Source organism: Flavobacterium potami (assembly GCF_020026915.1).
Taxonomy (GTDB): domain Bacteria; phylum Bacteroidota; class Bacteroidia; order Flavobacteriales; family Flavobacteriaceae; genus Flavobacterium; species Flavobacterium potami.
In genome coordinates, this window is record NZ_JAINUY010000008.1 from 1 (window position 1) to 57,671 (window position 57,671).

The 57,671-nt window shown below is 33.2% G+C and carries 48 protein-coding genes (1 of these 48 running past the window's edge); 12 read left to right on the plus strand and 36 right to left on the minus strand.

The features are described from left to right. The 3 genes from K6T82_RS20615 to K6T82_RS20625 all read right to left on the minus strand — a co-directional run. On the minus strand, positions 1-333 hold a 333-nt coding region (locus K6T82_RS20615; protein ID WP_223710170.1), incomplete at its 3' end, for a hypothetical protein. Positions 334-839: 506 nt separating this feature from the next. After that, positions 840-2,075: an ABC transporter permease gene (locus tag K6T82_RS20620; protein ID WP_223710172.1), complete on the minus strand. Its 1,236-nt coding sequence runs from the start codon at positions 2,073-2,075 to the stop codon at positions 840-842. 89 nt (positions 2,076-2,164) lie between these two features. Further along, positions 2,165-2,659 (minus strand): YkgJ family cysteine cluster protein, encoded by a 495-nt coding sequence (locus K6T82_RS20625; RefSeq protein WP_184159670.1) that lies wholly within the window; start codon positions 2,657-2,659, stop codon positions 2,165-2,167. Between the two features lie 72 nt (positions 2,660-2,731). Here K6T82_RS20625 and K6T82_RS20630 point away from each other — a divergent pair, with 72 nt between their 5' ends. Both K6T82_RS20630 and K6T82_RS20635 read left to right on the plus strand, forming a co-directional pair. Further along, positions 2,732-3,439 (plus strand): class I SAM-dependent methyltransferase, encoded by a 708-nt coding sequence (locus K6T82_RS20630; RefSeq protein WP_223710174.1) that lies wholly within the window; start codon positions 2,732-2,734, stop codon positions 3,437-3,439. 18 nt (positions 3,440-3,457) lie between these two features. After that, a complete protein-coding gene (locus tag K6T82_RS20635) occupies positions 3,458-4,003 on the plus strand; it encodes a YfiT family bacillithiol transferase (protein WP_223710177.1) in 546 nt (181 codons plus the stop codon). Positions 4,004-4,074: 71 nt separating this feature from the next. Here K6T82_RS20635 and K6T82_RS20640 read toward each other — a convergent pair whose 3' ends face one another. From K6T82_RS20640 to K6T82_RS20675, 8 genes are all read right to left on the minus strand, one after another. Then, a complete protein-coding gene (locus K6T82_RS20640) occupies positions 4,075-4,707 on the minus strand; it encodes a 7-carboxy-7-deazaguanine synthase QueE (protein ID WP_223710179.1) in 633 nt (210 codons plus the stop codon). 100 nt (positions 4,708-4,807) lie between these two features. Next, on the minus strand, positions 4,808-6,475 hold the full coding sequence (locus K6T82_RS20645) for a tetratricopeptide repeat protein (protein ID WP_223710181.1): 1,668 nt from the start codon (positions 6,473-6,475) through the stop codon (positions 4,808-4,810). A gap of 16 nt (positions 6,476-6,491) precedes the next feature. Then, on the minus strand, positions 6,492-7,415 hold the full coding sequence (locus K6T82_RS20650) for a PstS family phosphate ABC transporter substrate-binding protein (protein ID WP_223710183.1): 924 nt from the start codon (positions 7,413-7,415) through the stop codon (positions 6,492-6,494). A gap of 5 nt (positions 7,416-7,420) precedes the next feature. Further along, positions 7,421-7,648 carry a hypothetical protein gene (locus K6T82_RS20655; protein ID WP_223710185.1) on the minus strand — a complete coding sequence of 76 codons (228 nt, stop codon included), beginning with the start codon at positions 7,646-7,648 and terminating at the stop codon, positions 7,421-7,423. Next, entirely contained in the window at positions 7,648-8,451 is an 804-nt protein-coding gene (locus tag K6T82_RS20660; protein WP_223710187.1) for an energy transducer TonB, read from the minus strand. Before K6T82_RS20660 ends, K6T82_RS20655 begins: the two co-directional genes overlap by 1 nt. 38 nt (positions 8,452-8,489) lie before the next feature. After that, positions 8,490-9,047 carry an ExbD/TolR family protein gene (locus K6T82_RS20665; RefSeq protein WP_223710189.1) on the minus strand — a complete coding sequence of 186 codons (558 nt, stop codon included), beginning with the start codon at positions 9,045-9,047 and terminating at the stop codon, positions 8,490-8,492. 19 nt (positions 9,048-9,066) lie between these two features. Next, positions 9,067-9,678, minus strand: coding sequence for an ExbD/TolR family protein (locus K6T82_RS20670; protein WP_223710191.1), 612 nt, complete (start codon positions 9,676-9,678; stop codon positions 9,067-9,069). 44 nt (positions 9,679-9,722) lie between these two features. Next, positions 9,723-10,547: a MotA/TolQ/ExbB proton channel family protein gene (locus K6T82_RS20675; RefSeq protein ID WP_223710193.1), complete on the minus strand. Its 825-nt coding sequence runs from the start codon at positions 10,545-10,547 to the stop codon at positions 9,723-9,725. A gap of 379 nt (positions 10,548-10,926) precedes the next feature. Between K6T82_RS20675 and K6T82_RS20680 the strand changes: the two genes are divergently transcribed. Further along, entirely contained in the window at positions 10,927-12,444 is a 1,518-nt protein-coding gene (locus K6T82_RS20680) for a helicase HerA-like domain-containing protein (RefSeq protein ID WP_223710195.1), read from the plus strand. 63 nt (positions 12,445-12,507) lie between these two features. Here the strand turns inward: K6T82_RS20680 and K6T82_RS20685 are convergent, their stop codons facing one another. Beyond that, positions 12,508-13,851 carry an FAD-dependent oxidoreductase gene (locus K6T82_RS20685; RefSeq protein ID WP_223710197.1) on the minus strand — a complete coding sequence of 448 codons (1,344 nt, stop codon included), beginning with the start codon at positions 13,849-13,851 and terminating at the stop codon, positions 12,508-12,510. Between the two features lie 283 nt (positions 13,852-14,134). Between K6T82_RS20685 and K6T82_RS20690 the strand changes: the two genes are divergently transcribed. The 4 genes from K6T82_RS20690 (at position 14,135) to K6T82_RS20705 (ending at position 18,869) form a co-directional block, all read left to right on the plus strand. Further along, a complete protein-coding gene (locus K6T82_RS20690; protein ID WP_223710199.1) occupies positions 14,135-14,539 on the plus strand; it encodes a hypothetical protein in 405 nt (134 codons plus the stop codon). Positions 14,540-14,735: 196 nt separating this feature from the next. Continuing rightward, complete coding sequence (locus tag K6T82_RS20695; RefSeq protein WP_223710201.1) at positions 14,736-15,530, plus strand: helix-turn-helix transcriptional regulator; 795 nt, start codon at positions 14,736-14,738, stop codon at positions 15,528-15,530. A 78-nt stretch (positions 15,531-15,608) separates the two neighbouring features. After that, complete coding sequence (locus K6T82_RS20700) at positions 15,609-17,117, plus strand: serine hydrolase domain-containing protein (protein WP_223710203.1); 1,509 nt, start codon at positions 15,609-15,611, stop codon at positions 17,115-17,117. A 312-nt stretch (positions 17,118-17,429) separates the two neighbouring features. After that, a complete protein-coding gene (locus tag K6T82_RS20705; protein ID WP_223710205.1) occupies positions 17,430-18,869 on the plus strand; it encodes a serine hydrolase in 1,440 nt (479 codons plus the stop codon). A 129-nt stretch (positions 18,870-18,998) separates the two neighbouring features. On the opposite strand, the gene K6T82_RS20710 is transcribed toward K6T82_RS20705, so the two are convergent. Then, the gene (locus tag K6T82_RS20710) at positions 18,999-21,389 is read right to left on the minus strand and encodes a penicillin acylase family protein (RefSeq protein ID WP_223710207.1); all 2,391 of its coding nucleotides are present in this window, start codon (positions 21,387-21,389) and stop codon (positions 18,999-19,001) included. A 107-nt stretch (positions 21,390-21,496) separates the two neighbouring features. Here K6T82_RS20710 and K6T82_RS20715 point away from each other — a divergent pair, with 107 nt between their 5' ends. Both K6T82_RS20715 and K6T82_RS20720 read left to right on the plus strand, forming a co-directional pair. Next, a complete protein-coding gene (locus K6T82_RS20715; protein WP_223710209.1) occupies positions 21,497-23,053 on the plus strand; it encodes a hypothetical protein in 1,557 nt (518 codons plus the stop codon). 195 nt (positions 23,054-23,248) lie between these two features. Then, entirely contained in the window at positions 23,249-25,045 is a 1,797-nt protein-coding gene (locus K6T82_RS20720) for a hypothetical protein (protein ID WP_223710211.1), read from the plus strand. Positions 25,046-25,102: 57 nt separating this feature from the next. Here K6T82_RS20720 and K6T82_RS20725 read toward each other — a convergent pair whose 3' ends face one another. The 20 genes from K6T82_RS20725 to K6T82_RS20820 all read right to left on the minus strand — a co-directional run bounded on the left by K6T82_RS20725 (position 25,103) and on the right by K6T82_RS20820 (position 54,606). Then, positions 25,103-25,543: a YMGG-like glycine zipper-containing protein gene (locus K6T82_RS20725; protein ID WP_223710212.1), complete on the minus strand. Its 441-nt coding sequence runs from the start codon at positions 25,541-25,543 to the stop codon at positions 25,103-25,105. 253 nt (positions 25,544-25,796) lie between these two features. Next, a complete protein-coding gene (gene kynU / locus K6T82_RS20730) occupies positions 25,797-27,071 on the minus strand; it encodes a kynureninase (RefSeq protein WP_223710214.1) in 1,275 nt (424 codons plus the stop codon). 516 nt (positions 27,072-27,587) lie between these two features. Next, positions 27,588-28,637 carry a tRNA preQ1(34) S-adenosylmethionine ribosyltransferase-isomerase QueA gene (gene queA / locus K6T82_RS20735; RefSeq protein ID WP_223710216.1) on the minus strand — a complete coding sequence of 350 codons (1,050 nt, stop codon included), beginning with the start codon at positions 28,635-28,637 and terminating at the stop codon, positions 27,588-27,590. Between the two features lie 529 nt (positions 28,638-29,166). Next, on the minus strand, positions 29,167-30,396 hold the full coding sequence (gene aroA / locus K6T82_RS20740; RefSeq protein WP_223710218.1) for a 3-phosphoshikimate 1-carboxyvinyltransferase: 1,230 nt from the start codon (positions 30,394-30,396) through the stop codon (positions 29,167-29,169). 99 nt (positions 30,397-30,495) lie between these two features. Continuing rightward, entirely contained in the window at positions 30,496-30,822 is a 327-nt protein-coding gene (locus K6T82_RS20745) for a nucleotide pyrophosphohydrolase (RefSeq protein ID WP_012022600.1), read from the minus strand. 2 nt (positions 30,823-30,824) lie between these two features. Further along, complete coding sequence (locus K6T82_RS20750) at positions 30,825-32,816, minus strand: DUF3857 domain-containing protein (protein WP_223710220.1); 1,992 nt, start codon at positions 32,814-32,816, stop codon at positions 30,825-30,827. A gap of 1 nt (position 32,817) precedes the next feature. After that, positions 32,818-34,830, minus strand: a complete 2,013-nt coding sequence (locus tag K6T82_RS20755) for a transglutaminase domain-containing protein (protein ID WP_223710223.1) — start codon at positions 34,828-34,830, stop codon at positions 32,818-32,820. Between the two features lie 38 nt (positions 34,831-34,868). Next, positions 34,869-36,776, minus strand: a complete 1,908-nt coding sequence (locus K6T82_RS20760; RefSeq protein WP_223710225.1) for a DUF3857 domain-containing protein — start codon at positions 36,774-36,776, stop codon at positions 34,869-34,871. A 64-nt stretch (positions 36,777-36,840) separates the two neighbouring features. Then, positions 36,841-37,293 carry a D-aminoacyl-tRNA deacylase gene (gene dtd / locus K6T82_RS20765; RefSeq protein WP_223710227.1) on the minus strand — a complete coding sequence of 151 codons (453 nt, stop codon included), beginning with the start codon at positions 37,291-37,293 and terminating at the stop codon, positions 36,841-36,843. Positions 37,294-37,417: 124 nt separating this feature from the next. Further along, entirely contained in the window at positions 37,418-38,395 is a 978-nt protein-coding gene (gene rsgA / locus K6T82_RS20770; RefSeq protein ID WP_223710229.1) for a ribosome small subunit-dependent GTPase A, read from the minus strand. A 138-nt stretch (positions 38,396-38,533) separates the two neighbouring features. After that, positions 38,534-42,124 (minus strand): VIT domain-containing protein, encoded by a 3,591-nt coding sequence (locus K6T82_RS20775; RefSeq protein WP_223710231.1) that lies wholly within the window; start codon positions 42,122-42,124, stop codon positions 38,534-38,536. Between the two features lie 370 nt (positions 42,125-42,494). After that, positions 42,495-43,577, minus strand: a complete 1,083-nt coding sequence (locus K6T82_RS20780) for a bifunctional 3-deoxy-7-phosphoheptulonate synthase/chorismate mutase type II (protein ID WP_223710234.1) — start codon at positions 43,575-43,577, stop codon at positions 42,495-42,497. A gap of 12 nt (positions 43,578-43,589) precedes the next feature. Beyond that, positions 43,590-44,447: a prephenate dehydrogenase gene (locus K6T82_RS20785; protein ID WP_223710236.1), complete on the minus strand. Its 858-nt coding sequence runs from the start codon at positions 44,445-44,447 to the stop codon at positions 43,590-43,592. A 163-nt stretch (positions 44,448-44,610) separates the two neighbouring features. Continuing rightward, positions 44,611-45,756: a pyridoxal phosphate-dependent aminotransferase gene (locus K6T82_RS20790; RefSeq protein WP_223710238.1), complete on the minus strand. Its 1,146-nt coding sequence runs from the start codon at positions 45,754-45,756 to the stop codon at positions 44,611-44,613. A 62-nt stretch (positions 45,757-45,818) separates the two neighbouring features. Continuing rightward, the gene (locus K6T82_RS20795) at positions 45,819-46,658 is read right to left on the minus strand and encodes a prephenate dehydratase (protein ID WP_095928250.1); all 840 of its coding nucleotides are present in this window, start codon (positions 46,656-46,658) and stop codon (positions 45,819-45,821) included. A 463-nt stretch (positions 46,659-47,121) separates the two neighbouring features. Beyond that, positions 47,122-48,285, minus strand: coding sequence for a DUF1501 domain-containing protein (locus K6T82_RS20800; protein ID WP_223710240.1), 1,164 nt, complete (start codon positions 48,283-48,285; stop codon positions 47,122-47,124). A 13-nt stretch (positions 48,286-48,298) separates the two neighbouring features. Beyond that, entirely contained in the window at positions 48,299-49,696 is a 1,398-nt protein-coding gene (locus K6T82_RS20805; RefSeq protein WP_223710242.1) for a DUF1800 domain-containing protein, read from the minus strand. A gap of 371 nt (positions 49,697-50,067) precedes the next feature. Next, positions 50,068-52,461: a ribonucleoside-diphosphate reductase subunit alpha gene (locus K6T82_RS20810; protein WP_223710244.1), complete on the minus strand. Its 2,394-nt coding sequence runs from the start codon at positions 52,459-52,461 to the stop codon at positions 50,068-50,070. A gap of 263 nt (positions 52,462-52,724) precedes the next feature. After that, positions 52,725-53,702, minus strand: a complete 978-nt coding sequence (locus tag K6T82_RS20815; RefSeq protein ID WP_026728414.1) for a ribonucleotide-diphosphate reductase subunit beta — start codon at positions 53,700-53,702, stop codon at positions 52,725-52,727. 334 nt (positions 53,703-54,036) lie between these two features. Further along, a complete protein-coding gene (locus K6T82_RS20820) occupies positions 54,037-54,606 on the minus strand; it encodes a DUF3109 family protein (protein WP_223710246.1) in 570 nt (189 codons plus the stop codon). A 345-nt stretch (positions 54,607-54,951) separates the two neighbouring features. On the opposite strand from K6T82_RS20820, the gene K6T82_RS20825 reads away from it, so the two are divergent. The 3 genes from K6T82_RS20825 to K6T82_RS20835 all read left to right on the plus strand — a co-directional run bounded on the left by K6T82_RS20825 (position 54,952) and on the right by K6T82_RS20835 (position 56,444). After that, entirely contained in the window at positions 54,952-55,530 is a 579-nt protein-coding gene (locus tag K6T82_RS20825) for a MarC family protein (protein ID WP_223710248.1), read from the plus strand. Positions 55,531-55,633: 103 nt separating this feature from the next. Beyond that, entirely contained in the window at positions 55,634-55,837 is a 204-nt protein-coding gene (locus tag K6T82_RS20830; RefSeq protein WP_095954910.1) for a hypothetical protein, read from the plus strand. Between the two features lies 1 nt (position 55,838). Continuing rightward, positions 55,839-56,444 carry an FAD-dependent oxidoreductase gene (locus tag K6T82_RS20835; RefSeq protein ID WP_223710673.1) on the plus strand — a complete coding sequence of 202 codons (606 nt, stop codon included), beginning with the start codon at positions 55,839-55,841 and terminating at the stop codon, positions 56,442-56,444. 174 nt (positions 56,445-56,618) lie between these two features. Here K6T82_RS20835 and K6T82_RS20840 read toward each other — a convergent pair whose 3' ends face one another. The 3 genes from K6T82_RS20840 to K6T82_RS20850 all read right to left on the minus strand — a co-directional run. Next, a complete protein-coding gene (locus tag K6T82_RS20840) occupies positions 56,619-56,936 on the minus strand; it encodes a hypothetical protein (RefSeq protein WP_223710250.1) in 318 nt (105 codons plus the stop codon). 85 nt (positions 56,937-57,021) lie between these two features. Further along, positions 57,022-57,387: a nuclear transport factor 2 family protein gene (locus tag K6T82_RS20845; protein ID WP_223710253.1), complete on the minus strand. Its 366-nt coding sequence runs from the start codon at positions 57,385-57,387 to the stop codon at positions 57,022-57,024. A 17-nt stretch (positions 57,388-57,404) separates the two neighbouring features. Next, positions 57,405-57,671, minus strand: partial view of a S41 family peptidase gene (locus K6T82_RS20850; protein WP_223710256.1) — the end only. It continues 1,311 nt past the right edge of the window; only the last 267 of its 1,578 coding nucleotides appear in the window; its start codon lies beyond the right edge, outside the window — the gene reads right to left on this strand; the stop codon is at positions 57,405-57,407.

Sequence of the window (57,671 nt, forward strand, 5' to 3'; positions counted from 1 at the left end):
AACGTAATTTTGTGTCTTTCGCTTGTTTCTCAAAGCGGGTGCAAAACTAGTGATTGTTTTTGTTTCCTGCAAGAAAAACTTAAAAAATTTTGAAACTTTTTTTTCGTCCCTTTTTCCTCGTTTTCCCCAACAGTCTATCAATGAACTTTCCGTGTTTTGCGGGGTGCAAATGTAAAAAGCATTTTCAAATCTCGCAAGCTTTTTTGAATCTTTTTTTTCGGAAGTTTTACCTTCCTTTGATCCGTCTGCTTGCCAGTAATTCAGTGAACGTTTTTCGTTGTTGCGGGTGCAAAAGTACACAACAATTCCAGTTACGCAAGCTTTTTCAAACACTTTTTTCAATCTTTTTTCGATGTTTTTCTTAACTCACTGGTAACGCCATCTTTACAATTCAAATATTTTTCATTACTTGTGCGGTTTTTCCTCGTTTGTTTCGCTTTTCCTTGTTTTTCGTGTGTTTGGGATTGCCTCTTTTGAGGGGGTTTCAGGTTTTGGGGATGTTTTTTGACGAAAATTTAAGGTAACTAAATGCACTTTGCGCCGTTTTTAATCCCGCAAAGACGCCAGGACGCCGAGTTTTTTACTTCCGCTTCTTCTGGAAACGGATCCCCTAGCCCCGATAGGAGCGGAAATCCTTTTTATGGCGGGGTTCGCCGTAAAAAGATTGGAGCGTATAGCGGGAATTAGCTCCTTATTATTACCCCAATTACAAATCTCAATGGGCTTCGACTCCGCTCAGCATGACATGCCATACTTATATAGTATATATGTACAAACAACAAACCCGACAGGCTTTAGGAAGCTGTCGGGTTGAAAATGTATTTTAAATATTTATATCACTAATCAAAACGAATGGCTTTGACTGGAGATATTTTCGTTATTATATATGATGGTATTAAAAGAACGAGAAAGCACACACTCACAGTAAGCAAATTCAACAAAAGAATATATATCCAGTTTAAATACACTGGTGCTTTATTAACATAATAGTTTTCTGGGTTTAACTGAACAATTCCGAATTGCTGCTGAATCAACAAAAGCGTAATACCGATTAAATTCCCCCAGAATAGCCCTCGGAGAATTAAATAAAATGCATTGTATAAAAATATCTTACGTACTGACCAATTATTTGCTCCCATCGATTTTAGAATCCCTATCATTTGCGTTCTTTCTAAAATAAGAACTAAAAGAGCTACAATCATATTAATAGTTGCAACCAAAATCATAACCGCTAAAATTACAACAATATTAAAATCGAAAAGTTGAAGCCAATCGAATATATAACTATACTTTTCTATAATAGTATTGGTATCTAGATTTGAAGATGTTTTCTCATAAACTTTATTTCCTACCGACTTAATTTCATCAAAGTCTTTTACAAAAACCTCAAAAGCTCCTATCTGATCATTACTCCATTTATTAATTCGCTGAATATGACGGATATCACCAATAATATAAGTAGCGTCAAAATCCTGAAATCCGGAATTAAAAATCCCAGCGATTTTAAATCGACGGCTGTTTGGCATTTTACCTTGTTCCTCTTTAATAAAAAAAGTGTTAAACTGATCTCCGATTTTCAAATTCAACCTATCAGCTAGAAATCTCGAAATAATAACATCTTCATTTAACGATTTAGAAAAGTCTGGCAATTTACCTTCTACAATATATTCTTTAATATTATTCCAATCATAATCTGCTCCTACTCCTTTAAAAACAATTCCTTCAAATGCATTTTCGGTTCTAATAATTCCCGACTTTGTTGCGATTGCCTGAATATGACTAACCTCTGGAACACTTTTAAAATTAGGATAGAACTCTTGCTTCTTAGAAATAGGCACTATAGTTATTTCTGAATTATTATTATCATAATTGGAAATAATGATCTGCCCATTAAAAGCAGAAACTTTATCACGAATTTTTTTCTGCAGACCAATTCCTGTTGCAACAGAAACAATCATCATAATTATTCCAATTGCGATTGCTGAGATAGCAATTTTAATAATAGGTGCCGAAATACTGCTTTTGTAATCTTTTGCAGTGATTAGTCTTTTGGCTATAAAATATTCTAAATTCAAACTACAGGTTGTTTAATTATTCCTTTAATCAAAAATACGTCTTAAAGAACAAAATGAGAAATTATTAAAAATAATTCACATTCTTTCCTTTATAAGGGAAGCTTTTTTTTCATTTCTTCCACTATATTAAATGCGGCTGGACAAATTTCAACATTCTTTAATGTCAAATTTGAAATCTGATAAAATTTGTTTCGATCTGTATGAGGAAATTCTCTACAGGCTTTGGGCCTAACATCATAAATCATACAGTAATTCTCATTATCTAAAAAAGTACATGGAACACTTTTCAAAACATAATCTTTATCTTCATCAATTCTAAGATATTGCTCTATGAATTGCTGTGGCTTTTGCCTAAAATGCTTTGAAATTCGCTCTATGTCGGCTAACGTAAATAGCGGCCCAGTTGTTTTACAGCAATTAGCACATTTCAAACAATCCGTTCTTTTAAATTCCGCATTGTGCAAATCCTGCATAACGTAATCTAAATTTTTGGGTTGTTTCTTTTTAAGCTTATCGAAATACTTTTTATTCTCGTTATGCTTATCTTTGGCTAACTTACTTAAGTTATTTAAAATCTGTTTCAAGTTTAAAATTTAAAGTTGATCTGCAAAATTAAGCAACTTTGAACTCGAAACCTTAAACTTTAAAATAAAACAATGAAAGATCTTTTTGGAAAAGCAATATTTGATTTTTACACCAAAAATTCGCCTGAAGATATTATTACTGAAACTTCAATTTCTGAAGAAGATGAAATGAGCGTTGAATACCTTTTTCGCAGTTATAACGAAATGCCAAAAATTGAGCAAAAGGCCCTCCAACTGGCACGAGGAAAAGTATTAGACATTGGCTGTGGCGCAGGAAGCCATTCTTTATCATTACAAAATGAGCGTAATCTAGATGTGACAGCTATTGATATATCTGCAAAAGCAATTGAAACTACTCTGCTTAGAGGTGTCAAAAAAGCCGAAGTAAAAAATATTCTAGATTTTGAGGGCGAAAAATTTGACACTATTTTGGTTTTAATGAATGGAACCGGCATTTTTGGAAAATTAAAAAATTGCAACACTTATCTATTGAAATTAAAATCTCTACTAAACCCTGGAGGGCAAATTTTAATTGACAGTTCCGATATCATCTATATGTTTGATGAAGATGAAGACGGCGGCAAATGGATTCCCTCTGAGAATGATTATTATGGAGAGCTCACCTTTAACATAAGTTACAAAGGGGAAAAGGAAGATACTTTTGACTGGTTATATTTAGATTACAATACACTTCAAAATGCCGCAATTGCTAACGGTTTGAATTGCGAACTTATTCTAGAAGGAGAACATTACGATTATCTAGCAAAAATATCCATTTAAAAAACAACAATCAGATTTATGAAAGAATTAGATTTAGAAAAACTAAAATACCCTATTGGCAAGTTTATCGCTCCAGATAATTACTCCCGAGAATATCTTTCTGCAAAAATTGAAGAAATTGCAACATTACCAAACAGACTAGAAAAAGAAGTACTTCATTTAACAGATGAACAATTGGATACGCCATATCGTCCTGACGGATGGTCTGTTAGGCAAGTTATACACCATTGTGCTGAAAGTCATATGAACTGTTATATTAGAATCAAATGGGCTTTAACAGAAAACAACCCTGTTATTAAAGCGTACGACGAAGTTCTTTGGTCTGAAATTCACGACAATTTAACAATGCCAATTCAACCAACACTCGATTTACTTAAAGGCCTTCACTTTAGATTAGCCTATATCATGAAAAATTTATCAGATTCAGACTTAGAAAAAACTTTTGTACACCCTTCAGACAATTCCGAAAATAAAATCAAAAAAATTATTGGAACATATGCCTGGCACGGAAATCATCATTTAGCCCATATTACTACTTTAAAAAAGTATAAAAATTGGCAATAATAAAAATCTGAATTCTATACAGCTACATAATTAAACTTAAAAAATCTCTTCAAATGAAGAGATTTTTTAGTTTATGGTATGTTTAAATACTTATGTGTTTGTAATGAAACTCTCCACTTTGGATTATTCATAACATAATCAACTATCAGTGGAGTCATTTCTTCTTTTTTACTCCATTCTGGCTGTAAAAATAGAATTGCGTCATCGTTAACCAACTCAGCCTGTTCTTCAGCAAAAATAAAGTCGTGCTTATTATGAATGATGACTTTCAATTCGTGAGCATTATCATAAACTGTTTTCGTTGGTAACTTATTTTTTTTCGGAGAAAGGCAAATCCAGTCCCAAGTTCCTGATAATTCAAAAGCTCCAGAAGTTTCAATATGTACTTTTAAATTTCTTTCTTTCAATTTATTTGTAAGAAGTGTCATATCCCAAGACAGCGGTTCTCCACCGGTTACAACAACTGTATCTGCAAATTTTGCAGCATTTTCTACAATTAAATCAACACTTGTCGGTGGATGAATTTCTGCATTCCAGCTTTCTTTTACATCACACCAATGACATCCTACATCACATCCTCCAATTCTAATAAAATAAGCAGCACGCCCAGTATGGGAACCTTCTCCTTGAATGGTATAAAATTCTTCCATCAAAGGAAGCATTGCTCCTTTATTTATTTCTAATTGTATTTCTTTCGGTAACATTTTAATATTTTAAGAGTGCAAAGATAGTCAATAATATACACAACAAAAAAACCGATAGTTTTTTGAACTATCGGTTTTTAATTTATTTTAAAAATCTAAATTATTTTAGAGCTTTAATAGACTGTGTAGCATAAGAGTTTGCTGGATCTAATACTAAAGTTTTATTGAAATATTCAATAGCTTTAACTTTATCAGTATTTGCATAAGCAGCACCAATACTATTATAAGCTTCTACAAACTTTTTAACTACAGCTGGTTTAGCTACTTCTTCTGCACCTTTTGCCGTAATTTTCGCAACATATTCTTCGTAGTTTTTAATGATCATATCATCTTTATCCAATAAAGAGTTGATTCTTGCTTTGTATATATAAGCCTCATCGTAATTAGGAGCAGTCGTTAAAATTTTATCAAAAACTGCATCTGCTTTAGCTAAAGCAACCGCATCACGGTTTTCTTTTGGCTTACTAGCATTACCGTAGTATAAAGAAATACCATAATAAACACTATCATCTAAATAATTTTTTGATTCAGCATTATTTGCTCCAAGTTCAAAAATAGCAGCTGCTTGATCATATTGTTTTTTACCGAATAATTCTTTTCCGAAATCTGCAAATTCCTCAACTACCAATGGCTCTAATTCAACTGCTTTTTTAATATCAGCTAAACCTGCATCGAAAGCAGCTTGATCAACAGTACCGTCAGCAGCAGTTCCTTTTTTGATTTTAGATAATCCTAAATAGTAGTAATCTCTACCGATAACTTTGTTTCCTGGAGCTTTAATAAAATCTTCAATAGATTTAATAGCCACGTCAACATTTCCGTTTTCGTAAGCAGCATATCCTAAATATCTGTAGATTCTAGGATTTACTTTATCCTGAGCAATCATTTTGTTAGCAACAGTTTCTAATTGTTTGTAATCTTTTACCAAGATTAAGAAATCTGCATGACGCATTTTAGAATCCATTGAGTAATCAGTTAAACTCAAGTATTTCTCATAGTTAGTAATTGCATTTTGCAAATTAACTTTAGAAGTAGAAGGTTTATTTCTTGCCCATTTGTAATAAGTTTCAGCAAGCTCTCTGTAAACTGGTCCGTAATTAGCATCTAAAGCAATAACTTCATTGAAAGATTTAATTGCTTCATCATAAGATTTAGCACCTTTCAACAAAACTCCTAATTGCATTTTAGCTCTTAATAATGTATTATCAGCTGTAAATGCATCACGGTAAGATTTGTAAGCATCATTCTGATTGTTTGAACCGTAGTAAGCATCTCCAATAGCCAAAAGTGCTTGAGCATTTTGAGGATCAACCAATAAAGCACGCTTCAAAATATCAACTGCACTTTTATAATCTGGATTCTCAGAATTCATATATGCTCTAGCGATGTAAATAAATTCATTCACATCCTTTTTTCTCATGTCTTTAGTAGCCAAGGTAAAGTTAGCCTGAGCCGCTGCAGTATTTTTTGCATCAAGGTCTAACTGACCTAAACCAATATAGCTTAAGTTTTTCTTATCTGAAGCTTGTAATCCATTATTGTAGTAGATTTTCGCAGAGTCTACTACAGATTGATTTAAATAAACGTTACCTAAAACAAAATTTGCTTCACCATCTGAAGGTTTCGCTTTGATCATTGATTTAAGCAATGTTTTTGCTTTCTCAAATTGCTCTGCATCAATCGCCTTTTTTGCCTGGTTGATGTCTTGCGCTTTTGCTGCCGTAGCCGAAACTACTAATGCAAGACTAAAAATTTTAAATTTATTCATCTTTATCGTAATTAATTTATTCTTTATCTTTTATAATTTCTTTTCTAATTTGAAGTTTTCTTCCTGGTGTCTTATAAGGAAGTAAACCTGATTTCAAAACGATTCTTTGTCCTATTTCACCGGCTATGAAAGAAGCGAATCCCATACCTAGCCCAGAATAACCTTGACAGTTGATAATAAACAAATCACGTGCCAAAGGATAATTTCCTAATTCCAGGTCGTTTTGAGTAGGGCTAAAGTATTCATTACCTTTTAAACCCTTAACATACAAAACATTAATTTTATCCACTGTTTGTGTCATATCTGGAGTTGGTTGATAAATCCAATTGATACCAATAACACCAATCATACCCTCGTTTTCAGAAACAAATTTGATCACTTCATTATTTGTTTTGAAAGAGAAAACGCCAGTTTTAGGCAACTCATTTATCTTTGCCAAATCTTTCATATAACGAACAGTGCTTGAATTAGGATTGTCAAAAACTAAACCTTTTATTTTCGGATCTGGTTTACCTTGAAGAAAATCAATCACACTTTTCAACGCAATTAATGTATCATTATTGCTTTTATTTGAAATAAATGCAATTGCATCATGTGCAAAAGGCGTGACTCTAGGATTAATCTTGCTTTTTTCAAAACGCGCCTTTTCTTCTGTTGTTAAATCCCTAGTTGTTATTGCGACTTTTGTTTTTTGATTCAACAAATCGTTTATAACTTCCGCTTCCGATTTTGGTTTAACAGTAATTTTTGCATCATAGTAAGTCCCTTCAAAAACAGCAACCTGATCGTCTACAATCTGTTTTACAGTTTCGTCAACAGCAAGATCAATTGATCCTTTTAAAATGGTTTCTTTTTCAGCCTCATTTTTGTTTTTTTGGTTACACATGGCAAACAAAAAGACAAAAACTACCAAACCTAAAGCCTTACTATATTTCAACATAATTGTTATTCTTTTGAATTAATTAATCTTAAAAATCTTATCGCAGAGTATACTATTAGCAATCCACCAAAAGCATATCTGTATTTAGGCTCCATATTAAGGGGTAGTTTTTCCCAAAACATAATCATTAAACCAAGTACAAGATAAATTAAAAAAAACAGTATTCCTAAAACAAGAAGAAATCGCTCTTTGAGCGATTTCTTCTGAATATTATTAAGTATATCTTTTAACATTATTCTGCAGATTGAATAGTAATAGGAAGAGAGTATAATACCCTAACTTTTTTACCATTTTGCTCGCCGGGAGTCCATTTTGGACATTTTTTAAGAACACGAATCGCTTCTGCTCCTGTACCATAACCGATATCTCTTAGAACTTTGATATCTGTTAATGACCCGTCTTTTTCAACTACAAACGTAACGTAAACTTTACCTTTTAATCCTTCTTCTTCTGGAGTTTTATAATTGTTACCTACGAATTTGTAGAATTTCTCAATTCCTCCTGGGAAGTCAGGTTTTACTTCGATACCAGCTGTGTTATATACAGTGTTATCTTCTTGAATAACCTCTTGTACTGGTCCTTTTCCAACTGGCTCATCAACAGTTAAAACTGCATCTGGATCTCCTTTGATGGTTTCAGCACCAACTTTTTTGTCCTTCAAATCCACAATTTTTGGTGGATCTTCTGTTACTTCTTCTGCTTTCGCAACAACCGGTTTCACGAATTTCACTTGATCCACTTTTGGTGGTGGTGGTGGTGGTGGCGGTTGGTTTGGTTTAATTTCCTCTTTTTTCTTTGGAGGTAATTTTACCGTTGCAATCTTAATATCGTTATTCTCTACTGGTTCTTCAGAATCAGGTAAGAAACTTGCAATAAGAGGTGCAGCAATAGCAACGCTAAAAATAATAGAACCGATAACAAGTGCTTTCACAGTTGTTTTTCCGTTTGATTTTCTTAGCTCGTATGCTCCATATATCTTATTACGTCCTTCGAATACGATATCAAGCCATTGATTTTTTATAATATCTAATTTCATATCTCTTGATTTTTAAGTTGACAAAATTAAGATCGCTCTTATTTTTTATCAATCACTTTTGTCTCTTCCGGTGTAAACTCAGGAACAATTGCATAAGTATCTACTCCTGTAATTGCCATCTCATCCAAAATATCAACCAAATTACGGTAATTTGATTTTTTAGTTGGTTTAATGATCACGATAATTCCGTTTTTAGGTTTTCCTAAACCTGCAGAATATGCCAAAACAGCTTTCTTTTGTTTTAGTAATTCTCTACGAATACCATCTTTACCATAAGCTATATCTTTAGGACCTACTTTTGGAGTTGCTAGTAACCCCATATAATAAACAATTTTATTATCGGCTCCTAACATAACCGTCATGGTACGATTTTCATCTACCTTCGTTTCATCTTTCTTTGTCGTATCCGGATCTTTATCTGGCAGAGACAAATCCATCGCTTGAGGTTTTGACAACGAAGTAGTTAACATAAAGAATGTAATCAATAAGAATGCCAAATCCACCATTGCCGTTAAATCGACCTTCGAACTTTGCTTTTTGCTTCTTACTTTACCACCTTTACCACCACCGCCGTCGCCGGTATTTAATTCAGCCATTTTAGTGTATATTTTTTAATTAAAAGTCTCTTCCTCTTTTTCCTGTAACTAGGTTAAAAGAGTTGATTTTCTGATCTTGTAAGATATCCATAATTTTTTTAATTTTTGGATATTCTTCTTTAGCATCTCCTTTAATCGCAATCTGTAATTCTTTATCATCTAAATCAATTGTAGCTCTTCTAGAGATTAGAAGCCATTCTTTTAATTGATTATCTAATGAATCTAAAGGAATTCCAGGTTGATCTGCTTTGGTTCTGTCCGCCGCTTTCATGTCAATGATTTGCTTTAAACCTGTAACTGGCACACCAAAATCATCCATTAATGAAAATTTGGTTTTATCTTCTTCTGAAAATTCAATACCATATTTTGCACCAATACCTTCAAGAGTTCTTTTACGAATCTCTCTTCCTTTGATGTCGAAAAACACTTTTCCTTTTCCTACTGTAATAATAGCCAAATCTGAATCTGGCAATTTAGATTGAGCAACAGAAGAAGGCATGTCTACAGGAAGTGCTTCTGGCACTTTAGCAGTAGCGGTCAAAATAAAGAACGTTAGCAAAAGGAATGCAACATCACACATCGCAGTCATATCTGTCGATGTAGACTTTTTTTTCATTTTTATTTTAGCCATTATCTTTTTATTTTATTTTTTTGATATTAAATATCAAAAATTAATTATTGTCTTAAACTTCCTCTGAATTTTCTGTAAGTATTCACGATTGTAGTACCAGCCTCATCGATAGAGTAAGTTAAATCGTCAATTTTAGCAGTAAAGAAGTTGTAAGAGATAATCGCTAATACAGAAGTAGAGATACCTGTTGCAGTGTTGATAAGTGCCTCAGAAATACCTGTTGCAAGAGCAGCTTGGTCAGGAGTACCAGCAGAAGCTAACGCACCAAACGCTTTAATCATACCAGATACAGTTCCTAATAATCCTCCTAATGTACCTAAAGATACTAAAGTAGAAACGATAGTCATGTTTTTCTCTAACATTGGCATTTCTAATGAAGTTGCCTCTTCAATTTCTTTATGGATTACTTCAGAAGCTTCCTCACTGTTGAATCCTTCTTTTTTAACGTCTTGATATTTAATCAAAGCAGATTTAATTGCATTTGCAACAGAACCTTGTTGTTTGTCACAAGAAGCGATAGCAGCTTCAATGTTTCCTTCTTTAATACTTCCTTGAACATTTTTCATGAATGTATCTAAATTAGCTTTTCCAGCCGCTTTACCGATAACAATGTATCTTTCAATAGAAAAAACAACAACCATTAAAAACATACCTAATAATGCTGGTACAATAAAACCTCCTTTGTATACCATTCCTAAAGTATTGATTGGGTGACCTGTTTCCGGATTCCCACCTTCAAAGTTAGCAGGAGAACCCATCACGAATTTCCAAATTAAAAACCCAACTAAGATACACGCTACAATAATGATCCCTGTAATCATTCCTCCCCCATTTGAAGTGCTCTCTTTTTTAACTTTAACGTTTGCCATTTTTTTTAATTTTAATAGTTTTAAATAATTTTTATTTTTTAGTTATATTTAACTTGTAGAGGAGCAAATTTATACGTTTAGTTTAAATAAAAAAACTTTTTTTAATTTAATTGACCGAAATTTAACTTCAATTTAAAAAATATCTCATTAAATTGCCGACGTCATTTTTTAGATAAACCAAAAAAAAGGACGATAATTAGAAAAATTACAACGTTTTAGTAAATATTCAAAGATTCCTTTGATATCTTCTTAAAAAGCTGCGAATTTTTTTTTTATTAATTTTTCAATCAAAAAAGGCTTTTTCTTACTAAAAAAAACATATAAAAAATACCCAAAAACAAGCAAATACTCGCATAATCATCTAAATTACAAATAAAAAATGAATAAAAAAGATAATTTTATTACAGATATAAATACAGGGTATTCTTCTAAGGGAGACAGCATTATCTTAGGAGGGGCAATACTTGACGGTGAACCACTTGCAGAAGCGCACGTTAAGATTCCGCTGAAAACATTAAATCGTCATGGTTTAATTGCTGGTGCAACAGGAACCGGAAAAACCAAAACAATTCAGGTTTTTTCGGAACAACTTTCTAATGCCGGAATTCCTGTTTTAATGATGGATATTAAAGGTGATTTTAGTGGTATTGCAAAAGAAGGAAAAGAACAAAGTTTCATTACAGAGCGTCACGCTAAAATGAACATACCTTATAATGTTGCTTCGTTTCCTGTTGAATTAATGTCTTTGTCTAAGCAAAATGGAGTTCGTCTGCGTGCAACGGTTTCTGAGTTTGGTCCTGTTTTGTTTTCTAGAATACTGGATCTAAATGATACTCAAGCTGGTGTTGTTGCTGTTATCTTTAAATATTGCGACGATAATCAAATGCCTTTATTAGATTTAAAGGACATTAAAAAGGTTATCAATTATATCACTGAAGAAGGAAAAGAAGAAATTGCAGCGAATTATGGTAAAATTTCGACCGCAACAACGGGAACTATTCTTAGAAAGATTATAGAATTAGAACAACAAGGTGGCGACTTGTTTTTTGGCGAATTATCTTTTGAAACCGACGATTTAATGCGAATTGATGAAAATGGTAAAGGGTATGTCAATATCATCCGTTTGACAGATATTCAGGATAAGCCTAAATTGTTTTCTACTTTTATGTTAAGTCTTTTGGCTGAGATTTACCAAAAAATGCCAGAAAAGGGAGATGCAGACCAACCGGAATTAGTAATCTTTATTGATGAAGCGCATTTAATTTTCAACGAAGCCAGTAAGGCATTATTGGAACAAATAGAAACCATTGTAAAACTGATTCGTTCAAAAGGAGTTGGTGTTTATTTTGTAACTCAAAATCCAATGGATGTTCCTAGTGGTGTTTTAGCTCAATTAGGTTTAAAAATTCAGCACGCTCTTAGAGCTTTTACAGCAAATGACCGTCAGGCAATTAAAAAAACAGCAGACAACTACCCAACTTCTCCTTATTATAAAACTGACGAATTATTAACCAGTTTAGGAATTGGAGAAGCGTTGGTTACAGCACTTAACGAAAAAGGTATTCCTACTCCTCTGGTTGCAACGATGATGCGCGCGCCAATGAGCAGAATGGATGTTTTAACGAATGATGAAATTGAAGAAATTAACGCAAAATCTAAATTAGTTAAGAAATACGTTGAAGAAATCGATCGTGAAAGTGCCTACGAAATATTAACTAAAAAGATTGAAGAGGCAAATCAAGCCACGGCGAATCAGGAAGAAAAAGCGCCTGCAAAATCTTCAAAGACAGGACCAACTACTACAGAAGTAGTTACAAAATCTGTATTGAAAGTCGTAACAAGTGCCACTTTTATACGAGGCGTTTTTGGCGTCTTGACTAAAATATTCAAGAAATAGAAAATTATAATATTCAATATCAATTACAATTTTAAAGATTGTAATTGATATTGCTATTTAAAATTAAGCTTTCTGAAGCAAATCCAAAATCTTGTTTTCAACTTCTGGAGTATTCCATATATTTTCGATATTATCCAATTTTAAAATTTCTTCCATAATCCCGTTTTGATAATCTCCGATTGCTAAAGCTTCGGCATACGGGCGATCACTAAAAGTAACTCGGCTATAAAGCGGAATCCATTTGTCTGGGTGTTTATCTGAAAAAACTTTTTCTATTTTCTTTTGAAGCAGGAATTTTTCATCGGCAGTTTTGGTACTCATTTCCAAGAAATTGCGATACGAAAGTTCAGCAATGGCATCTGCATTAGGTTTTCTGGAAATCTGATACTCAGAAAATATCTTTTTCCAGTCGTCTTGGTACTTTTCAATCATTTCGTTTAAAACCGTAATATCCTCAAAACCAGCATTCATTCCTTGTCCATAAAATGGCACAATGGCATGGCAGGCGTCTCCAATTAGAGCAATTTTATTTTCAAAAGTCCAAGGAAAACATTTCATAGTTACCAAAGTACTCGTTGGATTTTTAAAGAAATCATTGGCTAATTCCGGAATTACTTCGATAGAATCAGGAAAATTCTTCTCGAAGAAATCTTCCACCATTTTTCGGTCTGTTAATGATTCGAAAGAGTTTTCACCTTCAAAAGGCATAAATAAAGTACACGTAAAACTTCCGTCAAGATTTGGAAGCGCAATCAACATGTATTCGCCTCTTGGCCAGATATGAAATGAATTTTTATCTAGTTTATGAGTTCCATCTGGATTTGCCGGAATGTTCAATTCTTTATAACCCATATTCAAAAATTCCTGCGAATAGTTGAACATACTCTGGCGCTGCATTCTATGGCGAATTCTCGAAAAGGCGCCATCGGCACCAAAAACCATATCAAATTTTCGCTCTTCCCACTCGCCTCTTTCGCTTTCTCCTATATGTAAAGTAGCATCGTTCAAAGTAACATCCCAAACTTTTTGTTCAAAATGAAATTCTGCTCCGGCCTGTTCCGCAAGATCGATCATTTTTCGATTTAGTTTTCCTCTCGAAATAGAGTAAATCGATTCTCCTTCCTGACCGTAGTTTTGAAAATTTAATTTATCAACTAGATGAATCGCCCTTTTGTCCATTGGAATCGCAATTTCGCGTACGGCATCACCAACACCAACAGCATCCAACGCTTTCCAACCACGATTGGACATCGCCAAATTAATGGAACGTCCAGAGAAATTTATTTTTCGGATATCGGGACTACGATCATAAACATGAACAGTGTGACCAGCTTTTTTTAGATAAATTGCCAAAAGCGATCCTACAAGTCCAGAACCAACAATAGCAATTTTTAATGAAGTTTGCATCGAGGGAAAATCTAATATATGAGTCGTAAAAATAAGTAATAATTGTAGACAACTCTTAAAATAAGTAAATTATTTGTTGTGTAAGGAATGTTTCTATTTGTACTCATTTAACAAATTGTTCTATCAAAGCAACAGATCTCAAAAGGCAACTCAAAAACTTGGTGCGGTAAAAGAGGAAATTTTTGGAAATAATTATGTCGATTCTACAGGGGTTTTCTTTTAAATGCAATGTAACTTTTTCACAGAAAAATGATACATTCGCTTACACTAAATCGATCAATGCATGAAAAGCAAAATCTATATAATTACATTCTTTATTTTAGCTGTTTTCAATATTTCTGCACAAACAAAAATGTTGACTGGTCATAAACATTTAGTAATTCTTAATATTCCTAAAAACTGGATTCAGGTGGAAAACGATCAACTTCCATTTTTAATAAAACCTGATGAAAAAAATATCAGCGACAATACTTATATGTACGTTTATGCTTTAGATTATGAATCGGCTCCGGATTTAAATTTATGGATTGAAGGAAATAATACAAGTCTAAAAAACCAAATTCCAGAAATAAAAATTGATGAATTAGAACTTAAATTCAAAAATTTAAAAAAGGATAATTTCCTGACTGGGCGCTATAAAGCTGTAAACTATATATATATCCAGATTCTAAAGAAGAAGTTTTACTAATTATTGAGTCTAAAACTACTATTATAACCGCTGTTTTGTCTGCAAAAGATAATACTGAATTCAAACTATATCTCAATTCATTTAAAGAATTAGTGAACTCCTTAAAAATTAATGCCGCGAATTTGAAATTTGAATAAGTACAAAATTTCAACATTTTAAAATCTTTAAAACAAAACAACATCATACCATTTAATAGATGAATCTTTACTCTGAATATTACGTCAGCAAAAAATCCGAAAGATTTGTCAACAAAATCTGGTGTCTGGATAATAGCTTCGGCGAAAGCCTGATTGAAAACAAACTCGTTTTACCTAACGGATGTTTTAATCTGGCAATTATAAGCGGAAATGCAATTGAAGTTCATACCAGTAAAAGTAAATACGAAATGAGCGAGGGAATTTATTTCTGCTCGCAAATGACCAATAAGGTTTTAGTGAACATTCAGCCTAAAACTAAAGTTACAATCATTCAATTTCACGCATGGACACTTTCAATGTTTCCGAAATATGATTTGAGCAATTTTACAGATTCTATCATTAAAATTGATTCGATCGAATTGCCTTTTAAAATTGAGATTCAATCTGATATTGAAACCTTATTATATACCGTAAACCTCTATTTTGAAGCATTAGCAGATTCAAATCCGAAAAAAAATATTGTGGAAAACATTTGCGAAATTATTCAAAAAGAAAAAGAAGAGATTTCTGTTTCTCAAATTGGCCAGCTTTTAAAACTTTCACAACGATTACTTCAAATAAAATTTAAAACCGCAACGGGAATTACGATTAAGAAATACATTCAGATTCTAAAATTCAGAAAGTCTGTCGATCAAATGGTAAATGCCGATTTAGAAAAAATGAGTTTGACCGAAATTGCACTTTACAACAAATATTTTGATCAATCTCACTTTATAAAAAAATTCAAAGACGTCACCAAAACAACTCCAAAAACGTTCAATCCTGATTTGTATTTTCTTTCCAAAAAAAGATAAGTTTTCGCTTTTATACAATTTTCTTGATCATGATTGTAGTATTCTTGCAAAATCATTAATCATCAATCCATCATCAAAATGAATATCAATCATTCTTTTTTTCAATTAAAGACTTTATTAATTGGAATATTGCTATTTCAGCTACAAGTTACTTTTTCGCAAGAAGAAAAAAACTCCTCTTTGTACAAAACCATTTTGTCAAAAGACAGTCTTTTGTTTACTATAGGTTTTAATACCTGCGATATAAAACAATTTGAAAATTTATACACCGAAGATTTTGAGTTTTATCATGACAAAGACAGCGTTTCGGATAAAGCTAGATTTTTAAAAACACTTAAAAGCGGTATTTGTTCTCCAACCAGAAAATACAATTACCGAAGAGAACTAATTGATGGAAGTACAGAAATTTATCCTTTGTATAAAAACGGCGTTTTGTATGGTGCGATACAAATGGGAACGCATCGTTTTTATGAAACTTCAGCTGGAAATGCCGAACAAGCCGGAAGTTTCGCAAAATTCACACATCTCTGGCTCTTAAAAAATAAAGATTGGAAATTGGCAAGATCGCTAAGTTATAACCATCAAATGACAAGTTCTATTGCAGGCGTATCTAATCTTTTTGACAACGATCAGGAAACTGAAAAATGGTTGAAAGAAAACAACATTCCTACTTTAGGAATTGGAATTATTTCTGATGGTAAATTGAAACAAATCAAAACTTTTGGCAAACTCAAACGAGATGTTCCTGCGCCTTACAATACGATTTGGAATATTGCATCATTGACAAAACCAGTAACGGCGATAGTCACTTTAAAATTGGTCTCTCAGGGAAAATGGGATTTGGACGAACCGCTCGACAAATACTGGATCGATCCGGATATTGCCAAAGATGCAAATCATAAACTACTGACAACCAGAATCATTTTAAGCCATCAAACAGGATTTCCGAACTGGCGGGATTTTAACGAATCTAAGAAACTGGATTTTAAGTTTAAACCTGGAACACAATATCAATATTCTGGAGAGGGTATGGAATATTTGAGAAAAGCGTTGGAAAAAAAATTCCATAAAACTTTAGATCAATTGGCTTCAGAATTGATTTTTGAGCCTCTGAAAATGAATGATACTCAGTTTGTATGGAATGACAAAGTTGATATTTCGCGATATGCTGTTAACTACGACAAAAACGGAAATGCTTACGAACCAACAAAAAACAAAACCGCCAGCGCTGCAGATGATCTTTTAACTACAGTTGAAGATTATGGGAAATTTTTATCGAGTGTAATGAACAGCGAAGGTTTAAGCAAAAAGGTTTTTGATGACATGATTTCGCATCAGATCGAGACAAAAAAGAACAAATACTTTGGTTTAGGTTTTGAAATCTACGATTTAGGAAATGAAAATTATGCGCTTTCTCATGGTGGCGCAGATAAAGGCGTTCAGACCATTTTCCTTTTGCTGCCAAAAACCAAACAAGGTTTAATCATTTTTACGAATGTTGATGATGGCTATAAAGTTTACGAAAATATTGTTGTTCATTATTTGGGCGAAAATGGTAGAAAAATAGTGGATATCGAAACAAAATAATTTCCATCAACATCAGATATTAATACTAATCTGAATACCATGATAAAATTATTTATACTTCTATTATTGTACATAAGCAAAGTTTTAACTGCTTAAATATGTATTAAAAACATTTGTTAGTTATGAGCATAGACCTGCTTAAAAAGCCGCTTTGGTCTGTGCTCTGCTTTTTACCTTTTAAAAAGTAAAAAAATGAATTAATTCTGAAACCAAATTAAAAAATGATCGTCTAACAATTTGAAACGACCAGTTATTACAAAGTTTCAATCATCAATCAAAAACGAATCATTTTATTAATCCAAAACTATTATCATGAAAAAATCAATCAAACTCATTGTACTCTTAGTTGTTTTTCAACTCTCAGCATTAAGCATTTTTGCGCAAGACAAAGCGCAGCAAATTGAGCAACTTTTAAGCAAATACAACGAATACGGACAATTTAACGGTTCTGCCTTGGTTACCGAAAACGGAAAAATTATTTTCAAAAAAGGATTTGGTTCGGCAAATATGGAGTGGAATATTCCAAATCAGCCCGATACTAAATTTAGATTGGGTTCTATCAGCAAACAATTTACAGCATTTTTAATTGTTAAATTGGCTGAAGAAGGAAAATTAAAACTTGACGTTCCGATTAGCGCTTATTTACCCGATTATCCAAAAGAAAATGGCGATAAAATCACGATTCATCAATTATTGACACACAGCTCTGGAATTCCAAATTACACCAGTGCGCCAAACTTTTTTAAAGACAAAGCCAGAAACCCCTACACTCCGGCAGAATTTGTAAAAACATTTTCGAGTTTACCTTTAGAATTTACTCCAGGTGAAAAATTCAATTATAGTAATTCTGGTTATTTTTTATTGGGTTATATTATTGAAAAGATTTCGGGTAAAACGTACGAACAATATCTACAGGAAATCATTTTTAGACCTTTAAAAATGGTCAATTCGGGTTATGATCATAGCGATGTTATTTTAAAAAACAGAGCTGCAGGTTACGAGAAACAAGGCAAAAAAATTGTAAATGCCGCATATCTTGACATGAGTATTCCGTATGCGGCTGGATCTTTATATTCTACCGTAGAAGATTTATTTTTATGGGATCAGGCATTGTATACAAATAAACTTCTTTCGGCAAAATCGATGGAATCGTTGTTTAAACCTTACATAAGTTTAGGAAAAGCTTCTTATGGCTATGGCTGGTTTATTGAAGAAGTTGATAATGGAAAATTAAAAACCATAGGACATGGTGGTGGTATTAATGGTTTTAATACCATTATTTCACGTTATCCAACTGATAAAAACCTGATTGTTTTATTGAATAATACGGGAGGAACTGTCTTAGGAGAAATGAACGATGGAATTCGCGCTATATTATACAATCAGCCAGTCAATCAACCCAAAAAATCATTGGCTCTTGATTTGTTAGATGTTTATACAGAAAAAGGTGCTGTTGCAGGAACTGAAAGCTACAAGAAGCTTAAAAACGATCCAACATACGCTATTAAAGAAGGCGATATGAACAGAGTCGGTTATCAGTTATTGCAAACTGGAAAAAAGAAAGAAGCGATTGAAGTTTTTAAAATTAATACTGAAACTTTTCCAAAATCAGGAAATGCTTATGACAGTTTAGGCGAAGCTTATTTAGCCGATGGAGATAAAAAATTGGCTATCGCGAATTATAAAAAATCAGTTGAATTGGATCCGACAAACGAAAACGGGAAGAAAGTTTTAGCAGAAATTTTGAAATAGCTTTTTTTTTAAAGGGACAAAGTAACAAAGTGACAAAGGTTCAAAGGTTTTATTACGAAACCTTTGAACCTTCTTTATTAAGATTCGAATAAACTTGAAACCTGAAACTTTAAACCTGAAACAAAATTTTTACTTCTTCGGTTTGAAAATCAATTTTGTTGATGTTTTTATAATTTCCTCTTTATTCAATTTCATTTTTCTGAACTTTCCTGCATTGTACATTTCTGCTTGATCGTCGTAATGTTTACTGAAAGGATTTCCAGATTGTCCAGTTGGAAGAATACTCCAGCTGTTTTCTACATCTGCAAAATCGACAATTCTTCTTGTTGAAGGTCCGCCTTTTGTATAATATTTCCCTTCATCATTAAATCCGAAAAATAAATTATTGATTACTTCATTTGAACCTGGAGAATCAAAAGGACCTACATTAAACAAACCGCGAAGAGCAGCAACTTTTCCAAGCGGATGTTCGTGTTCTACGGTATGTACTTTTCCCCAATTCCAATCTGAAACATTTTCTCCTAACTGATTTTGTAAAGCAGAAACTGCATCATGAAACGATTTGGAAACCACTTCTGTTCTGGTTTCTTTTACATTTTTGGTTTTGATATTATCCCACCAAACCGAATTTTCATTTTTTATCTGATTGGCGATAATTTGTTTCCCTAAAGAAATTCCTAAAAACAAGTTGAAGTTTTCTTTCCCCATTTCATCTTCAAAAGTATTTTTTAAATACAGATAAATCCACTTGTTGTAAATTGTTGGTGCGACATCTTCTAAATTGGCTGTTCCTTTCCAAGATTTTAAAACAGTTATTACTTCTTTTTCTTTGTTTGAAAGCGGTTTTGCGTCTAAACTTGAAATTAAATCTTTTACCACACCAACTGCAACATCAGATGTATTATCATAAATCATTTTACTGATGGCTTCTTTATCCCAATTTGATTTCGCATCTAAAATTCCCGAAATTCTTTTTGCACGATCTTCTGGCAAATAATATCCTGGATATAAATAACCGTTATCAATTGCTTCTGGCTGATTATTAGCAGAATAAACATAACCCCATTCTGGATTTTCAGCAGACGGATTCTGTTCGAAATCTAAAAACTTCGTGATATCATCTTTACCACTTGCACCGTCTAAAATCAAATGCGTATTGACACCATCATTATGTCGGTACAATTTTCCACTCGCCCACCAAGCTACATTTCCTTTGGCATCGCCGTACATTACATTCAATCCAGGCGCTGCAATTAAAGAAACTGCTTTTTTAAATTCCGTTGTATTTTTTGCATGCGAAAGTCCGTAAGCGGCGTCTAGAATCAAAATTGGTTCTTTGGTGTACGTCCACGACATTGCAATTGGATTTTTCCTTTCTAAACGTTCCATAAAATCGTTCATAATTGGACCATGACGTGTTATTTTAACTGCCAAAACTGCATCTGCAGAATCTTTTACTTTTATCGTTTTCTTTCTGATTTCATACTTACTGAAACCTGTTGGTGTTTGATATTGAGAAACATCATTTGGATTATTTTTTTCCTGATAAAAATCGATATCATCATTTTCAAACATCGTTAAACCGTAAGCATATTCTCTATTGTGCGCCAAAAGCGGAAACGGAGTTCCTGCCAAATAACAGCCATACAATTCATGTTGCGGCGTTACCAAATGCGCTTCATACCAAGTTGCAGGCTGAGAGAAACCAATATGCGGATCATTTGCAAAAATAACTTTGCCCGTTTTTGATTTATGAGGTCCAACAACCCAACTGTTACTTCCAATAAATGGCGGAATCGGAGATTGATCCAACATCGCTGTTATCGATTTTGAAATCTCGGTATATTCTTCTGTTTTTTCTTTAGAAATCTTGATTCTAGTAGTATTGAACTCGCCTTCAATTCCTAAATCTTTCAAATATTCAACTCCAAATTTATTTTTAATTTCAGTTAATAATGGATCTGTTTTTTGAGCCATAGCAAAACTAAAAGACATATAACCGAAAATATTATAAACGTCTTTTATTGTAAATTTTTGTTTTTTTACTCCAACCAAAGTAAACTCGATTGGCGTAACTCCTTCTTCCAAATACTGATTGATTCCGTCTAAATAAGCTTGAGTCAATTTATAACTTTCACTGTTTTTGTCTAATTGGGAAATCGCTTTCGCGGAAGCTTCTTCGATACCAATTCCTGCAAAAAATTTATCGTTTTTTAAAGCAACTCCACCAAAAATTTCAGTCAACCGTCCTGGTGCAATTCTGCGTAACAATTCCATTTGCCATAGTCTTTCCTGTGCGTGAACATAACCTAAAGCTGTCATCGCATCTTTTTCGGAATCGGCATAAATATGAGGCACTCCAAAATCATCAAAGTAAACTGTGGTTTCTTTTTCCAGATTTTTTAATTGCAAAGAACCTTCATATTTGGGTTTTAGATGAAAAATATAAGCACACAAACCAATTGCCAGAACGACAATAAGAACCAACAAAGTGAGTAGGATTTTTTTAATTATTCTCATGCTCTAAAAAGGATAAAATTCAAAATGATATAACTTTTCGTCAAAATTTTATAAAAGAAAACACTTTTTAAAAGTCTAAATTTATGTATTTAAAATTAATACTGTAAATGTCAATCTATAAAAAAATAGCGATTGGAGTAATTTCTCTCCTTGTAATTGTAATTATGGCAAATGTTGGGCTGAATTACTGGATTAAAAAGCAACTTCCGATCATTATTCATGAAAAAAACAAAACGGCTTACAATATCAATTACGAAAAAATTGAAGTCTCGCTTTTTTCTCGAAATATCTATGCCCAGACTTTATTGGTAAATCCGAAAAACGAACCTAAAGACAGTAAAAACGGACTCTTTTCTAAGATTGAATCTATTACTATAAAACATTTTAATATCTGGGATTTGGCTTTTCGCGATATTATTCAGGCAGAAAGCATTATCATCAATAAACCTCGAATTATTTTATATAAAAAAGGCGAAAAATTAATCAACAACAGCAAAAGCATTCAAAAAGAAATTGTAGATCCTTTTCGCAAAATTGTGGCTGTTTCAAACATTTACCTAAACGACGGAACTGTCGACGTGGTTTCTTTAGACACTGAAAAACCAATTTTCAGCATTAAAAAAATCCTTTTAAAACTGGAAGGAATTTTAATAACTGATGCCACTTTAAAAGAAAAAATTCCAATTCAGTACAAAAGTTATGCTTTAGTAATTGATAGTTTATTTTACAGGCCAAATATTTTTTACCATATCAATATTGGAAAAATAAGTACCGAAAAGAACTTCTTAAAAATCAATAATTTTTCTAATCTTCCTCAGTTTGACAGACCTAATTTTGTGAAGCGTTTAGAGAAAGAAAAAGATATCTATACCCTAAAATTCGATTCAGCACAAGTTGCAAAAATGGATTGGGGATTTAAAAATGACCGTTTTTATTTTAAAGCAAATTCATTAGTAATCAATCATTTTGATGCGAATATTTATCGTGGCAAAATGCCAAAAGACGATTTGAGTAAAAAATACCTGTACAATCATTTATTGCGAAACCTTAAATTCCCGCTTCAAATTGACACTTTACAAGTTTTAAAATCAAAACTGGTTTATGAAGAAGAAATTGAATTTTCTAAAGGCCCTGGAATTTTAAATTTTGATAAATTCAATCTACAGGCAACCAATCTTCGAAGTGGTTTTGGTTTGAAAAAAACAAATGATGTTAAAATAAAAGTCAAATGTATTTTCATGAAAGAATCTCCGCTAGATGTAGATTGGAGTTTTAATGTTTTAGACAAAAATGATGGATTTCACATTCAAGGCGTAATTTCCAATTTTGATGTTGCCGCAATGGGAAGATTCAGCAAACCCTACATGAACGCTTCGTTTACCGGAGTTTTCAACAAATACCGTTTTAATTTCTACGGGAATGATAATATTTCGAAAGGAAATGCTTCTCTGGATTATGACGATTTAAAAGTAAAATTATACAAAAAGAAAAATCCTGAAAAAGAAGCCAAACTCAAAAGTGCCGTCGTGAATCTCTTTGTCAAAGACGATTCTAAAGACAAATCTAAAACTGCCGAAATTGAAATAGAAAGAATTCAGGAAAAATCATTCTACAACTTTTTGTGGAGAAGTATTGCAGAGTCTTTGAAGAAGATTTTGATTTAGTTTTTTTTCCGCCACGAATTCACGAATTAACTCAAATCTTTGTGCTTTATTTAATTCAAATTACACAAATTAAAAAAATACAAATTCGTGAATTCGTGGGTGGAAAAACTTGTCAACAAATTACAAACCTGACAATTATCAGGTTTTAAAAAAATCATTTTTTCAATATTTGCCTTTATTTTAACCTCAAAACAAATGGCAAAAACACCTTTACATACCTTTCACATTCCGGTAATGGGTCTTGCATACACAATTGACAGTCCGATTCGCGTGGCGCAGTACGGAATTTCGTCTGTTATAGCTTTGGCTGATGATGACTTGATTGAAAAAATGCGTAATTTTTACAGCGCTAAATTCAATATTCCGTACGAAGAAATCACACAGAAATTTCATGATTATCGTGCCGAAAGAATTACTTCTTACCTTAATTTGGTTGACAAAATTGTAAAAGAAAAATTCGAAAACTTTAAAACGGAATTGGCTGAAAGTAAAACTGCTTTGGATAATTTCATGTCGATGCTGCCGAATACTTCTGACATTAAAAAAGGATTTCAAAATTTATTAGACGACGGAATTGCTTTTAAAGAAAACATTCAGCATTACATTGAAACAAATCTTTTTCCTGGAGAAATCGATGTAAACATTATGACGAAATTAGATAAAGATAATTTCATCAAAAACGAACAACTTCCTATTGAGTTTAATGATGCTCACGCTGCATTACGAGGTTTTGCAAAAAGCAATCTAGAATCTTCTATTGTACTTTCTGCCGGAATGAATCCGAGATTGTTTGGCTATTTCGAAAACTTCAAAGATTTTTTTCCAGATGAAAACAACGAGCTTAAAAAGAAAATCATCTTAAAGGTGAGCGATTTTAGATCGGCTATGATTCAAGGAAATTTCTTAGCCAAAAAAGGACTTTGGGTTTCCGAATATCGAATTGAATCCGGATTAAACTGCGGCGGACACGCTTTTGCAACCGACGGACTCCTTCTCGGCACTATTTTAGAAGAATTCAAGCAGAAAAAAGAACAATTGGTACAATCTGCACACGATTTAATGATTAAGGCTTTACAGCTAAAAAATCAGCATTTTCCAGAAAACCCTTTAGAATTAAAAATAACAGTTCAAGGTGGTGTTGGAACCGCACAAGAACATGAGTTTTTATTGGATGAATACAAAGTTGATGCTGTGGGTTGGGGTTCACCGTTTTTATTAGTTCCTGAAGCAACATCTGTAGATCAGGAAACTCGCAATTTATTGATGAAAGCCAAAGAAGATGATTTTTATTTGAGCAATATTTCTCCGTTGGGAGTTCCTTTTAACACTTTGAAAGGCACGACAAATGAATTTTTAAAACAAAAACGAATTCACGAAAATAAAGCGGGAAGTTCTTGTCCGAAGAAATTTTTAGCTTTAAGCAAAGAGTATGATCCGCATGGAATTTGTACTGCCTCTAAAAAATATCAGGATATAAAACTGGAAGAACTTGAAGCAAAGAAATCTTCTTTATCAGCTGATGAATTTGAAAAAAGCAAAATCAAAATCACCGAGAAATCTTGTTTGTGTGTTGGCTTGGCAAATGCTTCTTATTTGGAAAATGATATAAAAGTAAAAGGTCAGGCACAAGGCGTTGTCATTTGTCCGGGCCCGAACTTGGCTTATTTTGATCAAGAAGTTTCTTTAAAAGAAATGGTGCATCATATCTATCATGGAAAATCAGTTATTAGAACTGATCGCCCTAATTTATTCATTAAAGAACTTAAAATGTACATAACGTATTTCAGAAATGAAATTCAATCTTTAACTGAAGAACTTTCTACAGCACAGCAAAAAAAGTGGAATACTTTTAAATCTAATCTGTTAGATGGAATTGAGTATTATAAAAATTTATTTGAATCGACGACAGTATTTAAGGGCGATCTTGATCAACTCGATTCTTGTAAATCAGAATTAGTTGGTATAAAAATTCCCGTTTCAGAGTTGGTTTAAAATTGAAAACCCCAAATTATTTCTAATTTGGGGTTTGTTTTTATTTATACGAAATTATTATTCTTTCTTTTTATTCTTACTGTCAATAACAGCTCCAGTTCCGGTTCCTAATGCAGCACCGGCTAATCCACCGATAATAGCTCCTTCGCCTTTTTTCTTACTTACAATTGCTCCTGTTGCAGCACCAACACCGGCACCAATTACAGCACCTTTAGCGGTTGCGCTCCAGCCTTTCTTTTTTGTAGTAGTTGTTGTTGTATTTCCATTTGCAGCTTGCTGATGCACTACCACTACTTTTTCTTTTTCAGATTCAACTCTTTGCTCTTCTTTTATTTTAGCCATTTCAGTCTTCATTGAATCGATAACACGTTGTTTGTTAATCTCAACTTTCATGGAATCAATACTGGCTTGTTTGGCTTTATTTATATCTTCTTTACTCTGTTGTTGTTGACAAGAAGCTAAAAATAGAACTGATAATAAAATATATAAGCCTTTCATGATTGTAGTTTTTAATATTATACACTACAAATTACGAAATATCTGCTATATCCATTGTTACAGAATTCTTTTGAAAGTTTATAAAATTAAAACATTACAGGCTTTTCAATCTCGCAAAGGCGCAAAGACGCAAAGTTTAGTAAAACAAAACCATATAAGTAATATAAGTTCAATTAAGAAAAACTTAAAATATCTTATATTACTTATATGGTTCAAAAAAATTTGCGCCTTGCGTCTTTGCGAGAAATATTTTTTACTTTCCTAAAATTCCTTTTTTCAAGATTTGCCCAAAATCATACATATCTTCATAAGAGCAATACAATGGAACTGGAGCCAAACGAATTACATTTGGTTCACGCCAATCTGTGATTACTCCGTTTTTCATTAAATAATCAAACAATGCTCTTCCTTCTCCGTGTAGAAAAACAGATAATTGTGAAGCTCTTTCTTCTGGATTTGAAGGTGTAATAATTTCGAAATTTCCTTTTACTTCTTTATCAATTTCATGAAGAATAAATTCCAAATAAGAAGTAATATGATCACGTTTTGCAATTAAAGTTTCCATTCCAACCTCAGCAAACATTTCTACAGAAGCCAAATAAGGCGCTAAAGATAAAACCGGTAAATTACTAATTTGCCAGCCATCTGCTCCGTGAACTGGATCAAAGCTAGGTTCCATTTTAAAACGTCTTTCTTTGTTATGTCCCCACCAACCGGCAAATCTTGGCAAATCTGAATTATGATGTCTTTCATGAACAAAGCAGCCAGAAGCATTTCCTGGACCTGAATTCATATATTTATAACTGCACCAAGCAGCAAAATCTACATTCCAATCGTGAAGTTCTAATTTGATATTTCCAGCCGCGTGTGCCAAATCCCAACCTACTTTTGCGCCCGCTTTTTGCCCTGCAGCAGTTATAGTTTTAATATCAAAAACTTGTCCGGTATAATAGTTTACTCCGCCAATTAAAACTAAAGCCAATTCATCACCAACTTCTTCGATTTTAGCCAAAACATCTTCTAGACGAATATTATGTTCTCCTTCTCTTCTTTTTATTTCTACGATGGCATCTTCTGGTTTATATCCGTGAAAATTTACCTGACTTTGAAACATATATTGATCTGAAGGAAAAGCTTTCTCTTCGCAGATAATTTTATAACGTTTCCCTTTTGGCTGATAGAAAGAAACCATCAATAAGTGAAGATTTACCGTCAACGTATTCATAACCGTAACTTCTGACGGAAGCGCGCCAACAATTTTACTCAACGGTTCTGCAAATCTTTCTTGATAATCCCACCAAGGTTTTTCTGCGTAAAAATGACCTTCGACTGCCAATTCGGCCCAATCGTTCATTATTTCATCAATATAAGCTTTGGTACGTTTCGGTTGTAATCCTAAAGAATTTCCTGTAAAATAAATAACTCGTTTATCGTTTACTTTAGGAAAAATAAATTGTTCTTGATATTGCTTTAATGCGTCTTTCGAATCTAGCTCTCGTGCAAATTCGCGTGTATTTTGAAAAGTCATTGTGTTTTGTTTTGATTGCTAAAATAACAAAAATTGTTTGTTTTGTTTAAAGTTTCAGGTTCCAAGTTTCAGGTTCCAAGTTTCAGGTTCCAAGTTTCAAGTTTCAAGTTTCAAGTTTGATATGCTTCATGAAATTTAACCGCAAAGTTCGCAAAGATTTTTCTATTAAGGTCAACGTTTACAAACGCAAAGTTCGCAAAGCTTTGTGTTAAAACATTTCTGCGAGCTCTATATAAAACATAGCCCAAGGTTTCAACCATGGGTACGTATCGTGTTCCAATCTTTGTGTACCCAAGGTTAAAACCTTGGGCTATGTTCTCAATAAATTGCGAAATAATTATATTAAAAGCCCGTCACAAATTAAAAAATAGCGTGCTTTGCGTAACTCTTTGCACTCTTTGTGGTTAATTTCACTACGATCTTGAAACCTGAAACTTGAAACGTTAAACCATATAAAAACAGAAAACCCGACAGGTCTTAAAAACTTGTCGGGTTTCTTTATAAGATAAATTCTAATTATAGAATTAACATTGCGTCTCCGTAAGAATAGAATTTGTATCCTTCTTTGATTGCTTCTTCGTATGCTTTTTTCATTAAATCGTGTCCACAGAAAGCAGAAATCATCATTAATAAAGTTGATTTTGGTGTGTGGAAGTTTGTAATCATACAGTTTGCAATACTGAAATCGTGAGGAGGGAAAATGAATTTATTTGTCCATCCTTCGTATGGATTTAAAGTATTAGCAGAAGAAACAGAACTTTCAATTGCACGCATAGAAGTTGTTCCAACCGCACAAATACGTTTTTTCTTCGCTTTAGCTTCGTTTACAACATCACAAGCTTCTTGTCTGATGATTAACTCTTCAGAATCCATTTTGTGTTTTGATAAATCTTCAACCTCAACTGGATTAAAAGTACCTAAACCAACGTGCAAAGTTACTTCAGCAAAGTTCACTCCTTTGATTTCTAATTTTTTCAAAAGGTGTTTAGAGAAGTGCAAACCAGCAGTTGGTGCCGCTACTGCTCCTTCTTCTTTTGCATAGATCGTTTGGTATCTTTCAGCATCTTCTGGAGTTACATCTCTGTTGATGTATTTAGGAATTGGAGTTTCTCCCAATTCTGTCAATTTGTTTCTGAATTCTTCATAAGATCCATCGTATAAGAAACGTAAAGTTCTACCACGAGAAGTTGTATTGTCGATTACCTCAGCAACTAACGAATCGTCATCACCAAAATAAAGTTTGTTACCAATACGGATTTTTCTAGCTGGATCAACTAAAACATCCCAAAGACGTTGCTCAGAATTTAATTCTCTTAATAAGAAAACCTCAATTCTAGCTCCAGTTTTTTCTTTGTTTCCATACAAACGTGCAGGGAAAACTTTTGTATTATTTAAAATTAAAACGTCTCCGTCATCAAAATAGTTGATAACGTCTTTAAACATTTTATGTTCGATAGTGTTTTTTTGACGGTCAATTACCATTAAACGAGATTCATCTCTATTTTCTGCTGGAAATTCAGCTAAAAGTTCTTTCGGTAAATTGAAATTGAAGTGTGATAATTTCATATTTGAAGTTAGATTTTAAAATATCAATCCTAGACTTATTTATCTAAAATTTTAAATCGGATGCAAATATACGATTGTGAAATAGGCGTTGTCAAGTGTTTTGGCGTTTATTTTCAAAAGTCCTTGATTTTGTGATGTTTCTGAATGGTTTAAAAACAGAATCTTTAAGTCAATTTTAACTTTTTTGAAACCTTTTATAAAATATTTGAACCATATAAGTGATATAAGTTCATTTAAACTGGAATCTTTAATTTGAATGATAACAAAAAATCATCCATAAAAAAACTTGTCCCGCATTATCGTCATTTCGATGAAGGAGAAATCACAATAGGAACTCAATAATAATATATCGTCAATCTTTGTCGAGCTTCTTACGTGGTCTTCGACTTCGCTCAGACTGACAAACTTTATGATTATACTAAACTCAATCCATAAAAAAACCCCTGATTAAAACCAGAGGCTATATTTTATAAACTTTGTATTTAGCTTTCTCTAAAATGAACTTATATAACTTATATGGTTCAAAAAATTACAATTCTGAGATTTGGAAGTTTAATGCTTTTAAATCATTCCAGAAATCTGGGTAGGATTTAGAAACCACTTCTGCATCATCAATAATGATCGGCACTTTAATTGCTAATGGCGCAAATGCCATTGCCATACGGTGATCATTATAAGTTGCAATATGAATATCGTGTTTAATATCATCTGACTTTACTAAAGTTAAACTGTCATTCGTTACCGAAATATTGGCTCCCAATTTAGTCAGTTCTGTTTTTAAGGCTTCAAGTCTATCTGTTTCTTTAATTTTTAAAGTATGAAGACCTGTTAGGTGACATCCAATTCCTAAACCTAAACACGTTACAACGATTGTTTGTGCGATATCCGGCGTATTGTTCAATTCAAAATCTACATCTTGATAATTAAATCCAGCTACTTTTTCCAAAGTCATTTTATTGTTTTGGAAAGTCGTTTTTACACCCATTTTTTCGTAAAGTGAAACTAATTCAGAATCACCTTGTAAACTATTTTCTTTATAACTGCTTAAAGTAATTTTTGCTGCATCTGATAAAGCAACAAGGCTAAAGAAATAAGAAGCCGAACTCCAATCTGATTCAACCACCATTTCTTTTGTTTCAACTGCATCTTTTGGATAAACCTTAATTACGTTTCCTTCAAAACTAGTTTTAATGTCCAAATCGGCTAACAATGCCAAAGTCATTTTGATGTATGGAATTGAAGTAATTTCTCCTTCTAAAGTAAGCTCTAAACCATTATCTAATTTTGAAGCTACTAATAAAAGTGCCGAAATATATTGGCTACTTACATTGGCAGCCAAAGTTACTTTTGAGTCTGTAACTTTTTTTCCTTTTATTCTGATTGGCGGATAACCAACTTCTTTCTCATAAGAAACCTCCACTCCTAATTGTGACAAAGCTTCGACCAAAATTTTAATTGGGCGCTCCTGCATTCTGCTAGAACCTGTTAAAACTACTTCTCTGCCTTCATTAACAGAAAAATAAGCTGTAAGAAAACGCATTGCAGTTCCTGCGTGGTGTATGTCTACAATTTCGTCGTTTCCTGCCAAAGCTTTTTGCATTACTTCACTATCATCTGAGTTGGATGTATTGGCTAAAGTAATATTTGGAAATAGTGCTTTCAGTAACAATAAACGATTTGTTTCGCTTTTTGATCCTGTAATATTGAGTTGCGAATCATCAATGGTGAATATTGAATTCGTGCTTAATTTTAAATTCATGATAGTAATTATGATTAGCGAATTAGGAGTTCCTAAATTCAATCGTGCAATTTACCACTCCTTGTCTTTAAATCAAAATTCACCATTGATATTTCACAATTATTTCAATTTATCATTGTTTTTATGACGGTCTTTGTCACGAACTGATTTTAAATCCATTTTTTTATCAAAAGCGGCTTGTAAATCTATTCCGGTTTGGTTGGCAAGACAAAGAACAACAAAAACTACATCGGCTAACTCTTCGCCTAAGTCTTTGTTCTTATCACTTTCTTTCTCGGATTGTTCTCCATAACGGCGCGCAATGATTCTGGCCACTTCCCCAACTTCTTCTGTAAGTTGCGCCATATTTGTCAATTCGTTAAAATAACGTACACCGTGTTCTTTAATCCAGGTGTCTACATCTAACTGAGCATTTTTCAAGTCCATTTTTAAGCTTTTTTTAGAACAATTTTTTGATCAAGACTTACGATCATACTTTGAAAAAGCATTTTAAGAGATTCATAGTCTTCTGCCGCAAAAATACTACCGTTTATTTCTTTAGAAAAACTAAATTGAATTTTATTTCCTTCATTCATAACATTCATCATCACAATAATCGAATTATCCTGAAATGTATATTTCGCTGGTTTGGGAAGTGTTTCTACAACATATCCTTCTGGAATTTCCAAATTGACAAGAATTTTTTCCTGGTTTGGATAACCAAAATAAATTCCCATTTGTCTTTTTTCCTGAGTAAAAGGATTTTTTGTTTTGGAAAAAAACAACATCGGATTAACAAATAGTTTTCCTCCAATACTCTCAACAAAATTATTGGTTTCAAAAGCAAATATTTCGGTAATCGGATCTGAAAGATTGGTATTTTTATTTGTGACTGCATAATCAGAAATTTTCAGGTCTCCCAGTTGCTGTTCGAGTTTTTCGATATAATTTTCCTGATTTTTAGTGGCATTCTGAATTCTAAAATTATAGGCATCATAATCTGTACGCTGAATTCTTATTTTACCATCTATCTTTCCGTTTGCATTTATTACTGCAGATATACTTGAATTTTCTTTTGAGGCTCTAATCGGAACCAAGCCAATTTCTTTAGAGCTTCCATCGCTTTTAATTAATCTTCCTTTCCAATTTAAAACATTTAATGGCAAAATATTAGGCGATGTATATTTTCTGGATGCATCAAGTAAAATTTGTTTCCCGTCGATTTCTGCAGATGCAATTAAATAATTGAATCCTGTTCGGGTTGGATAAACCGGTATCCCATTTTCAATCGTACTCACTAAAACCGGATTTGCATCTACACCCGCCAACTTAAGCATATTGATTAAAATGAAATTAATTTCGGCTACATTTCCTGTCTGTTCTTTGTATGCTTTTTCAATTCCTTTCTTTGAAAAACAGCTATTAATTTCATTCCAATTCATTTTGTTCTGAACGAATTTAAAAATGATATTTGTTCTTTCTTCCAAAGACTCAACATTGGTCAGTAATTTTTTTACATCATCAAGCAGGAAGTCTTTTTTACTTAATTCTTTACCAAAATTGTCATCTTTAAAAATTGATGTTGCAACGCCTTCCCACGTTATTGTCAAATCTTTAACAGGCTGTTCAGGCATTCTAATACGCTCTAGTTCATGCTTGATTGTTCCTCTATAGTTTTCCAGATTATTAATATAAGGTTCTATTAACAAGGCAGGAATATTTTTCCCAGAATAGAAGGCGTCAATTTGTTTATAAGTCAAGTTTCTGGTTTGACCATATTCATTGGCAAAACTTTGGCTTCCATTGCTGAATTTCGAATCACTTTCAATCTTGCTATTCCCCACTAAAAGTGTTTTGTAAATATAGAATTCAGGAAACTCTGTTTTGTATTCAAAATAATTTACCGGAATATCAAACTGAAAATCAAAATCTGGAAACTCTCCAATATTTTCCGATTTTAAAACATATTTATATTCTATTACAGATCCGACTTTGACATTTGGAAGCGTAATTGTCTTTTCGTTCCAATATTCATTTAATTTCTTTTTGAATGTGCCTTGGTTTTCGAGTTTTGTTTTCACAACCTTACCATTTTCTAAATTGTATGTTGCGGCATTCGAAAATTCTAACAAATCTTCATTCAAATTCTGATAACCTACATAATAATGGACTTTTTGGTCTGCCCACTTCAAACCTTCTTTTTTATAAATTTTAATTTTAAATTCATAAGTATGAGTGGCAGAAAAACCAACTTTATCATTATAAGTAAAAACTGTTTTTCCTTTTTTGAATAAAATTGCGGCAGGAGCCGAAGAATCTACAGGATGTATTTTTTCCTCTAGTTCGGCAACAGTAACTTTTCCAAGCTCATATTTCTGAGCTTGGGTATTAGTTGTAATCCAAAATAATGCAACACAAAACAGAACTGATCTTATTATCATCTTAAATGCGTTTTAAAACAATTTTTTCTGTCTGTTTTGCAATTACTCCTTTGTAGTATTCTTTCAACATTTCATATTGATCTGTACTAATGATTGGCTCGTTAATTTGATTTACAACCATTAATTGCAAAATGTTATCAGTCGCCAAAATATTAAATTTGAAGCTTCCTAAATTGCTTTCCATATTATAAGCGACCGCTTGCGGTAACGATTCTACAGTAAAACCATCCGGAATTTTAATAGTAATATTAAATTTATCCTGAAACGGATAACCAAAATCTACTTGATATTCTCTTACTTCCTGTTTAAAAGGATTTTTTTCCTGAGCAAAAAACAACATTGGATTGACATATATTTTACCACCAATAACCTCAGATAAATCACCTCCTTTAAAAGAATAAGATTCAATTGTTGGAGACAATAGCTCTTTTTCGTTTGTTCTGGAATATTCGCTTACTTCGATTTTTCTATTGTTTTCTTCTAGTTTTTCTAGGTATTCTTCTTGTTTCGATTTTTCGAAGCTTTCTCTGCTTAGCATCGCTTTGTAATCTGTACATTGTCTTCTGGCTTTTCCTGACACTTTACCTTCACCGTCAATATCGTAAGTCATAAAAACAATATCGTTTGATGATTTATGAGGCATTAAATCAATTTGTTCCGATGAACCATTTTTTCTAATTAATCGACCAAACCAGTTTAAAGTCCTAAACGGAAGAACATTTGGGGTTGAATACTTATAAGTTGCATCTAATAAAATATAACCTTCTGGAGTTTCGACAGCCGAAACAACATAATTAAAAGCGTTTCGATTAGGAAACAAAGCAATTCCGTTAGAACGTGTACTTACCAAAACCGGATTTGCCGTAAAACCTTCCGAACGAAGCATTGCAGTTAGCATTAAGTTGATATCTGCAATATTTCCAGTTTTCTCTTTGTATGCCTTCCTTACACCATTGTCACAGTTATAACCTGTGTAACCATTCCATTTCACGTTGCTTTTTACATAATTTAGAATAGCCCAGATTTTCTCATTCTGATTGGTAATGCCTGAAAGATTTTTTTTCAGATCTTCTTCAAAATAACCTGTTTTATTTAATTCAGGACCAAAATCGTCGTACTCGTAAATTGTTTTCACAACTGAATTCCAGTCTGTAGAAAACTCTTTTACTGGTCGGTTTGGAAATTGTACCAAAGACAATTCATGTTCGACACTTGAAGTATAATTGTCAATATTGTTTACAAAATCTTCTTCTTTTAAAGCAGGAAAATCTTGTGCAACATAGGTAACTTCTGTTTCTGTGTAATCTATTTTATCATTGTAAAATTCAGTTCTGGTTACATTTCCATCACCTCTTTCTTTACTATTTATGATAATGTTTTTAGAATTTTTTGCGGTTGTAATTTTAGGAAATATATACCCTTTTTGTCTTGGTTTAAAAACATAATATTCTGGATAAGCCACTTTAAATTCAGAATAGTTTACTGGAATTGAAGTTTGAAAATCCCAGTCACGAATTATTCCGTCACTCGGGCATTTTATTGAATAATGATATTCAATAACCGAACCTTCTTTTACATTGGGCATTGTAATCTTTTTTTGCCCTCTAAATTTTGACAAAACCTCATCAAAAGTTCCATCACTTTTCAGTTTTGTTTTCTCAATTTTACCATCAACCAGATTATAGGTAACTGCATCACTAAAAAAGACTTTTTCTTTTAAGCCCGTATAATTATAATACCAAACATTTTGATTGGCCCATTCATACCCTTCTTTTTTGTAAATTTTGATACGAGCTTCTACGTCGGTAATCATGCAAAAACCTTCATTTGGATCAAATTGCATTCTGGATACACCTTTTTTGTACAAAATAGCAGCTGCTGCCGAAGAGTCTTTAGGATGAACTTTCTGTTGTAATTCTGCAATAGAGACTTTTCCTAATTTAAATTCCTGTGAAATCGCTTTGGGGGCGACAAATAAAACCACAGATAAGCTAAGTAGTTTAATAATTTTCATTGGTAATTTTTGGTTTGTTTTTTTGGGTTATGATTCTTTTAATTCTTGGTTAGTATTATTTTGGCATTGTCATTTCTGGAAACCTGCTCCATAAATAATCGATATTCATCATATTCTTTATTTGAATATTTTCCTTTATTTAAAAACATCGATCTTTTGTAAGTCAGTTTGTTGTTTTCTTTTTTTATGATTTCGGTTTTATACTCGCCAAATTTTCCTTTCAATTCATAATTTGAAGGAAGAAATTCGATACTGAAACCTTCTGGAAGATTGATTTCAATTTCATCTGTATCAAAATAACCATGCAAAATTTGAAATGGATTTTTCCTGTTTCTGATGCGTCGTACATTTTCTGTATTTTGATTGAATGCATCTACAGTAAATAGAATTTTGTTTCCTGTGATATTTCCATAATTACTTGCGTTTAACTGAATATTTTCTGTAAAAATGATTTTTTCTTTATCATCAGAAAATGAGATTTTTTCAAGTTTCAGGTTGTTTATATTGCTCCAGTAATTTTTATAATGCTTGTCTTTTTCTTCAGGCAGCAATCGTACTACTCTCTCTTTGCTTCCATACTGTGATCCTTGAGAAACTATAGCAATTTTTCCTGAAAAAGAACCATTTTGATCGATAGTATAATAGCCTTTGCTGTTTTGTGTATTTTCGTTCGATTCGTAATTTTTCGTTCGAATTATTTCAGCTCCCTCGGGTTTTATGACAATCACATTTCTATCGTCTGTAAAATTCGCCTGATAACCAAAAGGATTGCTCTGACTGGTGCATTCTAAAAAAACATACTTATTTCCATCGGGCACACAAAGAATAGCGTGATTTCCCTGAATAGAAAAGAAGTCTTCTTCTATATCAATCGGACTTCTGTCACCATATAATTCTGTATAATAAGACGGCACATCTACTGCACTCAGAAGTGCTCTCGTGTAGTTGGAAAGCGCTTTACAATCACCATAACCCAAACGATCTACATCTTGCGCCAACATGGGTTTAAAACCACCAATACCAACCTGAATACTAACATATCTGGACTTTTCTTGAACGTATTTATAAATGATTCTGGCTTTTTTTATTGGATCTTTTTCCTCTCCAACCAAAGCTTTCATTTTCGCTTTTGTTTCTTCGGGAAGTGTTGTAGTCGCTGTTAGAATTTTTTCAGAAAACCATTTTCCATATTCTTTCCAGTCTTTCGCATTACCATCGACACCTTCTAAATTGAAGAATTCCAGCCCCATCATTACTTTGGGATATAATTTTGAAAAAATCGGACTGTACTCTTCGGGTTTTTGAGCAGGAATATTAGACGCTACGTAAGAGAGTTGTGTATCTGTTTCTACTGTTTTTTGAATGTTAAACATAGAAAGCAAAAATTCTTTTTTTCTAAATCCTAAAGCTTGTGGAAAAGTAACATTTACCGCACTTTTTTCTACGCTGACAAAATATCCGCCAAGTGGACGCCATGAAGGAATTGCAGCGGTATTTGAAGTTTGATATTCACAATTATAAACAACTGTAAATGGATATGATATTGGAGTATAATCTAAGTATAAAATTCGGTTGTCGGAAAAAATAGTTCCTCCATCTACTGCACTTCGATCAATAAAATCTTTTCGTTTGATTTTTTTGATTTCTTTACCAAAGGCATCGTAAACAGTGGCCTCTATATTTTTTACTGAAGTCGATTTGTCATAGTACTGATAGGCATCAACTTCTTCCATGCCTTTATTATTTAAAACCGATACAACTCTTTGCACTTTGATATTCATACTTCTTTGAGAAGTAATCACGATATCTCTTTGATCTAAACGAACAACAGCGTTGGCATTTTCTTTTAAACTATCTGCAACGGTAAACAGCAAATAATCACCTTTTTGAGCGGAAGAATTGAAAATAAAAATGAGAAAAAATAATGCGCAAAAAAGTTTTTTCATTAGTAAGTTTTTTCATCAAATATATATTATTTTTAGAAAATCTTAACAAATGTTTAGCAAAATTTTACTCTCTGTTTTTACTGTCTATTAGAATGGTAACCGGACCATCATTGAGTAGACTAACTTTCATGTCTGCACCAAAAATTCCGGTTTGAATTTTCTTTTGAAATTCGATTTCTAAAGCTTCAACAAACTTCTCATACATCGGAATGGCGAAGTCAGGTTTTGACGCTTTTATATAAGAAGGACGGTTTCCTTTTTTTGTAGACGCGTGAAGTGTAAATTGACTTACAACTATAATATCGCCGTCAACATCCTGAACAGAGCAGTTCATCACATCATTTTCGTCTCCAAAGATTCGCATTTTTACGATTTTACCCGCAAGCCAATCAATGTCTTCTTGAGTATCGGCATCCTCGATTCCAACTAAAACCAATAAACCTTTTTGAATATCAGCTGTTTTTTGACCTTCAACTGTAACTGATGCCTCTGAAACTCTCTGAATTACTACTCTCATTATAATTGTGAATTATGGTTTTATGCCACAGATTAAAGGGATTTTAAAGATTTTTTCTAGACGTTAGATGCACTGCGGTGCATCTCTACAATGCAAATTGGAATTGACAATTTACAATTTACAATTATTTGCGGGTTTCATCACTCGCAGCGCGATCTTCACCATACGTGTCCGTACGATAATGCTCTTCGTCACCTTCGAGGATTTTTAGATAACTGTTGTAACGTGACCAAGCAATTTCGTCTTTTTCTAAAGCTGCTTTTATGGCACAATGAGGTTCTTCTTTATGTAGACAGTTATTAAATTTGCATTGATCTTTTAACTTGAAAAATTCTGGAAAATAACCACTAATTTCCGTTGGTTCCATATCTACAATTCCAAAACCTTTAATTCCCGGAGTATCGATGATTCTGGCATCAAAAGACAAATCGTACATTTCGGCAAAAGTTGTTGTGTGCTGTCCCTGTTTGCTTTGTTCTGAAATTACAGAAGTTTTTAAATGAAGACTTGGTTCCATTGCATTTACCAAAGTAGATTTCCCTACTCCCGAATGTCCTGAAAACATACTTACTTTACCAATCATCATTTCTTTCAGCTTGTCAACACCTTTGTTTTCTGTTGAAGAAATTCGAAGGCATTTATATCCAATTTCCTGATAAATATGCTGCAAATAAAGCTGATCGTCTAAAGTCTGATCGTTTAAAGTATCTATTTTATTAAAAATTAAGATTGCTTCAATTCCGTAAGCTTCAGCAGTAACCAAGAAACGATCAATAAAACTAGTAGTTGTTGGCGGATTATCAATTGTAACCAATAAAAAAACCTGATCAATATTAGAAGCAATGATATGAATCTGTTTAGACAAATTAACCGACTTACGAACGATATAGTTTTTTCGTTCATGAATATTATGAATCGTTCCTGTTATGGCATCCGAAGTTTCATCCAATTCATAATCGACAATATCACCTACAGCAATAGGATTGGTACTTTTGATACCTTTAATCCTGAATTTTCCTTTCATACGGCATTCCACAAAATCTCCATTTTCAGATTTTACGGTATACCAGCTTCCTGTAGATTTATAAACGGTTCCTGTCATTCTTATACTTTAGATTTCTGATGTTAGATTTTAGATTGCTCTTAAACCTAAAAATTTAAAGGCAAAATTACGTTTTTAGAATTGAACAACGCAACTTCGCCTTTTAAATTTGAAATCTATGCTTTGAATTTGTTGTTCTTACCAGATAATTTCGGCAAGAGTTTCATTTTCTTTTACTTTATCTATCTGAATCGTTTTCAAAGTTCTTGACACTTTTCCAGTTTTAGTCGTGTAAATTTCAACCATAACTGTCGATGGACCATTTTCAGTTAATTCTGTTTCTCCAAAGAAATTCGTTTTGATTTGATACTTCCCTTTTACCGCATTACGAATGATATATTGCTCTGGACCATAGCCTTCTGTAAAATCTTTAGAAAATCTCCCTCCAATTTGTGTTGAAGGATGCGCATAATAACATTCTTCGTTAGTTGGTTCAATTACATGAAGATCTAAATCGACATCCATTAAATTCCAGTTCATGATAATTCTAATATCAACTGGCATTTTTGCTAAATATTTTTTGTTTAGTTTACCCGTTTTCAAATTTGGATGCTCTGCCATTAATCGGTTAATATCCATCAGAATAACATCTTCAACTCCTTCATATTGACCGCTCATTTCTCCGTAATAATTTACTTCCAGCGATTTTATTAATTCGTCAAAAGCTTGCTGATATTTTCCTGCATCTTCAAGTGTCAAAGCATAATCTCTTAAACTTTGTGGTTCGTGCTCTCTCCATTTTACAACTTGTTTTGCTGTAAAAACAGCATCTTGATAATCTTTCCATTGACGCAACGTATACGTAAGCGTTTTGTAAAGCTGATGATTTTCTAAACCTAAATCGGCAATATTACTTACAATTAGCAATGCTTTTTTTACATCGCCTTGATTGTAGAAGAAGTGTGCCACATCAAAATAAAAACTCGGATTTCTTTCATTTGCTTTTCGCAATTCAAAATACAAATCATATTGTTTTTCTTTTGGTGCCGATGCCAAAGCTTTTAAATACAATCGATCTGGATTCCAACTTTTTGTTTGAACTACACTATTTGCCGATTTCTTTTTTGTTGTTATAATAATGACTCCATTTGCTCCGCTGGGGCCATAAACAGCAATTCTTGATGCATCTTTTACAACTTCTGCTGATTCGATATCATCTAAATTTAAATCCGTCAATTCGCCAGCATAAACTTGACCATCAACAATTAGCAATTGTTTTCTCGAATCATTTGACAAATAACCTTTATTTAGATCCGTCACATTTTCTCCAATTTGAACACCTGCCACTTTACCTTCCAAAGCCTGAGAAATATCTTTACTTTTTGAAGCATTTGCAACCGCACCGGTTACGTCACTTTTCTTTTGAGATCCGTATCCCACAACAACAACAGCTTCCTCTAATTTTTCACTGCCTACTTTTTTATCTTTTATGTCAACAGTTACAGGCGAACCTGTGATAAGTCTTCCTGTAGATTGCGGAGCAGTATTATATACATTATTATCTTCCTCAATTACCACTGCACTTCCTGTACCAACAGGCTCATCAATTGTTAATGCGGCATCAGGATCTCCTTTTATTGTTCCATATCCAGTGGTTACGACTTCACTTAAAGTATGCGAATTCGGATACATTCTCACAGAAATTTGATTATTGCGTCGCACATTCACTTGGACAGACTCATAACCGATAAAACTAAACGTAAGATTACTGTTTTCAGAAGCCTTAACCGAAAACTTTCCATCAAAATCTGTAGCTGCTCCTTCTCTTACTCCTTGTACCACAACGTTAACCCCAGGCAATGGCGCACCATCTTCATCAAAAACAAATCCAGAAACAAATCCGGCAGGAACTCCGGCACTTCTTCTTAAAGTTGTACTTGAAACATTATTATTTGATCTTGTATTTACAACTGTAGATTTAACCGCTTTTGGCTTACTGTATTGTAAATTTTGCTTCCACCAAACATTTATACTGTTAAAGTAACTTTCGATATTTTCCCAATTATTTTTTTGTTGCGCCAAAGTCGCATCACGTTCTTGTTTTTTGATTTGATCGAACTCGGCGCGCAATTCTGCTGGTGGCAAAATATCATACATTATATAATCTCTAACATTTTCCAGAACAATCAATGAAGTGTTTTTGGTTACAATTCCGAATTTCTTTCCTAACATCTCAATTTCATCTGCATTTTTCGCGTATTGCAATTCTAGATTAGCAATCTTTTTCTGCGCCCAAAGTTTCTCAACATTAATATCAGCTGTATTTTGGATTGTTGCATCTAAACTTATTTTTCGTTCTAAAACTGCTTCGTTTCCATAACCAAAAAGCAATGTAATTTCATTTTTTGGATTCAAAGAAATTCCCGAAAAACTAAAATTTCCAGAAGTCGAAGTTCCTTCCATTGGAAATAAATCTGTTAAAGTCAGGTTTTCTTTTATGCCAAGAAATTTCAAACTCGTATTCGTCAATTTATCCAAAGCTGTTTGCGCATTTGCCTGATTTAAATTGATGAAGTTTCCTCCTGTTTTTGTTGCCGAAAAATTCAGAAAAGCAAAATCGGCAGAAACTGAAGAAGTGATCGCGTAAATTGGCTTTTTTGTTTTCAGAAGAATATTTTCACTTAAAGAAGATAATCCGTCAGAAAAGAATAAATATTCATCTTGATTTTCAAAATTGATTTGTGAAAAACGAGTTCCACCATCGTATCTTGTTTTTTCTAAAATAGCTTTTAATTCCGTCCAATTTCCGTTTGAAATCACAAATTCTCTTTGTTTTTCAAAAGTATAATTCAGAAAATACAAAGTCACTTTTGTGTTTTTTATCTTCTGAAAATAAGCATCCAACAAATCCAATTCCTTTTTCAAATCGCAGTTTTGACAGCTTAACGAATTATCCCAAATCAAACCAATTGAAGCTGGAGTTTTCTTTGCCGTTTTTGCTCCTTCCACAAAAGTATTTCCGTAGAAATAATATTGACCGCCAACATCCTGCATGACAACACTTGGAATATTTTGCTGAATCGGGATTTTAAAAAGTAATTTTTCAGAAGGCTGATAGTTTTCTTTCTTTTCAGAAGCCTCAAAAGATTGATTCCATTTTGAGAAAACAATTTCTGTTTCAGATTCTCCACTTACAACTGGTTTCGCAGCAGCGCCTAAAACGGAAACATTGATTTCGAATTTATCCAGCTTTTTTGGATAACGGCTCAAAAGCTGATACACCAAATTATCTTTATCTGAAGCCGAAAGTTCTTCTTCATAACCAATAACAACAATTCGTTCTCCGTTTGGCATTAACGGATAAATTCTAGTTTTAAAATTATTCCCGTCGACTTTTTCCAACAATCCTGGATCGACACGACGATGCTCGATGGCTTCAAAAACCTGTTTTCCTTTATTTTTATTTACTGGAACAGCTTCTCGTAATTTTCCATTAATATCAATCGCATATCTTGAAACCGAAACATTTTCAGGCAACGGGAAAATAAGCTCTGCTTCCATCTGACGAGTTCCAGAGTTGAAAAAATGCATCTCAGCAGTGGTATAAGCAATATTGCCCACAATTTTCACATTAACCTTTAGCTGGCTCATTCTGACTTTCTCAGCATCATCACCTTTGACTGTCAATTCTGGACTCTGCGCAAAGATTTTTGTTCCTAAAAAAAATAGAACAACTAACAGTTTCAAACTGGATTGAAAATTTACTGGCATAAACATTTTTGATTTCATGACTCGAAAGTTAAGATTGTATATTCATATAGAGAGTAAAAAAATAAAAAAGGTTGGGAAGCATCTAAAAAAATTTAAACCATATAAGTTATAGAAGAAAATATAATCATCGAGAGCAACATAACCCAAGATTTCAACCTTGGGAGACAAAGATTAGAAATAAAAAATGAAGATCTAAAATTAGGATACCAAACGCCCCAAAGTTAAAACCTTGGGCTATGCCTAAAAACAAAAATCTCCACCACTTCTTACTTAAGTGATGGAGATTTTACAAAAAACAATCTAATGCAAATTATGCTATAAGAAAACTTAAAAACAAAGTTCAAAAGATTCTAAATTAACTTATATCATAATTATATTTTGAAGAAAATTATGCGTTGAAGATTTTCTCTTGGTGACCAATACTTTCTTGGTGAATTGCTTTGAACATTCTCAAAACGAATTCTTCGGTAAGACCTTTTTTCTCACCTTCTAAAATCATTTTTCCTAAGATTTCGTTCCAACGGTTGTTTTGAAGAATTGCAACGTTTGCGTCTTTTTTCACTTGACCAATTTCATCAGCAACTTTCATACGTTTTCCTAACAACTCTAATAAGTTAGCATCCAAAACGTCGATGTTAGCTCTTAATTTTGTCATTTTTTGGCTGTACTCGTCTGTAGTATCATCCGTTTTTCTGATTGTCAAATCTTTAATGATTTGTTTCAAAGCGTCTGGAGTTACTTGTTGCGCAGCATCAGACCAAGCGTTATCTGGGTCGAAATGCGTTTCGATGATCATACCATCGTAATTCAAATCTAAAGCCTCTTGAGTTACTTCGAAAATCATATTACGGTTTCCAGTAATGTGAGATGGATCGATGATTAATGGCAAATCAGGGAATTTATTTTGCAATTCGATAGCAATTTGCCATTCTGGAATGTTTCTGTATTTTGTTTTTTCGTAAGTAGAGAAACCTCTGTGAATAACACCTAATTTCTCGATACCTGCCATGTGTAAACGCTCAACACCACCTAACCATAAAGCCAAATCTGGGTTTACTGGGTTTTTCACCAAAACAATTTTATCAGTTCCTTTTAAAGTATCTGCAATTTCTTGAACTGCGAAAGGGTTTGCAGTTGTACGTGCACCAACCCATAATACGTCGATATCGTGTTCTAAAGCTAGTTTACAGTGTGCTGCAGTTGCAACTTCAGTACCCATTAATAAACCAGTTTCAGCTTTAGCTTTTTGTAACCATTTTAATCCAATTTCACCAACACCTTCAAATCCTCCCGGACGAGTTCTTGGTTTCCAGATTCCAGCTCTGAATACGCTAACTTTTGAATCTTTTAATTCGTGAGCGATTTTCAAAACTTGATCTTCAGTTTCTGCACTACAAGGTCCAGCTATCACAAGTGGGTGATTTAAATTGAAATCTTCTAACCACTTTCTCATTTCTTTTTTATTTTCCATCGTTTTTATAGTTTACTTTTTTATAGTTATTCCGTTTAATATTTCTCTAATTTTATTTACACTTTCCATTTCTTCAAAAATGGCGTTGTAATTGTCGTCTGCCAGCAAATCTCTAAACTGAGTTAAATTTGCAATATACCCTTCTAAGGTTTCCAGAACGTATTCTTTGTTTTGTTTAAAAATTGGTGTCCACATCGCGGGTGAACTTTTTGCTAGACGAACGGTACTTTCAAATCCACTTCCCGCCATATCAAAAATATCTTGTTCGTCTTTTTCTTTGATCATTACTGTTTTTCCAAGCATAAACGAACTAATGTGCGATAAATGCGAAACGTAAGCAATGTGTTTGTCATGCGAAACAGGATCCATATATCGAATTCTCATTCCGATTTCGCTAAAAAGTTGCAACGCTTTTTCTTGCAATTTGAAAGCGGTTTTTTCCACTTCACAAATAATATTTGTTTTTCCGTTAAACAAACCTTTTATTGCTGCTGAAGGTCCAGAAAACTCTGTTCCTGCAATTGGATGCGTGGCAATAAAATTTCTTCTTTTCGGATGATTTGCCACTATATCACAAATTGGCTTTTTAGTCGATCCTACTTCAAAGACGATCGTTTTGTCTCCAACTGCATCCAGAACTTTCGGCAAAACTGTCAGTGCAACATCTACCGGAACTGATACGATTACAAAATCTGCTTTTTGTAAATCTTCAAAGCTTCCCGCTTCATCAATAACGCCCAAGTCAATTGCTTCTTGCAAATGTTTTTCGTTATTGTCAATTCCGAAAATAGTCGCAGTCGGATGTTTTTCTTTGATGTCCAGCACCATCGAACCGCCTATTAATCCTATTCCTATTACGTATACTTTCATAATTTTTTAAAATTCCAAGTTTTAAAATTCCAAATTCCAACTTTTGACCTTCTGTCACCCTGAGCGGAGTCGAAGGGCGCTCCTATTGGCAAGTGGCTTCGACTTCGCTCAGCCTGACAAACTATGTCAAAAAATCTTGATTCTTGATTCTAAAATCTTAATACTAAAATCGATCAATCGCTTCTTGTACTTTTTCTTCTTTCACACATAATGAGAATCTGATATATCCTTCACCGTTGCTTCCAAAAATGGTTCCCGGTGTAATGAAAATATGTTTCTCATATAATATTTCGTCAATGAACTTCTCTGCTGATTCTATTCCTTCTGGAAGTTTAGCCCAAACAAAAAGCCCAACTCCCTCTTTATATACTTTGCAGTTTAATTTTTCTGCTAGTTTTTCGGTCAATTCTCTACGGCGTTTGTAAATTTTGTTTTGATCTTCAAACCAAGATTTATCACATTTTAAAGCTGCAATTGCTCCTTTTTGAATTCCGTAGAACATACCGCTGTCCATGTTGCTTTTTACTTTTAGAACCGCATCGATAATTTCAGGATTTCCTAAAACCATTCCGACTCTCCAACCTGCCATATTGAATGTTTTACTTAAAGAGTTTAGTTCTAAAGCCACTTCTTTCGCACCTTCAACTTGCAATAAACTCATCGGATTATCATTCAAAACAAAACTATACGGATTATCATTAATCAATAATATGTTGTGTTTTTTAGCAAAAGCAACCAATTTTTCAAATAACGCTAAACTTCCTCTAGCTCCTGTCGGCATGTGCGGATAACCCAGCCACATTAATTTTACTTTCGAAAGATCTAATTTTTCTAAAGCTTCGAAGTCTGGTTCCCATGCATTTTCTTCTTTCAAATCATAATAAACTGGAACTGCTTCTACCAAATTGGTTACCGAAGTATAAGTTGGATAACCTGGATTCGGAATTAAAACATGATCGCCTGGATTTAAAAATGCAAGCGAAATATGCATTATTCCTTCTTTTGAACCCATGAGCGGTAAAATCTCATTATTCGGATTCACTTCAACACCAAACTGATTTTGATAAAAATCTGCCATCGCCTGCCTCATTTCTGGTAATCCCTGATAGCTTTGATAACCATGCCCATTCTCGTCCTGAATTGCTGAAGCTACTGCTTCAATTACTGCTTTCGACGGACTCAAATCAGGGCTTCCAATTCCCATATTGATGATCGATTTTCCTTCAGACATCAGTTGTCTCACTTCTCTTAGTTTTGATGAGAAGTAGTATTCTTCAACTGTGTCTAATCGTTTTGCTGTTGTAATCATGATTTATATTTAATTTGCTTTAAGCTTTCTTTTTTGACTTTAAGACTTTCTACTTTCCAACTTTAAGACTCACTTAAAGGTTTAGTGTTTTTATATTCTCCCAACACTTTAAAATATTCTGCCATTATGTTTAATAACGCTTTGGCTTTTGCAAAATCTTCGTATTTTTCGAATGTTACATCTACAAAAAATGAATATTTCCAAGGTGTTTCAATTTTTGGAAGCGACTGAATTTTTGTCAAATTCAGTTTGCAGTCACTCATTACATTTAAAACAGCTGCTAAACTTCCTCTTTTATGATCTAATTCAAATTTTACAGAAGCTCTGTTGATTTCGCTTTCTGGCAAAAATGAATTTTGTTTTTTAATTATTACGAAACGAGTCATATTGTTTTTGATCGTTTGAATCGATGACGCAATAATATCTAAATCGTACATTTCTGAAGCCGTTACACTTGCAATTGCAGCAATTCCGGTTAATTGTTTTTCCTGAATTCTTCTTGCCGTTTCTGCTGTATCTTTATCCTCAACCAATTTGATATTTGGATATTGTTTTAAGAAATCCATACACTGCAAAAGTGCCATTGGGTGCGAATGAACTTCTCTGATATCTTCAATTTTCTGACCTTTTAAAGCCATTAAATTTTGCTGAATATTTAAATAATGCTCTCCAATAATGTGCAAATTATTCTTGTCGATCAAGGCGTAATTTGGGATAATCGGACCAGCAATCGAGTTTTCAATCGCCATAACCGCTTGGTCAGATTTTCCGGCAATAAGGCTGTCGATCAATTCTTCAAAAGATAAGCATTCATCAATATCCACATTTTCAGAGAAATACTCTTTTACAACCTGATGATGAAATGATCCTTTAATACCTTGTATTGCAATTTTCGTTGTCATATAGTCAAAAAAAAATCCTGATTTGCATCAGGATTGTATATTAGTTTTATTTGTCTTAAATTTTATCTCAAATAACCATAGCACAATCCTGACTTCTACTAAAGAAGAAATAAAAGTTGTTGCTAAAATAAAAACGGTTAGTTGCCATTTTGTTTGTGTTATTTTTTAAATTCTTTGCGAATGTATAAATTATTTTTAGTGCGCCAAAAAAAAGATTGCATTTTATGAAACAAAAAAGGATTTCTTAACAAATTTAGCAGGTTTTGTATGATAATATAAAAAAATCGGCTTAAAATGAGAATATTGAATTGAGGTTCTGAGGTTTTGAGATGCTAAGTGGCTGAGTTTTTTTGCCACGAATTCACGAATTAATACAAATCTTTGAGGTTATTTAATTCAAATTGCACTAATTAACCGCATAGATTTTCAAAAATAAATTCGTGAATTCGTGGCTATCACACCCTCAAAACAATCCAGAAACTGGTTTATTCATAATTCCGATTTTAGAATAATCAAAATCCATTTTTTGTTTTAGTAATGAGGCATAGACACTTCTAAAATCTATTTCGTATTTTAAATCGCCGTTGTCTAAGTCTGCTAAGTTTGGATTTTTTCCTAGAATAGTTCCTTTATTATTTCCTCCAATTATGAACATTGGCGCAGCAGTTCCGTGATCGGTTCCGTTTCCATTGTCTTTTACTCTTCGTCCAAATTCTGAGAAAACTACTATGGTTACATTTTGAAGTAATTGCGCTTGTTTTAAATCACTGTAAAAACTATAAAGTGCATCATTCAAATCTCCCAGTCTTTTTTCGTGAATGGCAAGCTGATTATCATGCGTGTCAAATCCGCCGAGAGAAGTGTAATAAACTTTCGAGTTTAGATTTCCTTTTATCAATCTGGAAATCCATTCTAAGTTTTTAGACAATTCTGTTTTCGGATAACTGATTTCATTCTTCGATTTGGCCAATGCTTTTTGGATTTCATCTGAACCTTCGGTAACCGAATTGGCAATCTTTCGAACAAAATCCAAATGTGGATTTTGAGACAAAGTCACATTCTCTTCTTTAGATTTCACTTTAAATCGGTTTGGATCTTTTATGGTGATAAAATTCGGCTCGACTCCTTTTAAAGCCAAATTATCAATCGAATCTAAATTGATTCCAGCCGTCGCCTGATGTCCGTTACATTGTAAGTCCAGAAATCTTCCAAGCCAGCCTTCATTAATATATTTATTAGAATCGGTTGCCGTTTGCCAAATTTCCTGGCTTCTAAAATGCGAACGAATAGGTTCTGGATAACCGACATTCTGAATTACAGTCAAATCTCCGTTTTGCTGCATTTGAGCGAAATCTTTCAACGAAGGGTGAAATGCCATTCCTTTATTTTTCCCAACAACAACATCTTTATTTAGAGCAATTTTTGTTCTTAAATCATAATATAATGGATCGTCGTATGGAATAAAAGTATTTAAACCGTCGTTTCCTCCATTTAGCTGCACAAAAACAATGCATTGTTCTCCAACAACTAAATTAGTCTGTGAACCAAAAGCGTGTAAAAAATCAGGCAATACAAGCATCCCGCCTGTAAAAGTTCCTGTCAATGTTAGAAAACTTCTTCTGTTCATGATTTCTTATTTTCTAAATTAATTGATATTCTGGCAATTTTGTAATATAATTGAATACGCGAACAACTGCAAAATCAGCATGAGGTTCCTTCGGGTCAAAATCGTATTTCAAAAGTTTTTCCATGTCTTTTTGAGCTGAATCGCTGACGGTAAACAATAACCGGTTTGACAATTCAGAAATTATGGTTTTATTATTTCCGTTTGAATCAAAAACGACTTTTACATCGGCTTTTTCATATTCTGATTTTTCTTTTTCTACGCCATTCATCATGGTTTTCAAAACCTTTCGACTAAGGCTTTTGCCACTGCATAATAAATCGGCTGTATTATTTCTTTGCAGATAAATCTGCGATGTCAGCCAGGAATTTCCACCGTCCCAACCTTTTACATTTACCTGATTATACAAATCCATTCCTTGCTGTTTTATGAATGCCATAATTGCAGCGTCATCAACATTATCGATCTGCAATTCATCATAAAGCTGTAAAATATAAACCAGCGGATTTTTGATTTTATTTCCTGAATTCTCTTTCGAAAATTCTTCCGTAAAAATCTTAGTCAGTAAAGGCTGGATTTCGAATTTTTCTTTTCTAAAATAATCTCCGTAATAGGTTACCAAATCTTCTGGCGGATTATCATATATAAACCATTTTAGAATTTTTCTGGTAATGAGATACGGAATGTTTTTCTGTTCAAAAATAATATCGACTAAATCATCGGCTTTCCAGTTTCCGGTTTTCCCGAAATAGGTTTTATCGCTGTTGTCTTCTATATTTTTTCGGTAAACCGCACCATCATCGCCAATGTTCAAACCCGCTAGTGCTTTTGCTCCGTTTTTAATGTCGTTTTCTGTATAATTCCCAATTCCGATAGTAAATAACTCTAACAATTCACGACTTAGGTTTTCGTTTACTTTTCCTTTTTTGTTGTCGCCGTTATCGAGATATCGCACCATTGCATTCGATTTCAGAATCTGTTTGGTCAATTCTTTAAAATTGCCAAAAGCATTTTCTCGTAAAATCATATGGTGCTGATAAATCCAGTAGTTGATTTTTACTTTTTGTGAAGTCGACACGAAGTGATTGTGCCAGAAACAAACCATATTTTCACGGAGCGGAAATTCATCCGTACGCATTTTAGCAATCCACCATTTTTTAAATGCGGCATTTGCCTGATTTTCTTTTTTCTGAAATTCTTTTCTGGTTTCGGGTCCTGAGATTTTTATTTGTTCTCTAATCTCCTTTAATTCTAAAGTGGTTTTAGGCTGATCCTGCAGAAAATCTGGAAATTGTTTATCAAATTTGGAATTATAGGAATGTTTTAGAAACTTTTCTAATCCTAATTTTTCAATTTGAACAGCTTGTTTTCCTGAAAAACCTAATCGTAATGACCAAATATTGCTTTTTTTCATAATTCAGAAATTATTACAATAAGACTCGATTCTCTTTTAAAGGTTTAAAGGAGAAGGTTCTGAGTTACTTAGATGCTAAGGTGCTAAGTTTTGAAAAGGTCTTTGGTATTAATTAGAACGGGAGAATTTGGAGGATATTGTTATTGTGAAACAAACAAAATCATGTTAGGCTTTTATTCACGCAATCAAAATCAAATATAACCCACGGTTTCAACCGTGGGAAACGTATGATGCTCCTCTTTGCGTTCCCACGGTTGAAACCGTGGGCTATGTTTAAATTCGTTGTCATTAAAAAACACAAAAAAGCAGTTATCAAAAATGACAACTGCTTTTTATATATCAAATTAAAATCTTAGATCTAAAATTTACAATTAACTTCCACACATTTCACAATCCTCTGGACCTGCCGCTTGTGCTTTTAATAACATTGCTTTGTAATCTTCAACGCTAATTGGTTCACTTTCCTGAACTAAAGAAGGAGCTGTTTCTTCTTTTTTATCGTTGTTTAATGTGAATTTAATCGCATCTACAGCTGCTTTTGTTCTTAAGTAATACATTCCTGTTTTCAAACCAGACTGCCAAGCGTAGAAGTGCATTGACGTCAATTTAGAATAGTTTGCATCCTGCATAAACAAGTTCAACGATTGAGATTGGTCAATAAAGTAACCTCTTTGACGAGACATATCGATAATATCTTTCATCGACATTTCCCAAACTGTTTTATAAAGGTCTTTTAAGTCTTGCGGAATAACTTCAATGTTTTGAACAGATCCGTTATGACGCATAATTTCCTGTTTCAACGTTTCGTTCCACAAACCTCTTTCTACTAAATCGTGAAGTAAATGTTTGTTTACTACGATAAATTCTCCAGACAATACACGACGTGTGTAAATGTTTGATGTGTAAGGTTCGAAAGCTTCGTTGTTTCCAAGAATTTGAGAAGTCGAAGCAGTTGGCATTGGCGCAACTAACAATGAGTTACGAACTCCATGTTCTACAACTTCTTTTCTTAAAGAAGCCCAGTCCCAACGACCAGATAATTCCTCATCTTTCATTCCCCACATATTGTGTTGGAATTCTCCTTGTGACATTGGAGAACCTTCGAAAGTTGAGTAAGGTCCTTCTTCTTTTGCCATTTCCATAGAAGCAGTTACAGCAGCGAAATATAATGTTTCGAAAATTTCTTGATTCAGTTTTTTAGCCTCATCACTTGTAAAAGGCATACGAAGCATAATGAAAGCATCTGCTAAACCTTGCACTCCTAATCCAACTGGACGGTGACGCATGTTTGAGTTTTCAGCTTCTTTTACTGGATAGTAGTTTCTGTCGATTACTTTGTTCAAGTTACGAGTTACACGTTTTGTGACGTTGTAAAGTGCTTGGTGATCAAATTGTCCGTTTTCAACAAACATTGGTAATGAGATCGAAGCTAAGTTACAAACTGCAATTTCATCTTTAGAGGTAAACTCCATAATCTCTGTACACAAGTTAGAAGAACGAATAGTCCCTAAATTCTTGTGGTTCGATTTACGGTTTGCTGCATCTTTGTACAACATATATGGTGTTCCGGTCTCGATTTGAGATTCAAGGATTTTCTCCCATAACTCACGAGCACGGATTGTTTTTCTCCCTTTTCCTCTGAATTCGTAATCTGTATATAATGCTTCGAATTCATCTCCGTAAACATCATATAATCCTGGACATTCGTTTGGACACATTAAAGTCCAAGTTGAATCTTCCTGAACACGTTTCATGAATAAATCTGAAGTCCACATAGCGAAGAATAAATCTCTCGCACGCATTTCTTCTTTTCCAGTGTTTTTCTTTAAATCCAAAAATTCAAAGATATCGGCATGCCAAGTTTCGATGTAAATCGCAAAACTACCTTTACGTTTTCCACCACCTTGATCTACATAACGTGCCGTATCGTTGTAAACTCTCAACATCGGAACAATTCCGTTTGAAGTTCCGTTTGTACCGCGAATATAAGATCCAGTTGCACGAACATTATGAATAGAAAGTCCGATTCCTCCCGCTGACTGCGAGATTTTTGCTGTTTGTTTTAATGTATCGTAAATACCGTCAATACTATCATCTTGCATTGCCAAAAGGAAACAAGAAGACATTTGTGGTTTTGGAGTTCCTGCGTTGAACAATGTTGGCGTTGCATGCGTAAAGAACTTTTTAGACATCAAATCGTAAGTCTCGATAACCGATTTTAAATCGTCTAAGTGAATACCAACAGAAACACGCATTAACATGTGTTGCGGACGCTCAACGATTTTTCCGTTTATTTTAAGAAGATAAGAACGCTCTAAGGTTTTGAAACCAAAGTAATCGTAATTAAAATCTCTTGTATAAATAATATGAGAATCTAAAAAGGCAGCATTTTCCTGAATCACTTTAAATACGTCATCGGCAATTAATGGAGCATCCTGTCCATTTCTTGGATTCACGTAGTTGTACATATCTTTCATCGTTTCAGAGAAAGATTTTTTAGTATTTGAATGTAGATTCGAAATAGCGATACGAGCTGCCAATTGTGCATAATCTGGATGCGCAATAGTCATAGAAGCTGCCGTTTCTGCTGCAAGATTATCTAATTCAGAAGTCGAAACCCCATCATACAATCCTTCGATAACTCTCATGGCTACCTTAACAGGATCTACAAGCTCATTCAAGCCGTAACACAATTTTTTGATTCTTTCTGTAATCTTATCAAACATTACCGGCTCTCTGTGGCCATCTCTTTTTACTACATACATAAGCTTACCTTTTATGGTTATTGAAAAAATGAAAGTACAAGGAGAACGAACTCCAGCACTTAAACATTGCGTGTTTTTAAATTATTTTTTGAGAATTACCGAATTCTCAATAGTTACTCTTTTCAAATTCGAAATTCGAATTTAAATGCGTCATAAATTGTTATTGAACCTGCGACTTGGGGAAAGAGATTCAACCTTAAAAAATATTTTGTAATCTTTCTTTAGCGTTACTGAGAAGATCAGGCGCTAAAAGTATTTGTTACCTAAAAATCTGCATCAAATGAAATTTTTTGAGCATCGCTATCCGTGTTCATAACACCAGATTTTTGATACTCTGCAACACGTTTTTCAAAGAAATTAGTTTTTCCCTGAAGAGAGATCATGTCCATAAAATCAAACGGATTCGCTGATCCATACACACGCTCACAACCTAATTCTACCAAAAGTCTATCAGCAACAAACTCTAAATACTGTGTCATCAGAGTTGCATTCATACCAATTAAACTTACTGGAAGAGATTCTGTAACAAATTGTCTTTCGATATCTAAAGCATCAACAATGATTTCTTTAATTCTATCTTTTGGCACTTTGTTTACCAAATGGTGATTATGCAAGTGAACAGCAAAATCACAATGTACGCCTTCGTCACGAGAAATCAACTCATTAGAGAAAGTTAAACCTGGCATAAGTCCACGTTTTTTCAACCAATAAATCGAACAGAAAGCACCTGAGAAAAAGATTCCTTCAACGGCAGCAAAAGCAATAAGCCTTTCAGCAAACGAATCTGACTCGATCCATTTTAAAGCCCATTCTCCTTTTTTAGCAATTGCAGGGAATACTTCCAAAGCATTAAACAATTCTGTTTTTTCTGCTTCGTCTTTAACGTAAGTATCAATTAATAAAGAATACGTCTCACTGTGGATATTCTCCATCATGATTTGAAATCCGTAGAAGAATTTCGCTTCAGCGTATTGTACTTCATTAACAAAGTTTTCAGCAAGGTTTTCGTTTACGATTCCATCAGAAGCCGCAAAGAATGCTAAAATATGTTTAATGAAATATCTTTCGTCGTCATTCAACTTATTATTCCAGTCTGTCAAATCCTGGTGTAAGTCAATTTCTTCAGCAGTCCAAAAACTTGCTTCCATCTTCTTGTACCATTCCCAAATATCATGATGTTTAATCGGAAAAATAACGAAGCGATTTTTATTTTCTTGTAATATTGGTTCGATTTGTGACATGACAGATTCTGTTAATTTTTGTATTGAAATTTTACTTTTTCAGTAGACTACAAAGATTGTCAATTAACGTCAAAAATAAAAGCCAAACTTATTCACAATCGGACGTAGTTTTTAACAAACGCTATTTTTTGAGAATTTTTTCAGACAATAATTAATTTACTGCAAATGAACTAATTAAAAGTCACCATCTTATTTAAAAGCCCGTAAAATATAGACTTTTTGAAATAAAAAGCAAGAAATTTTAAATAGTTTTAGAAAGTTTTTTTTGAGTCAAAAATTTATTTTTTTGAGTCAAAATATGTAGTCAAAATGACTATAATTTTTAAAGCGATTTTTACGAATTTTTATGTTCTTCGGCAACCTTTTCAAGTTCCAAATACCAGTCTTCTCCAAAACGGCGAATTAGCGCTTCTTTGACAAATTTGTAGACCGGGACTTCCAATTCTTTACCTAGCGAACATGCATCATCACAAATATCCCATTTGTCATAATTAACTGCTGCAAATTCCGTGAAGTCTTTTACGCGAATTGGATACAAATGACAAGAAACGGGTTTTTTCCAATCTACGATTCCTTGATTATAAGCCTGCTCGATACCGCAAAGTGCCGTTTTTCCGTCAAAAATTACATAAGCGCAATCTTTATTATCTATAAGTGGTGTTTCAAGATCGCCATCGGTTCCTGTTAACCAAGTTCCTTGTGCTTCAATTGCTGCAATTCCTTCTTTTCTTAAAAAAGGCTTTACTTTCGGATAAATTTCTTCTAATATTTTGGTTTCAGCCTCATTTAAAGGCGCGCCCGCATCTCCATCAACACAACAAGCTCCTTTACAAGCAGACAAGTTGCACACAAATTCTTTTTCCAGAATATCTTCTGAAATAATAGTTTTCCCTAACTGAAACATGACATTATTTTTAGAGTGCAAAGATAGTCAAAGAAAGCAGATATTCATTGCCAAAATTTAACCGCAAAGTTCGCAAAGATTTACGCAAAGAATCACAAAGCCTATTTTACAAGATTTCGATAATCATTTAAACTTTGCGAACCTTACGAAACAACTTTGCGCGCTTTGCGGCTAAACCTATTATAACTATTACTAAATGCAAAAGAAAACAACAATTGTTACAAATATCACTTTTTTAATCAAAAAAAACATGTTTTTATAACAAAAATGCAGTCTAACGAAAAAACACCTAACTTTATTAACTACTTTTGCACCAGTTTTTTAAACCTTAAAAATCAAAACGATATGCTAGAAATCGATTTTAAAGAAATTGTAACAGTAAGTATGGTACTTTTTGCCGTAATTGATATTGTTGGCTCTATTCCGATTATTGTGAATTTGAGAGCCAAAGTTGGGCATATTGAATCTGAAAAAGCTTCCATTGTTGCCGGAGCGATTATGATTGTTTTTCTTTTTGTTGGGGAAGGATTATTAAACTTAATAGGTATCGATGTACATTCATTCGCTGTAGCGGGATCATTCGTTTTATTTTTCTTGGCACTGGAAATGATTTTAGGAATCCGAATTTATCGCGACGAAGAACCTGGCTCAGCTTCTATCGTTCCTTTAGCATTTCCATTAATCGCCGGAGCAGGAACAATGACGACTTTATTATCGCTTCGTTCTCAATTTCATACCATAAATATTATCATTGCGATTTTATTGAATATTATACTAGTTTATATTGTTTTGAAGTCTTCTAAAAAAATCGAAAATTTGTTAGGAGAAAACGGACTTGGAGTGGTTCGTAAGACGTTTGGTGTAATACTTTTAGCAATTGCTGTTAAATTATTCGCTGCTAATGTTAAAGGTTTGTTTGTCTAAAATTTATTTTTATAAATTTACCCCGTAAAATATTCTAAAATATAACTCTTAGTCATTTTTCAGGGTTCTACTTTATTATTTTAGACCAAACAGAAACAATCTTATGAAAATTTTCACTTCAATCTTAGTGCTTTTAGCATTAGCTTTAATCGTTTTTAATATTACGCTATTAGACTTTAAAAATCCTTTTCAAGGAGATAGTATTGTAGCTTTTATTGGAATCGCCGCTTCATTTTGCGCTGTCTTGATTCTTTTGATCTTTAGAATTTCAAAAAGAATTGAAGAAAAAATGAATGACAACAGATAATATGTTTGATGTTTTAATTATAGGCGGAGGAGTTTCAGGCATGTCTTGTGCTCTTGTCTTAGGATCCGCAAAAAACAAAACATTTGTTACTGACAAAAAAATCGGAATTTTTACACACCAGAAAAATTCTTCTTTACAAGAGGCAATCTTTTATAACGCCTACGGAATTACACCAGGAAAACTAGGTTCTGAACTGCTTACTGAAAGCACACAGGATTTAGCTACCACTTACCCACACATTACTCAGATTCCAAATGAGAAAGTGATGAAAATTGAAGGCGCTTATCCAGAATTTACTGTTATAACTAATAAGAATTCATACCAAACAAAAAATATCGTGGTCGGAATTGGTTCTGCCAATACTTTTGATATTGAAGGTTTAATGCAATTTATTGAACCTCATAAAAAAGCACTTCCAGAGAAACAACGTATTCAATTAAAAAACGAAGACCATAAAGTTGCTGATGGCATTTATGTAATCGGAACTTTGGCTGGATGGAGAAGTCAATTGGCTATTGCTGCCGGAAGTGGCGCTGCTGTAGCAACAGACATTCTTACTTTATGGAATAACGGCGTGCAAACTCACGCTCACGATAGTATTCGATAATTCTTTTCTTTTTGAACCATTAAGGCATTAAGTTAATTAAGCTTTTGCCTTAATATACTTTGCTTCAGAATTACATTAAGAGTTGACATAAAAAACCATTAAGAGATTATAAAATTAGCACAAAGCTTAATTAACTTAATTTCTTAATGGTTTAATTTTTATTTATGTTTTTGATTATTTAACCGAAACGATTTCTGTTACTTTAATGTGGTTTTCGTCCTCAGTTTTCCATCTTTCTCCTTTTACAGTTACCACATCTCCGATTTTTACTTGTTTGTAGTTTTGAGGTCCACCAACATTTACAATGCTGATTGTAGCAAAATAAACCTCTTTATTCTCTGTGGTGATTTTTGCTGTGTAACCGTCTTTTCCTCCTTCAATAGATTCTACTTTTCCTGAAACTGGAGCATTCGCATCATTTTTCATAGTGGTACAAGAGATTACCAAAGTCATTAAAATTACTAGTAAACTTATTCTTTTTAGATTTTTCATATTTTAAGGATTTAACCGCAAAGCGCGCTAAGACTAACGCAATGTTCGCTAAGTTTTTGAATTAATATTTTTCCAGCTTCAAACTTTATGCCAGCTGAACACAACTTCCCGCGATCACTTTCATATTTTTTCCGATTTTTTTCCAAACTCTTATATACTTGAAAACACCATTTATCGGATTATTATCATATGCACCTTTTAATGAAACCGTAACAGTCACCACAGCGGTATTATCAATAACATTTACGATTTGGTCTGAAGCTTCCAAAAAATCGACCTTCATTTTTCCTGAACGATACGATTGTAGATCAAAATCTTTTGTTATCGTTTGTCCGTCAGGCATATTGAAGAGCAAATCATCATGAAGGATTGTTTCCAAAGCCAAAATATCCGATTTTTTAATAGCAGTCAGAAGTTCAATTTCTGCATTAACAACGGTTTCTATTTTCATGATATAAAAATTTGAAGTTATTTCTTCGGATTCAGAATGGTTTTGATCATCGCATCATCTTTCAAGATTACATCATAATAATACAACTCTCCATACAACTGACGAGCAAATTCAGCCGTGATATAGCGATCAACAAGTGGTTTTGTTTTTTCTAATTTCAAATCCAAACCAGTCATTAAAATGTAGTTTTTGAATTTTTTAAAATAGGCATCCGAGCTTTTCATTTTAGCTAAAAATTCACTAAAAGAAAGTCTCGCAAAAGCATTTCTATTTTTATCCAATTC

Excerpts from the sequence above, each read along its gene's own strand:
- K6T82_RS20630 (WP_223710174.1), top strand. The coding sequence starts at position 2,732 with ATGAAAGATCTTTTTGGAAAAGCAATATTTGATTTTTACACCAAAAAT.
- K6T82_RS20635 (WP_223710177.1), top strand. The coding sequence starts at position 3,458 with ATGAAAGAATTAGATTTAGAAAAACTAAAATACCCTATTGGCAAGTTT.
- K6T82_RS20640 (WP_223710179.1), bottom strand. The coding sequence starts at position 4,707 with ATGTTACCGAAAGAAATACAATTAGAAATAAATAAAGGAGCAATGCTT.
- K6T82_RS20645 (WP_223710181.1), bottom strand. The coding sequence starts at position 6,475 with ATGAATAAATTTAAAATTTTTAGTCTTGCATTAGTAGTTTCGGCTACG.
- K6T82_RS20650 (WP_223710183.1), bottom strand. The coding sequence starts at position 7,415 with ATGTTGAAATATAGTAAGGCTTTAGGTTTGGTAGTTTTTGTCTTTTTG.
- K6T82_RS20655 (WP_223710185.1), bottom strand. The coding sequence starts at position 7,648 with ATGTTAAAAGATATACTTAATAATATTCAGAAGAAATCGCTCAAAGAG.
- K6T82_RS20660 (WP_223710187.1), bottom strand. The coding sequence starts at position 8,451 with ATGAAATTAGATATTATAAAAAATCAATGGCTTGATATCGTATTCGAA.
- K6T82_RS20665 (WP_223710189.1), bottom strand. The coding sequence starts at position 9,047 with ATGGCTGAATTAAATACCGGCGACGGCGGTGGTGGTAAAGGTGGTAAA.
- K6T82_RS20670 (WP_223710191.1), bottom strand. The coding sequence starts at position 9,678 with ATGGCTAAAATAAAAATGAAAAAAAAGTCTACATCGACAGATATGACT.
- K6T82_RS20675 (WP_223710193.1), bottom strand. The coding sequence starts at position 10,547 with ATGGCAAACGTTAAAGTTAAAAAAGAGAGCACTTCAAATGGGGGAGGA.
- K6T82_RS20680 (WP_223710195.1), top strand. The coding sequence starts at position 10,927 with ATGAATAAAAAAGATAATTTTATTACAGATATAAATACAGGGTATTCT.
- K6T82_RS20685 (WP_223710197.1), bottom strand. The coding sequence starts at position 13,851 with ATGCAAACTTCATTAAAAATTGCTATTGTTGGTTCTGGACTTGTAGGA.
- K6T82_RS20690 (WP_223710199.1), top strand. The coding sequence starts at position 14,135 with ATGAAAAGCAAAATCTATATAATTACATTCTTTATTTTAGCTGTTTTC.
- K6T82_RS20695 (WP_223710201.1), top strand. The coding sequence starts at position 14,736 with ATGAATCTTTACTCTGAATATTACGTCAGCAAAAAATCCGAAAGATTT.
- K6T82_RS20700 (WP_223710203.1), top strand. The coding sequence starts at position 15,609 with ATGAATATCAATCATTCTTTTTTTCAATTAAAGACTTTATTAATTGGA.
- K6T82_RS20705 (WP_223710205.1), top strand. The coding sequence starts at position 17,430 with ATGAAAAAATCAATCAAACTCATTGTACTCTTAGTTGTTTTTCAACTC.
- K6T82_RS20710 (WP_223710207.1), bottom strand. The coding sequence starts at position 21,389 with ATGAGAATAATTAAAAAAATCCTACTCACTTTGTTGGTTCTTATTGTC.
- K6T82_RS20715 (WP_223710209.1), top strand. The coding sequence starts at position 21,497 with ATGTCAATCTATAAAAAAATAGCGATTGGAGTAATTTCTCTCCTTGTA.
- K6T82_RS20720 (WP_223710211.1), top strand. The coding sequence starts at position 23,249 with ATGGCAAAAACACCTTTACATACCTTTCACATTCCGGTAATGGGTCTT.
- K6T82_RS20725 (WP_223710212.1), bottom strand. The coding sequence starts at position 25,543 with ATGAAAGGCTTATATATTTTATTATCAGTTCTATTTTTAGCTTCTTGT.
- kynU (WP_223710214.1), bottom strand. The coding sequence starts at position 27,071 with ATGACTTTTCAAAATACACGCGAATTTGCACGAGAGCTAGATTCGAAA.
- queA (WP_223710216.1), bottom strand. The coding sequence starts at position 28,637 with ATGAAATTATCACACTTCAATTTCAATTTACCGAAAGAACTTTTAGCT.
- aroA (WP_223710218.1), bottom strand. The coding sequence starts at position 30,396 with ATGAATTTAAAATTAAGCACGAATTCAATATTCACCATTGATGATTCG.
- K6T82_RS20745 (WP_012022600.1), bottom strand. The coding sequence starts at position 30,822 with ATGGACTTGAAAAATGCTCAGTTAGATGTAGACACCTGGATTAAAGAA.
- K6T82_RS20750 (WP_223710220.1), bottom strand. The coding sequence starts at position 32,816 with ATGATAATAAGATCAGTTCTGTTTTGTGTTGCATTATTTTGGATTACA.
- K6T82_RS20755 (WP_223710223.1), bottom strand. The coding sequence starts at position 34,830 with ATGAAAATTATTAAACTACTTAGCTTATCTGTGGTTTTATTTGTCGCC.
- K6T82_RS20760 (WP_223710225.1), bottom strand. The coding sequence starts at position 36,776 with ATGAAAAAACTTTTTTGCGCATTATTTTTTCTCATTTTTATTTTCAAT.
- dtd (WP_223710227.1), bottom strand. The coding sequence starts at position 37,293 with ATGAGAGTAGTAATTCAGAGAGTTTCAGAGGCATCAGTTACAGTTGAA.
- rsgA (WP_223710229.1), bottom strand. The coding sequence starts at position 38,395 with ATGACAGGAACCGTTTATAAATCTACAGGAAGCTGGTATACCGTAAAA.
- K6T82_RS20775 (WP_223710231.1), bottom strand. The coding sequence starts at position 42,124 with ATGAAATCAAAAATGTTTATGCCAGTAAATTTTCAATCCAGTTTGAAA.
- K6T82_RS20780 (WP_223710234.1), bottom strand. The coding sequence starts at position 43,577 with ATGGAAAATAAAAAAGAAATGAGAAAGTGGTTAGAAGATTTCAATTTA.
- K6T82_RS20785 (WP_223710236.1), bottom strand. The coding sequence starts at position 44,447 with ATGAAAGTATACGTAATAGGAATAGGATTAATAGGCGGTTCGATGGTG.
- K6T82_RS20790 (WP_223710238.1), bottom strand. The coding sequence starts at position 45,756 with ATGATTACAACAGCAAAACGATTAGACACAGTTGAAGAATACTACTTC.
- K6T82_RS20795 (WP_095928250.1), bottom strand. The coding sequence starts at position 46,658 with ATGACAACGAAAATTGCAATACAAGGTATTAAAGGATCATTTCATCAT.
- K6T82_RS20800 (WP_223710240.1), bottom strand. The coding sequence starts at position 48,285 with ATGAACAGAAGAAGTTTTCTAACATTGACAGGAACTTTTACAGGCGGG.
- K6T82_RS20805 (WP_223710242.1), bottom strand. The coding sequence starts at position 49,696 with ATGAAAAAAAGCAATATTTGGTCATTACGATTAGGTTTTTCAGGAAAA.
- K6T82_RS20810 (WP_223710244.1), bottom strand. The coding sequence starts at position 52,461 with ATGTATGTAGTAAAAAGAGATGGCCACAGAGAGCCGGTAATGTTTGAT.
- K6T82_RS20815 (WP_026728414.1), bottom strand. The coding sequence starts at position 53,702 with ATGTCACAAATCGAACCAATATTACAAGAAAATAAAAATCGCTTCGTT.
- K6T82_RS20820 (WP_223710246.1), bottom strand. The coding sequence starts at position 54,606 with ATGTTTCAGTTAGGGAAAACTATTATTTCAGAAGATATTCTGGAAAAA.
- K6T82_RS20825 (WP_223710248.1), top strand. The coding sequence starts at position 54,952 with ATGCTAGAAATCGATTTTAAAGAAATTGTAACAGTAAGTATGGTACTT.
- K6T82_RS20830 (WP_095954910.1), top strand. The coding sequence starts at position 55,634 with ATGAAAATTTTCACTTCAATCTTAGTGCTTTTAGCATTAGCTTTAATC.
- K6T82_RS20835 (WP_223710673.1), top strand. The coding sequence starts at position 55,839 with ATGTTTGATGTTTTAATTATAGGCGGAGGAGTTTCAGGCATGTCTTGT.
- K6T82_RS20840 (WP_223710250.1), bottom strand. The coding sequence starts at position 56,936 with ATGAAAAATCTAAAAAGAATAAGTTTACTAGTAATTTTAATGACTTTG.
- K6T82_RS20845 (WP_223710253.1), bottom strand. The coding sequence starts at position 57,387 with ATGAAAATAGAAACCGTTGTTAATGCAGAAATTGAACTTCTGACTGCT.